At 67.1% G+C, this 56676-nt stretch carries 53 protein-coding genes, 1 tRNA gene, 1 other RNA gene and 3 pseudogenes (1 of these 58 only partly in view); 27 read left to right on the top strand and 31 right to left on the bottom strand.

From position 1 onward, the window contains the following. The 6 genes from ilvC to LL236_RS07150 all read right to left on the bottom strand — a co-directional run. Nucleotides 1-679 carry the 5' portion of a ketol-acid reductoisomerase gene (gene ilvC / locus LL236_RS07175; protein WP_228178083.1) on the bottom strand. Its footprint begins 347 nt before the window's first position, so only the first 679 of its 1026 coding nucleotides appear in the window; it begins with the start codon at nt 677-679; its stop codon lies off the left edge, out of view. 87 nt (nt 680-766) lie between these two features. Beyond that, complete coding sequence (gene ilvN / locus LL236_RS07170) at nt 767-1276, bottom strand: acetolactate synthase small subunit (protein WP_228178082.1); 510 nt, start codon at nt 1274-1276, stop codon at nt 767-769. 3 nt (nt 1277-1279) lie between these two features. After that, the gene (locus LL236_RS07165; RefSeq protein ID WP_228178081.1) at nt 1280-3082 is read right to left on the bottom strand and encodes an acetolactate synthase large subunit; all 1803 of its coding nucleotides are present in this window, start codon (nt 3080-3082) and stop codon (nt 1280-1282) included. 45 nt (nt 3083-3127) lie between these two features. Continuing rightward, a complete protein-coding gene (gene ilvD / locus LL236_RS07160; protein WP_228178080.1) occupies nt 3128-4834 on the bottom strand; it encodes a dihydroxy-acid dehydratase in 1707 nt (568 codons plus the stop codon). Nucleotides 4835-4843: 9 nt separating this feature from the next. Beyond that, on the bottom strand, nt 4844-5662 hold the full coding sequence (otsB, locus tag LL236_RS07155; protein ID WP_228178079.1) for a trehalose-phosphatase: 819 nt from the start codon (nt 5660-5662) through the stop codon (nt 4844-4846). Between the two features lie 123 nt (nt 5663-5785). Further along, nucleotides 5786-7180, bottom strand: coding sequence for an alpha,alpha-trehalose-phosphate synthase (UDP-forming) (locus LL236_RS07150; protein ID WP_228178078.1), 1395 nt, complete (start codon nt 7178-7180; stop codon nt 5786-5788). Nucleotides 7181-7285: 105 nt separating this feature from the next. Here LL236_RS07150 and LL236_RS07145 point away from each other — a divergent pair, with 105 nt between their 5' ends. Continuing rightward, a complete protein-coding gene (locus LL236_RS07145; RefSeq protein WP_228178077.1) occupies nt 7286-7513 on the top strand; it encodes a hypothetical protein in 228 nt (75 codons plus the stop codon). An 80-nt stretch (nt 7514-7593) separates the two neighbouring features. Here LL236_RS07145 and LL236_RS07140 read toward each other — a convergent pair whose 3' ends face one another. From LL236_RS07140 to LL236_RS07130, 3 genes are read right to left on the bottom strand one after another with little or no spacing between them, the layout of a single operon-like run. After that, nucleotides 7594-8778 carry an acetyl-CoA C-acetyltransferase gene (locus LL236_RS07140; RefSeq protein ID WP_228178076.1) on the bottom strand — a complete coding sequence of 395 codons (1185 nt, stop codon included), beginning with the start codon at nt 8776-8778 and terminating at the stop codon, nt 7594-7596. Continuing rightward, complete coding sequence (locus LL236_RS07135; protein WP_228178075.1) at nt 8775-9428, bottom strand: CoA transferase subunit B; 654 nt, start codon at nt 9426-9428, stop codon at nt 8775-8777. The genes LL236_RS07140 and LL236_RS07135 overlap by 4 nt, the downstream gene beginning before the upstream one ends. A gap of 1 nt (nt 9429) precedes the next feature. After that, a complete protein-coding gene (locus LL236_RS07130; protein WP_228178074.1) occupies nt 9430-10209 on the bottom strand; it encodes a CoA transferase subunit A in 780 nt (259 codons plus the stop codon). Between the two features lie 140 nt (nt 10210-10349). Here LL236_RS07130 and LL236_RS07125 point away from each other — a divergent pair, with 140 nt between their 5' ends. Further along, nucleotides 10350-11135 carry an IclR family transcriptional regulator gene (locus tag LL236_RS07125; protein ID WP_228178073.1) on the top strand — a complete coding sequence of 262 codons (786 nt, stop codon included), beginning with the start codon at nt 10350-10352 and terminating at the stop codon, nt 11133-11135. A gap of 82 nt (nt 11136-11217) precedes the next feature. On the opposite strand, the gene LL236_RS07120 is transcribed toward LL236_RS07125, so the two are convergent. After that, nucleotides 11218-12060 carry a universal stress protein gene (locus LL236_RS07120; protein WP_228178072.1) on the bottom strand — a complete coding sequence of 281 codons (843 nt, stop codon included), beginning with the start codon at nt 12058-12060 and terminating at the stop codon, nt 11218-11220. A gap of 199 nt (nt 12061-12259) precedes the next feature. On the opposite strand from LL236_RS07120, the gene LL236_RS07115 reads away from it, so the two are divergent. Further along, entirely contained in the window at nt 12260-15067 is a 2808-nt protein-coding gene (locus tag LL236_RS07115) for a cation-translocating P-type ATPase (protein WP_228178071.1), read from the top strand. A 67-nt stretch (nt 15068-15134) separates the two neighbouring features. Here the strand turns inward: LL236_RS07115 and LL236_RS07110 are convergent, their stop codons facing one another. From LL236_RS07110 to LL236_RS07070, 9 genes are read right to left on the bottom strand one after another with little or no spacing between them, the layout of a single operon-like run. Beyond that, nucleotides 15135-16043, bottom strand: coding sequence for an alpha/beta fold hydrolase (locus LL236_RS07110; protein ID WP_228178070.1), 909 nt, complete (start codon nt 16041-16043; stop codon nt 15135-15137). After that, on the bottom strand, nt 16040-16792 hold the full coding sequence (locus tag LL236_RS07105; protein ID WP_228178069.1) for a 3-hydroxybutyrate dehydrogenase: 753 nt from the start codon (nt 16790-16792) through the stop codon (nt 16040-16042). The genes LL236_RS07110 and LL236_RS07105 overlap by 4 nt, the downstream gene beginning before the upstream one ends. Next, nucleotides 16789-17472, bottom strand: a complete 684-nt coding sequence (locus LL236_RS07100; RefSeq protein WP_228178068.1) for a TetR/AcrR family transcriptional regulator — start codon at nt 17470-17472, stop codon at nt 16789-16791. The genes LL236_RS07105 and LL236_RS07100 overlap by 4 nt, the downstream gene beginning before the upstream one ends. Beyond that, nucleotides 17456-19024, bottom strand: a complete 1569-nt coding sequence (locus tag LL236_RS07095; protein ID WP_228178067.1) for a class I adenylate-forming enzyme family protein — start codon at nt 19022-19024, stop codon at nt 17456-17458. The genes LL236_RS07100 and LL236_RS07095 overlap by 17 nt, the downstream gene beginning before the upstream one ends. Next, nucleotides 19021-20136 carry a branched-chain amino acid ABC transporter permease gene (locus tag LL236_RS07090; RefSeq protein WP_228178066.1) on the bottom strand — a complete coding sequence of 372 codons (1116 nt, stop codon included), beginning with the start codon at nt 20134-20136 and terminating at the stop codon, nt 19021-19023. Before LL236_RS07090 ends, LL236_RS07095 begins: the two co-directional genes overlap by 4 nt. After that, nucleotides 20133-21008 (bottom strand): branched-chain amino acid ABC transporter permease, encoded by an 876-nt coding sequence (locus tag LL236_RS07085; protein WP_228178065.1) that lies wholly within the window; start codon nt 21006-21008, stop codon nt 20133-20135. The genes LL236_RS07090 and LL236_RS07085 overlap by 4 nt, the downstream gene beginning before the upstream one ends. Further along, nucleotides 21005-21748: an ABC transporter ATP-binding protein gene (locus tag LL236_RS07080; RefSeq protein WP_228178064.1), complete on the bottom strand. Its 744-nt coding sequence runs from the start codon at nt 21746-21748 to the stop codon at nt 21005-21007. The genes LL236_RS07085 and LL236_RS07080 overlap by 4 nt, the downstream gene beginning before the upstream one ends. Then, nucleotides 21745-22551, bottom strand: coding sequence for an ABC transporter ATP-binding protein (locus LL236_RS07075; protein WP_228178063.1), 807 nt, complete (start codon nt 22549-22551; stop codon nt 21745-21747). The genes LL236_RS07080 and LL236_RS07075 overlap by 4 nt, the downstream gene beginning before the upstream one ends. A gap of 12 nt (nt 22552-22563) precedes the next feature. Then, the gene (locus tag LL236_RS07070; protein ID WP_228178062.1) at nt 22564-23766 is read right to left on the bottom strand and encodes a substrate-binding domain-containing protein; all 1203 of its coding nucleotides are present in this window, start codon (nt 23764-23766) and stop codon (nt 22564-22566) included. A gap of 181 nt (nt 23767-23947) precedes the next feature. Here LL236_RS07070 and LL236_RS07065 point away from each other — a divergent pair, with 181 nt between their 5' ends. Further along, entirely contained in the window at nt 23948-24394 is a 447-nt protein-coding gene (locus LL236_RS07065; protein WP_228178061.1) for a MarR family winged helix-turn-helix transcriptional regulator, read from the top strand. Further along, complete coding sequence (locus LL236_RS07060) at nt 24391-25632, top strand: MFS transporter (protein WP_228178060.1); 1242 nt, start codon at nt 24391-24393, stop codon at nt 25630-25632. Before LL236_RS07065 ends, LL236_RS07060 begins: the two co-directional genes overlap by 4 nt. Before the next feature lie 228 nt (nt 25633-25860). Here the strand turns inward: LL236_RS07060 and LL236_RS07055 are convergent. After that, nucleotides 25861-25936: transfer RNA gene (locus LL236_RS07055), tRNA-Lys, on the bottom strand. 123 nt (nt 25937-26059) lie between these two features. Between LL236_RS07055 and LL236_RS07050 the strand changes: the two genes are divergently transcribed. From LL236_RS07050 to LL236_RS07030, 5 genes are all read left to right on the top strand, one after another. Next, a complete protein-coding gene (locus LL236_RS07050) occupies nt 26060-26881 on the top strand; it encodes an inositol monophosphatase family protein (protein WP_228178229.1) in 822 nt (273 codons plus the stop codon). Further along, nucleotides 26878-27459 carry a hypothetical protein gene (locus tag LL236_RS07045; RefSeq protein WP_228178059.1) on the top strand — a complete coding sequence of 194 codons (582 nt, stop codon included), beginning with the start codon at nt 26878-26880 and terminating at the stop codon, nt 27457-27459. The genes LL236_RS07050 and LL236_RS07045 overlap by 4 nt, the downstream gene beginning before the upstream one ends. Nucleotides 27460-27533: 74 nt before the next feature. Beyond that, the gene (locus LL236_RS07040) at nt 27534-29327 is read left to right on the top strand and encodes a TIGR03767 family metallophosphoesterase (RefSeq protein WP_228178058.1); all 1794 of its coding nucleotides are present in this window, start codon (nt 27534-27536) and stop codon (nt 29325-29327) included. Further along, entirely contained in the window at nt 29324-29674 is a 351-nt protein-coding gene (locus LL236_RS07035) for a hypothetical protein (RefSeq protein ID WP_228178057.1), read from the top strand. Before LL236_RS07040 ends, LL236_RS07035 begins: the two co-directional genes overlap by 4 nt. Further along, the gene (locus LL236_RS07030; protein WP_228178056.1) at nt 29671-30252 is read left to right on the top strand and encodes a hypothetical protein; all 582 of its coding nucleotides are present in this window, start codon (nt 29671-29673) and stop codon (nt 30250-30252) included. The genes LL236_RS07035 and LL236_RS07030 overlap by 4 nt, the downstream gene beginning before the upstream one ends. Before the next feature lies 1 nt (nt 30253). Here the strand turns inward: LL236_RS07030 and LL236_RS07025 are convergent, their stop codons facing one another. Beyond that, a complete protein-coding gene (locus LL236_RS07025; protein WP_228178055.1) occupies nt 30254-30784 on the bottom strand; it encodes a hypothetical protein in 531 nt (176 codons plus the stop codon). 56 nt (nt 30785-30840) lie between these two features. On the opposite strand from LL236_RS07025, the gene LL236_RS07020 reads away from it, so the two are divergent. Together LL236_RS07020 and LL236_RS07015 are read left to right on the top strand one after the other, a co-directional pair. Continuing rightward, nucleotides 30841-32535 carry an ABC1 kinase family protein gene (locus LL236_RS07020; protein ID WP_228178054.1) on the top strand — a complete coding sequence of 565 codons (1695 nt, stop codon included), beginning with the start codon at nt 30841-30843 and terminating at the stop codon, nt 32533-32535. Between the two features lie 43 nt (nt 32536-32578). Further along, on the top strand, nt 32579-33901 hold the full coding sequence (locus LL236_RS07015) for a flavin monoamine oxidase family protein (RefSeq protein WP_228178053.1): 1323 nt from the start codon (nt 32579-32581) through the stop codon (nt 33899-33901). Between the two features lie 15 nt (nt 33902-33916). Here the strand turns inward: LL236_RS07015 and LL236_RS07010 are convergent, their stop codons facing one another. The 3 genes from LL236_RS07010 to LL236_RS07000 form a co-directional block, all read right to left on the bottom strand. Next, nucleotides 33917-34258 (bottom strand): YciI family protein, encoded by a 342-nt coding sequence (locus LL236_RS07010; RefSeq protein ID WP_228178052.1) that lies wholly within the window; start codon nt 34256-34258, stop codon nt 33917-33919. Between the two features lie 60 nt (nt 34259-34318). Beyond that, a complete protein-coding gene (locus tag LL236_RS07005) occupies nt 34319-35161 on the bottom strand; it encodes a sulfurtransferase (protein WP_228178051.1) in 843 nt (280 codons plus the stop codon). Nucleotides 35162-35585: 424 nt separating this feature from the next. Then, entirely contained in the window at nt 35586-36212 is a 627-nt protein-coding gene (locus LL236_RS07000; protein ID WP_228178050.1) for a hypothetical protein, read from the bottom strand. Between the two features lie 134 nt (nt 36213-36346). On the opposite strand from LL236_RS07000, the gene LL236_RS06995 reads away from it, so the two are divergent. Next, the gene (locus LL236_RS06995; protein WP_228178049.1) at nt 36347-36526 is read left to right on the top strand and encodes an excisionase family DNA-binding protein; all 180 of its coding nucleotides are present in this window, start codon (nt 36347-36349) and stop codon (nt 36524-36526) included. A gap of 9 nt (nt 36527-36535) precedes the next feature. On the opposite strand, the gene rhuM is transcribed toward LL236_RS06995, so the two are convergent. From rhuM to cmtR, 4 genes are all read right to left on the bottom strand, one after another. Continuing rightward, on the bottom strand, nt 36536-37465 hold the full coding sequence (gene rhuM / locus LL236_RS06990; protein ID WP_228178048.1) for a virulence protein RhuM/Fic/DOC family protein: 930 nt from the start codon (nt 37463-37465) through the stop codon (nt 36536-36538). A gap of 112 nt (nt 37466-37577) precedes the next feature. Beyond that, a complete protein-coding gene (locus tag LL236_RS06985) occupies nt 37578-40322 on the bottom strand; it encodes an AAA family ATPase (RefSeq protein ID WP_228178047.1) in 2745 nt (914 codons plus the stop codon). A gap of 251 nt (nt 40323-40573) precedes the next feature. Then, on the bottom strand, nt 40574-41329 hold the full coding sequence (locus tag LL236_RS06980; protein ID WP_228178046.1) for a cation transporter: 756 nt from the start codon (nt 41327-41329) through the stop codon (nt 40574-40576). Further along, nucleotides 41326-41682, bottom strand: a complete 357-nt coding sequence (gene cmtR, locus LL236_RS06975) for a Cd(II)/Pb(II)-sensing metalloregulatory transcriptional regulator CmtR (protein ID WP_195691741.1) — start codon at nt 41680-41682, stop codon at nt 41326-41328. The genes LL236_RS06980 and cmtR overlap by 4 nt, the downstream gene beginning before the upstream one ends. Before the next feature lie 109 nt (nt 41683-41791). Here cmtR and LL236_RS06970 point away from each other — a divergent pair, with 109 nt between their 5' ends. From LL236_RS06970 to LL236_RS06930, 10 genes and pseudogenes are all read left to right on the top strand, one after another. After that, nucleotides 41792-42097: a transposase gene (locus LL236_RS06970; RefSeq protein ID WP_228178045.1), complete on the top strand. Its 306-nt coding sequence runs from the start codon at nt 41792-41794 to the stop codon at nt 42095-42097. A gap of 802 nt (nt 42098-42899) precedes the next feature. Beyond that, entirely contained in the window at nt 42900-43256 is a 357-nt protein-coding gene (locus tag LL236_RS06965; protein WP_228178044.1) for an SHOCT domain-containing protein, read from the top strand. Next, entirely contained in the window at nt 43253-44713 is a 1461-nt protein-coding gene (locus LL236_RS06960; RefSeq protein ID WP_228178043.1) for a multicopper oxidase family protein, read from the top strand. Before LL236_RS06965 ends, LL236_RS06960 begins: the two co-directional genes overlap by 4 nt. Nucleotides 44714-44786: 73 nt before the next feature. After that, on the top strand, nt 44787-45254 hold the full coding sequence (locus tag LL236_RS06955) for a DUF6153 family protein (protein WP_228178042.1): 468 nt from the start codon (nt 44787-44789) through the stop codon (nt 45252-45254). 79 nt (nt 45255-45333) lie between these two features. Then, nucleotides 45334-46170 (top strand): F510_1955 family glycosylhydrolase, encoded by an 837-nt coding sequence (locus tag LL236_RS06950; RefSeq protein ID WP_228178041.1) that lies wholly within the window; start codon nt 45334-45336, stop codon nt 46168-46170. 28 nt (nt 46171-46198) lie between these two features. Then, entirely contained in the window at nt 46199-47497 is a 1299-nt protein-coding gene (locus tag LL236_RS06945; protein WP_228178040.1) for an APC family permease, read from the top strand. Further along, nucleotides 47494-47619 (top strand): annotated as a pseudogene (locus LL236_RS15130) (TlpA family protein disulfide reductase); the annotation flags it as partial. The gene LL236_RS06945 and the pseudogene LL236_RS15130, both read left to right, overlap by 4 nt. 9 nt (nt 47620-47628) lie before the next feature. Continuing rightward, nucleotides 47629-48108: a TlpA family protein disulfide reductase gene (locus LL236_RS06940; RefSeq protein WP_374198020.1), complete on the top strand. Its 480-nt coding sequence runs from the start codon at nt 47629-47631 to the stop codon at nt 48106-48108. A 29-nt stretch (nt 48109-48137) separates the two neighbouring features. After that, entirely contained in the window at nt 48138-48962 is an 825-nt protein-coding gene (locus LL236_RS06935; RefSeq protein ID WP_228178228.1) for a cytochrome c biogenesis CcdA family protein, read from the top strand. A gap of 137 nt (nt 48963-49099) precedes the next feature. Continuing rightward, a pseudogene (locus tag LL236_RS06930) lies at nt 49100-51344 on the top strand (heavy metal translocating P-type ATPase). Between the two features lie 156 nt (nt 51345-51500). Here the strand turns inward: LL236_RS06930 and LL236_RS06925 are convergent. Beyond that, nucleotides 51501-51857, bottom strand: a complete 357-nt coding sequence (locus tag LL236_RS06925) for a heavy-metal-associated domain-containing protein (RefSeq protein WP_195691743.1) — start codon at nt 51855-51857, stop codon at nt 51501-51503. 46 nt (nt 51858-51903) lie between these two features. Then, entirely contained in the window at nt 51904-52188 is a 285-nt protein-coding gene (locus LL236_RS06920) for a metal-sensitive transcriptional regulator (RefSeq protein ID WP_228178038.1), read from the bottom strand. Nucleotides 52189-52371: 183 nt separating this feature from the next. On the opposite strand from LL236_RS06920, the gene LL236_RS06915 reads away from it, so the two are divergent. The 4 genes and pseudogenes from LL236_RS06915 (at nt 52372) to LL236_RS06900 (ending at nt 55904) form a co-directional block, all read left to right on the top strand. After that, entirely contained in the window at nt 52372-52698 is a 327-nt protein-coding gene (locus tag LL236_RS06915; RefSeq protein ID WP_194385022.1) for an ArsR/SmtB family transcription factor, read from the top strand. A 53-nt stretch (nt 52699-52751) separates the two neighbouring features. Beyond that, nucleotides 52752-53021: a hypothetical protein gene (locus LL236_RS06910; protein ID WP_194385021.1), complete on the top strand. Its 270-nt coding sequence runs from the start codon at nt 52752-52754 to the stop codon at nt 53019-53021. A gap of 202 nt (nt 53022-53223) precedes the next feature. Further along, a pseudogene (locus LL236_RS06905) lies at nt 53224-54505 on the top strand (MFS transporter). A gap of 232 nt (nt 54506-54737) precedes the next feature. Beyond that, on the top strand, nt 54738-55904 hold the full coding sequence (locus LL236_RS06900) for a tyrosine-type recombinase/integrase (protein ID WP_194385019.1): 1167 nt from the start codon (nt 54738-54740) through the stop codon (nt 55902-55904). Nucleotides 55905-56117: 213 nt separating this feature from the next. Here LL236_RS06900 and ssrA read toward each other — a convergent pair. Next, nucleotides 56118-56489, bottom strand: a transfer-messenger RNA (tmRNA) gene (ssrA, locus tag LL236_RS06895). Between the last annotated feature and the right edge of the window lie 187 nt (nt 56490-56676).

The following is a 56676-nucleotide window of genomic DNA, read 5'->3' as shown; positions in this document are numbered from 1 at the left end:
CGAAGTAGGCGATCTCAGGCTGGTAGCCGGCCTCGGTCAAGGTCTCGAAGCCGTACTGGATCAGCTGCGACACACCACCGCACAGCACTGCCTGCTCGCCGAAGAGGTCAGTCTCGGTCTCTTCCGTGAAGGTCGTCTTGATGACGCCGGCGCGCGTACCGCCGATGGCCTTCGCGTACGACTTCGCGAGCTCCCAGGCGCTGCCCGAGGCATCCTTTTCGACAGCGATGATGTCGGGGATGCCGCGACCTGCGACGTACTCACGACGAACCGTGTGGCCGGGAGCCTTCGGGGCGATGAGGATGACGTCCACACCCTCGGGAGCCTCGATGTAGCCGAAGCGGATGTTGAAACCGTGCGCGAAAGCGAGGGTCTTGCCCGGTGCGAGGTTGGGCTTGATCTCGTTGTTGTAGATGCCGCGCTGGTGCTGGTCGGGCGCGAGGATCATGATGACGTCGGCCCATGCGGTGGCGTCGGCAACGGACTTGACCTCGAAGCCGTCCTCCTGCGCCTTGGGCGCGGACTTCGAGCCATCCTTCAGCGCGATGGCGACCTCGACGCCCGAGTCACGCAGGTTCTGCGCGTGGGCGTGGCCCTGCGAGCCGTAGCCGACGATGGCGACCTTCTTGCTCTGGATGAGGGCGAGGTCGGCATCCTGGTCGTAGATCATTTCGGCCATGGGGGTGTCTCTCCTTGACTGTGCGATTGTGGTCGTTTGTTCTCGCCGAGCCCGCTCAACGACCGGGAGCGGATCGGCGTGGTCTTCTCAGCCCCGCAGGACCCGTTCGGTGATGCTCTTGCCGCCGCGGCCGATCGCGAGCATGCCCGACTGGGCGAGCTCCTTGATACCGAAGGGCTCGATCGCGCGCAGGAACGCCTCAACCTTGCCCTTATCGCCGGTGATCTCGACGACCATCGCCTCGGGAGCGTAATCGACCACCGATGCGCGGAAGAGGTTGATGACCTCGAGCACGCTGGAACGGCTCGCATTGTCGGCACGCACCTTCACGAGCATGTGCTCGCGCTGCACGGATGCCGCGGGGTCGAGCTCGACGATCTTGATGACGTTCACGAGCTTGTTCAGCTGCTTGGTCACCTGTTCGAGCGGGAGCCCTTCGACGTCGACGACCACCGTGATGCGGGACAGCCCCGGCACCTCGGTGACACCCACGGCGAGGGATTCGATGTTGAAGCCGCGGCGAGCGAACAGACCCGCGACGCGGGTCAGCAGCCCTGGCTTGTCTTCGACCAGAAGGCTCAGCACGTGACTTGTCATGGCTCAGTCCTCCTGATCGAAGGTCGGGGCGTGCTCACGCGCGTACTGGATCTCACTGTTGCCGACACCCTGGGGCACCATCGGCCACACCATCGCGTCTGCCGACACGACGAAGTCGATGACGACAGGGCGATCGTTGGTCTCCAGCGCAGTGCGGATTGCGTCGTCGATCTCGTCTTCCTTCTCCACGCGCAGGGCGAGGCATCCGTAAGCCTCAGCCAGCTTCACGAAGTCGGGCACGCGTGCGGTGCCGTGGCCCGTGTTCAGGTCGGTGTTGGAGTGGCGGCCGTTGAAGAACAGCGTCTGCCACTGGCGCACCATCCCCAGCGACGAGTTGTTGATGATCGCAACCTTGATCGGAATGTTGTTGAGAACGCAGGTGGCAAGCTCCTGATTGGTCATCTGGAAGCATCCGTCACCGTCGATCGCCCACACCACGCGGTCTGGCTCGGCGACCTTCGCGCCCATCGCCGCCGGAACCGCGTAGCCCATCGTGCCCGCCCCACCCGAGTTGAGCCAGGCGTTGGGGCGCTCGTACTTGATGAACTGGGCAGCCCACATCTGGTGCTGTCCGACGCCCGCTGCGTAGACGGCCTCCGGGCCGGTGAGCTCACCGATCCGCTGGATCACCTTCTGCGGCGCCAGGAGTCCATCGGTCGTCGGGGCGTATCCAAGCGGGAACTCGCTGCGCAGACCCTTGAGGTAGGCCCACCACTGGCTGGTGTCGGCACGGCCCGCGTCGGCGTTCGCGCGGAACGCCGCATCCAGATCGACGAGAACCTCGCGCAGATCACCCACGATCGGAACGTCAGCGGCACGGATCTTGGAGATCTCGGCGGGGTCGATGTCAACGTGGATGACCTTCGCGTGGGGTGCGAAGTGCGATGCCTTGCCGGTCACGCGGTCGTCGAACCGGGCACCGAGCGCCACGATGAGGTCGGACTCCTGCAGCGCCAGCACAGCGGGGACCGTGCCGTGCATGCCGGGCATGCCGAGGTTCTGCTCATGCGAGTCGGGGAACGCACCCCGGGCCATGAGCGTGGTGACAACCGGCGCGCCGGTAGCCTCTGCCAGGGCGAGCAACTGCTCCGAAGCGCGGGAGCGGATGATGCCACCGCCGACGTAGAGCACCGGCTTCTCGGCCTCCGCGATCAGCTGAGCCGCAGCCTGGATCTGCTTCCCGTGGGCTTTGGTCACCGGCCGGTACCCCGGCAGATCGATCTGCGGCGGCCAGATGAACGGCGCCTCGGCCTGCTGGGCATCCTTCGTGATGTCCACCAGCACGGGACCGGGGCGACCCGTCGAGGCGATCTCGTAGGCAGCCGCGATCGCGCCGGGGATGTCTTCGGCACGCTTGACCAGGAAGGAGTGCTTCGTGATCGGCATCGTGATCCCCACGATGTCGGCTTCCTGGAACGCATCAGTGCCCATGAGGCTCGAGAAGACCTGGCCCGTGATGCACAGCAGCGGCACGGAGTCCATGTAGGCATCCGCGATCGCCGTGACGAGGTTCGTGGCCCCCGGCCCCGAGGTCGCGATGGCAACACCGACCTTGCCGGATGCCGAGGCATACCCTTCGGCTGCGTGCCCGGCGCCCTGCTCGTGGCGGACGAGGATGTGGCGGACAGCCTCGTCGTCCATGAGCGGGTCGTAGACGGGCATGATCGCGCCGCCGGGAAGGCCGAAGACATCGGACACTCCCAGGAGGTCGAGCGAACGGACGACCGCCTCAGCGCCCGTCATCACAGGCGCCGAGGCGCTGCGAGCGGGGGGCCGGGGCACGGCCGTGGCGATGTCGGAAGACATGATGATTCCTTGCGATGGATGTCGAGAGTTGCGAGAGAGGAACGCCTAGTTCGTCGTCGCGCCTTCGGATGCCGAACGCACGAGTCGCGTGTACTTGGCGAGGACGCCACGGGTATAGCGCGGAGGAAGCGGCTCCCAGCCCTGCCGGCGGGAACTCAGCTCAGCCTCGTCGACGAGTAGGTCGAGGGAGCGAGCTGCGATATCGACCCGTATCAGATCACCATCGCGCACGAAGGCGATCGGACCTGCGTCGACCGCTTCGGGTGCTATGTGGCCGATGCACAGGCCGGTTGTGCCGCCCGAGAATCTGCCGTCTGTCAAGAGTAGTACATCTTTTCCGAGCCCAGCGCCCTTGATGGCAGCCGTGATCGCGAGCATCTCCCGCATGCCGGGGCCGCCCTTCGGGCCCTCGTACCGGATGACGACGACGTCGCCGGCCGAGATCTCCCCGGCCTCGAGCGCATCCATGGCGGCCCGCTCACGCTCGAACACGCGTGCGGGGCCTTCGAAGACGTCGCTGTCGAAGCCCGCGGACTTCACGACCGCACCCTCGGGGGCCATCGAGCCGTGCAGGATCGTGATGCCACCGGTCTCGTGAATCGGGTTGTTGAACCCGTGGATGACGGTGCCATCCACCGGGTCGGGGTTCAAGTCGGCGAGGTTTTCGGCGAGGGTCTTGCCGGTCACGGTGAGCGCGTCGCCGTGCAGCAGTCCTTCGTCGAGCATCGCCTTCATGACCACCGGGATGCCGCCGTGGCGGTCGACGTCGTTCATGACGTACTTCCCGAACGGCTTCATGTCTGCGACGTGCGGAACCTTGTCGCCGATGCGGTTGAAGTCGTGCAGGGTGATGTCGACATCAGCCTCGCGCGCGATCGCCAGCAGGTGCAGCACGACGTTGGTCGAACCCCCGAGAGCCATCGCGAGAGCGATCGCGTTCTCGAAAGCCTCCTTGGTGAGGATGTCGCGCGTCGTGATTCCGAGCTTCAGCAGGTTCACGACTGCCTCGCCCGAGCGGTGGGCGAACGCGTCGCGCCGGCGGTCGGCTGACGGCGGGGCGGCAGAGCCGGGAAGGCTGAGCCCCAGCGCCTCAGCGACGGATGCCATCGTGTTGGCGGTGTACATGCCACCGCACGCACCCTCGCCGGGCGCGAAGGCGCACTCGATGCGCTTGAGGTCGGCCTCACTCATCCGGCCCGACAGGCACGCGCCGACACCCTCGAACGAGTCGATGATCGTGATGTCCTTCTCGGTGCCGTCCGAGAGCTTGACCCACCCGGGCGCGATCGAGCCGGCGTAGAGGAAGACGCTCGACAGGTCGAGGCGGGCGCTTGCCATCAGCATCCCGGGGATGGACTTGTCGCAGCCCGCCAGCAGCACTGTGCCATCGAGGCGCTCGGCCATGACGACGGTCTCGACGGAGTCGGCGATGACCTCACGGCTCACGAGAGAGAAGTGCATTCCCTCGTGCCCCATCGAAATGCCATCCGAGACGGAGATGGTGCCGAATTGGAGCGGGTACCCGCCACCGGAGTGCACACCCTCTTTCGCGCCCTGAGCGAGGCGGTCCAGGCTCAGGTTGCAGGGGGTGATCTCGTTCCAGCTCGAGGCGATACCGATCTGGGGCTTGTCCCAGTCCTCGTCACCCATACCGACCGCGCGGAGCATTCCGCGGGAGGTGGTGGCTTCGATGCCGTCGGTGACGACCCGGCTCCGAGGTTTGATGTCAATGGTGCTGTCGTGCGGGGCCATGCACGAAGTCTATTCCTGCGCGTGGCGCCGCTGATCCGCGAGCTCGGCCAGGGTGGCGGCCATCGCGGGGATGTCGGGCACGCTCACGCGAGCCGCCGTCTCGCCGTCGCCCACGTGGATGCCGAGATCCTGCGACTGCAGGCTGCGCAAGGCATCCTCGTCGGTCGTGTCGTCACCGGCGAACAGCACGGCGTCGGCGTGAACCCGCTCGCGGAGGTTCGCGATGGCGCTGTCTTTCCCCTCGTGCCGGAAGGCGTACTCGACGATCTTCTTGCCGGTCCGGCGACGCCAGTCGGGGGCTGCGGAAGCGACCATCTCATCCACGGCGGCTGCTGCCTTCTCCCCCGCCTCCTCAGTTGCGTTGCGGGTGTGAACACCGAACCCGAAGGTCTTCGGCTCGATCCACACGCCCTCGTAGTCCGAGGCGATCTCTTCGGCGCGGGCGCGCAGCAGATCGCGGAGACCGCGCTCGGCGTCATCCTCGGCGGGCTCAACCGGCCCCTCGCCGGGGAACCAGTATTCAGCACCGTGGGAGGCAGCGAGAGTGATCGGTGAGTCATCCGTGTGCTCGGCAATGATCCGCAGGTCGACGAGGCTGCGCCCCGACACGAGGGCTACCACCGTGTTCGGCAGCGCGGCCAGCGCATGGACCGCGTCACGGGCCGCGGGCAGCATCCGCGCTGTCATCGGGTCCTCCACGTGCGGCGAGAGTGTGCCGTCGAAATCGAGGGCGACCAGCAGGGTCGGGACACCCGCGACGGATGAGAGGGCTTCGAGCACCGGGGCGGGGAGGGCGTCGGAGACGGGATTGGCGTCGGGATTCGTCATCTCGGTTCTTTCCGTTCGGGTGATCGGGCGGGACAACTCGCGGTCAGGAAGGACAACTCGCGTGAGGGAGGGACAACTCGCGGTCAGGAAGGACAACTCGCATGGGGGAAGGACAACTCGCGGTTAGCGCTTCGCCGCCGCGAGAGCCTCGAGGAAGGACTTGGACCAGTCGCTCACGTCGTGATCGAGCACGCGGCGGCGAAGCGTGCGCATCCGGCGGCCCTGTTCGGTCCCCGGCATCTCGACGGCGCGCATGATGGCATCCTTCATACCGTCGATGTCGTGGGGGTTGATGCGGATCGCCGACCCCAACTCGTCGGCAGCCCCGGCGAACTCGCTCAGCAGCAGCACCCCGCGGTTGTCGATGCGGCTGGCGACATATTCCTTCGCGACGAGGTTCATACCGTCGCGCAGCGCCGTCACGAGCATGACGTCGGCGGCCAGGTACAGCGCGACCATCTCTTCGCGCGGGAAGGCCTGGTGCAGGTACCGGATGGCGGTGTGGTCCATCGTGTCGAAGTCGCCATTGATGCGCCCGACCGTCAGTTCGATCTCGTCGCGCAGTTGGATGTAGGCCTCCACCCGTTCGCGGCTGGGGCTTGCGACCTGCACGAGGGTCGCGTCTTCGACGCTGAGTCTGCCGTCTTCGAGGAGCTCACCGAACGCCTTGAGGCGGTGTCGGATGCCCTTGGTGTAGTCGAGCCGGTCGACCCCGAGCATCACGGTCTTGGGGTTGCCGAGGCTCTCGCGGATCTCCTTGGCACGGGCTTGGATGTCGGGGCGCTGCGCGAGCTCGATGTACGACTCCGCGTCGATCGAGATCGGGTACGCCTTCGCGAGGACGTTTCGCGTACTGCCGTCCTCGAGGGGAACCGTGATGCCCGAGGCCTTGGTCGTGTAGTGGAACTGGCGCCTGACGGCCCGGGCGAAGTTGCCGGCATCCGCCACCCGCTGGAACCCGACGACATCCGCGCCGAGGAGTCCTTCGATGACCTGTCGACGCCACGGCAGCTGCGAAAACAGGCCGTATGCCGGGAACGGGATGTGGTGGAAGTAGCCGATCGTGAGGTCGGGACGCATCCGGCGCAGCATCGCCGGCACGAGTTGCAGCTGGTAGTCCTGAACCCAGACCGTCGCGCCCTCGGCGGCTGCGGTGGCCGAAGCTTCAGCGAACCGTCGGTTGACGTCGACGTAGGCATCCCACCACACGCGGCGATACCGCGGCGCGGCGATCACGTCGTGATACAGCGGCCAGATCGTGTCGTTCGAGAACCCCTCGTAGTAGTTCTGCACCTCGTCGGCGCTGAGAGTAATGGGGACGAGATGTGTGCCTTCGAAGTCGAAGGGTTCCAGTTCGAGCCCCGGCTTGCCGGCCCACCCGACCCAGGCACCCTCGGTCTTGCGCATCACGGGCTCGAGCGCTGTGACCAGACCACCGGGAGAACGCCGCCATCCGCCGTCGTCATCACGGTCCACAGGGAGGCGGTTGGCTACGACGACGAAATCAGCTTGCGACACGCGAGCTCCTTCACAATGGCGGACGCGGGCACTTCCAGGCTAGTCGCTTCGCCGGGTTGACCCCCGGGGGTGGACAGCGGCGAGCTGATGTGTAGCGTGGTTCGCATGGGCAAGTACCTCTTTGGCACCGGCATCATCGGAGCAGTCATCTCAGGCTTCTCGCTCCTTCGCGCGCTCCGGGAGGACACCTTCACCTGGCGTACCGCGCTGGCGTGGATCAACTGGGGCATCACCGTTGCTCTGGCGATCGGCGCGATCGTCGACATGCGTCGCATCGACCAGGGAAAGCCCGTTCCGGCCGACTCCCCCGCCGCGCGACGCCTCGAAGACTAGCCGCGGGAACGACCGAGCGGATGCCGAAACTGCGGCATCCGCTCATCGCATGTCGGCGTTGGTTGCGTGACAGGGTTCGCTCAGCGCTTGAGGATCAGCGCGTCACCCTGGCCACCGCCACCGCACAGCGCGACAGCTGCCGTGCCGCTCCCGCGATGCAGCAGCTCGTGGACGGCATGAACCACAAGTCGATTGCCCGAGGCCCCGATCGGGTGACCGATAGCGATGCCGCCGCCGTGGATGTTGACGACGTCGTCGGGAAGTCCGAGTTCTGCCTGCGAGCGCGCAACCACGGCACCGAACGCTTCGTTGATCTCGACGAAGTCCAGATCGGCGGCGGCGATCCCCTCCCGCTCGCAGGCGGCGAGGATCGCCCGCGCGGGCTGGGCGTGAAGGGTGTTGTCGGGGCCCGCGACCTGACCCGCCGACCCGAGGACGGCAAGGACCGGCCAGCCGTTCTCGTCCGCGTGCGCTCGGCTCGTGACGATCACTGCCGACGCGCCATCGGAGATCTGTGACGAGTTGCCCGCCGTGATCGTGCCGTCCTTCGAGAACGCCGGGCGAAGCCCCGCGAGGGTGTCGACAGTCGTCTCGGGACGGATGCCCTCGTCGCGGGTCACCAGTTTCGGGTCGCCCTTGCGCTGCGGAATCTCGACGGGCACGATTTCGTCGGCGAACACGTCGGCTTCCCACGCGGCTGCCGCGCGCTGATGGGAGCGAGCGGCAACGGCATCCTGGTCTTCGCGCGTGACCTCGTAACGGGCGTTGTGGCGCTCGGTGGAGCCGCCCATGCTCTCGCGGTCGAAGGCGTCGGTGAGGCCATCGTGAGCCATGTGGTCGAGCACCTCGATCGATCCGTACGACCAGCCCTCGCGCGAGCCCATGAGCAGATGCGGTGCCTGCGACATCGACTCCATGCCCGCCGCTACGACGACCCGGGCATCGCCGAGGCGCACCATGCGGGCGGCATCGATGACAGCGGTGAGGCCCGACAGGCACACCTTGTTGATCGAGGATGCGTGCACATCCCAACCGATGCCCGCGCCGATCGCCGCCTGGCGCGCGGGGTTCTGACCCGCGCCCGCGGGCAGCACCTGCCCGACCAGAACCGCATCGACGGCCTCGGGGCTGATCCCGGCTTTCTCAAGCGCGCCGCGGATCGCGATGCTGCCGAGCACCGTGGACGGCAGCGATGACAGCTGCCCCTTCAACCGGCCCTGCGGGGTGCGCGCGGCACCGACGATGACGACATCCTCGTGGTTCATGCCTCCACCTTAAGGTCGCTCGAAACGGTGATCTCGGGCTCTGTCGCAGCCGCGACATCCGCAACGCTGACGCCCGGCGCGAGCTCGACGAGGACGAGGCCCTCGGGTGTCACGTCGAGAACCGCGAGGTCGGTGATGATGCGGTCGACGACGCCTTTGCCCGTCAGCGGCAGCGAACAGTCGTTGACGATCTTCGGCGTGCCATCTTTGGCGACGTGCTCCATGAGGACGATCACCTTCGCTGCACCGTGCACGAGATCCATCGCGCCGCCGGGGCCCTTGACCATCTTTCCGGGGATCATCCAGTTGGCAAGATCTCCGGAGGCCGACACCTGCATCGCACCGAGGATGGCGGCATCGATCTTGCCGCCACGGATCATGCCGAAGCTCGTCGCGGAATCGAAGAACGCGGCGCCCGGCAGGGTCGTCACCGTCTCTTTCCCGGCGTTGATGAGGTCGGGGTCGACGTCATCTTCCTGCGGGTAGGGACCGACGCCCAGGATGCCGTTCTCGGATTGCAGCACGACGGTGACGCCGTCGGGAACGTAGTTGGGCACGAGGGTCGGCAGTCCGATCCCCAGATTGACGTAGGCGCCGTCGGCGAGCTCCTGGGCGGCGCGGGCAGCCATCTCATTGCGGGTGAGTGCCATCTCAGGCTCCTTCCGGGGTCACCGAGACGGTGCGTCGCTCGATGCGCTTTTCGATGTCGGAACCGACCTCGACGATGCGGTGAACGTAGACGCCGGGCAGGTGCACGGCATCCGGGTCGATCTGGCCCGGCTCGACCAGCTCCTCGACCTGCACGATGCAGATGCGGCCGGCCATCGCCGCGAGGGGGTTGAAGTTTCGAGCTGCCTTGTTGAAGACGAGGTTGCCGTGACGGTCACCACGCAGCGCGTGGACGAGGGCGTAGTCGGTGACGATCGCTTCCTCGAGCACATACTCGCGCTCGCGCCCCGACACCTCGAAGGTGCGGACATCCTTCACCGGCGAAGCGACGGCCACGCCGCCTGACCCGTCATAGCGCCGAGGCAATCCACCCTCGGCTACCTGGGTCCCCACGCCGGTCTGCGTGTAGAAGGCGGCGATCCCGGCGCCGCCCGCGCGGAGCTTCTCGGCGAGCGTGCCCTGCGGCGTCAACTCGAGCTCGAGTTCGCCAGAGAGGAACTGCCGCTCGAACTCCTTGTTCTCGCCCACGTACGACGAGGTCATCTTGCGGATGCGCTTGTCGGCGAGCAGGATGCCCAGGCCCCAGTCATCCACCCCGCAGTTGTTGGACACGATCGACAGGTCGCCGACGCCGCGCGCGTGCAGCGCCTCGATCAATGCCATCGGGTTGCCCGACAGTCCGAACCCGCCGACGGCGAGGGTAGCGCCGTCGGGGATGTCGGCCACGGCTGCGGCCGGCGACTCCCACGTCTTGTCGATCACGGATGAACTCCTTCGGTCTGCCGGTTCGGGTGCGGGGCGCATCATGAATGGCTCGCCGCACCACCATCGTCTCCGCCTGGCGCCCGCCGACGCCAGCATCCGCTTGCGATGTGGACATCACCACGACTACCGTCCACATCATGGACAGCCCTCCCTCCGTACCGGGCGCGCAGGCAATCGCGCGCGCGGCATCTCTGCTGCGCTTGGTGTCGGCAGGAGGCGCTGCGGGCCTCACCGTTTCGGAGCTGGCCCGTCGGGCGGATCTCACCCGCCCGACGACCCACCGACTCCTCACGGCGCTGCGCCACGAAGGGCTTGTCGACCAGGACGAAGCACTCGGCACCTGGATGCCGGGGCCCGAGCTCTACCTGATGGGTACGGCCGCAGCATCCCGGTACGACATCACGAGCCTCGCTCGCGACATCGTGCGCTCGCTCGCCGTCCGCACCGAAGAAAGCGCCTTCCTCTCGGTGCGACGCGGCGACGAGACAGTGTGTCTGTTGCGCGAGGAGGGGAGCTTTCCCATCCGATCCTTCGTACTGTCCGAGGGTGTGCGCTTTCCCCTGGGCGTCGCGTCGGCGGGGCTCGCGATCCTCTCCTTCCTTCCAGACCACGATGTGGACGCATACTTCGAGCGGCATCCTGAGCTCCCGGAGCGGTGGGGTGCCGCTCACGCCCCGACGCGGCTTCGGGGCCGTCTGCGCGAGACTCACGAGCGCGGGTACGCCGTCAACCCGGGCCTGATCGTCGAAGGAAGCTTCGGCGTCGGGGCCGCTGTTTTCACACGCGAAGGGCACCCGCAGTGGGCGTTGAGTCTCACGGGAGTCGAGTTCCGTTTTGGGCCCGACCGATTACCCGAACTCGGCCGCGTCCTGCTTGCCCACGCGCATCAGCTCACAACGCGGGTTGCGGCAGCCCGCGGCTGAGACCGCCCGGGCTGCCGCAACAGGCGCTGTCAGCCGCGCTCAGGCGACCTCCGGATTGACCTGCGCCTCCAGCGCGGTCTGTTCACCGTACGACGACTGTCACCGTGGCGAGGCGGGCGAGTACCTGCTGGCTGGTGGACCCGAGCAGGAAACGCGCAACTCGGCCGTAGCCATGTGACCCGATGACGGTAAGGCGAGCTTGCGAGGCGAGTCGATTGATCAGCGTGTCCGGACTATCACTCCTCTCGACCACGCGGCGCACGTCCAGGTCGGGATACAGCTGCGGAATACCGGCGATCGAAATCGCGAGCGCTTCCTCGGTGAGCTTCTGCATGATCTGGAGGTAGTCGTCAGGGTATGACCGAACGTAGAGGGGAAGCGCCACCGGAGACCAGCTGCTCACCGCGGTGAGCGGTTCTCCGGATCGGTCTGCTTCGACGGCGGCGAAGGCGATAGCGAGCTCGGAAACGTCTGACCCATCGACGCCAACGATCACCCCGGACCGGCCAGTGAGGTCGAGGTCGGGCACGACGACCACGGGGCACTGTGCGGCGGCGGTGATGCGGATCCCGTGCGAACCTCGAGCCGGCCCTGATAGCGGGCCGCGGTAGTCGCTACCGATGACCAGCAGCGCGGCATCCTTCGAGGCTTCGATGAGCTGTTCGACCGGCTTGCCGCGTGCGACACGTGTCCGGGCGGGCACGCCGCGTGCACGCACACGCTCGGCCTCTTCATCCAGCATGTTCTGTGTCAGCTCGAGCGCATGATCGATGATGTTGCCTTCACCGATGACACCGGCGGCACCGCCGACGATCGACACCAGTTCGAGCCGGTCGCCCCTGATCGTCGCCCGCTCGGTGGCCCAGTCGACGGCGCGGCGCGATACGGCAGCATCCGTCACCCCGACGATGATCTTCTCCTGCATCTCGTACTCCTTTGTTCGGGCCCGGAGTCCGGTTGGCGCTGTCGCGCCCCGGATCTGCTGATCGCAGCATCCCCTGCCGGGCGCCACTCGGGTAGGGGCGGAGGTCCCATCGGCGGGGACCATGGGCCCTACCTCACGTCCGCCTGGTTTGGCACGGTGGAAGGAACGCCCGGACGAGGAGTGACGGGAGCAGAATCAAATGTCCGCTGTGAGCCGCGAAGGGTCTCGGGAGCCTCATGCGCCGCGGGGACGGACACCGGCTGAACTCACCCATCACCCGGCCGCGGCATCGGGTTCGCCGAACGATCCCCATGGTCACCCTGCCGGTGTCGTGCTCGAGGGACTCGAAACGACTCGTGCGGGGCTCGCCTCGGGGGAGGTAGACCGGCGCCATGCGCACTTCGGGCCGAACAGTCTGCCAGAACCGTCGCCGACGCATCCGGTCTTGCGGTTCCTGGCGCAGTTCAACAACGCAATCATCTACGTTCTGCTTGCGGCTGCGGTGATCAAGCTCGCGTCGCGTGACTATATCGACGCGTCGGTGATCCTCGCGGTCGCACTTATCAACGCGATCATCGGGTTCGTCCAGGAGGGGCAAGCCGAGAAGGCCCTGCGCGGAATCCGCAAGATGCTCTCGCCGCACGCCACCGTGCGGCGAGATGGCAGCTGGCATGACATCGACGCTGCCACGCTGGTCCTCGGCGATATCATTCGAGTCCACGCCGGCGATCGAGCGCCCGCGGACGCAAGGCTGGTCGAAGCGCGTGATGTGCGGGCAGATGAGGCTGCGCTGACGGGCGAAGCGGTTCCTGCGGCCAAACACACCGACACTGTGCCGCACGATGCCGCCCTCGGCGACCGGCACAATATGATACACGCCGGATCGATCGTGGTCGCCGGACGAGCTGTGGCCGTGGTCACCGCGACCGGAATCCGTACTGAACTCGGCCGTATCCAGCAGCTGGTTCGCGATGTCGAGCGCACGGACACCCCGCTCATCCGCTCGATCAACCGGCTCGGACGTCAGCTGACGGTCACCGTGCTCGTGCTGGTCGTCGTGATGGTCGCGCTCGGATCGATCCTGCACGGGAACTCCCCGGAGTTGCTACTATCATCCGCCATCGCATTTGCGGTGGCCGCGGTGCCGGAGGGGCTGCCGGCGGTAGTGACGATCACCCTTGCACTGGGCGTGCGGCAGATGGCTGCACAGCGGGCGATCACCCGCCGACTGGCTGCGGTAGAGACCCTCGGGTCGGTCACCGTGATCTGCTCCGACAAGACCGGCACGCTGACCAAGAACGAGATGACCGTGAGGGCCGCCACCACCGCGGCCGCCCGGTACACGGTCACCGGCGAAGGCTACGATCCCACGGGAGCGATCCTGCGAGACGGCGACCTGGATTCCGCGGGTATGCCGGATCTGCGCGAATTGGCGCTCGCGCTCACCCTGTGCAACGACGCGCGGCTCGACCACACAGAGACCGCCGGGTGGCGGGTCGTGGGGGATCCCACCGAAGGCGCACTGATCACCCTGGGTCGCAAGGCTGGCATCGACGCCTCCGACTTCGCGCGCCAGGACGAGATCCCGTTCGAAGCCAGCGTGAAGTACATGGCCACCCTCAACCGATCGATCGCGGGAAGGCAAGTCATCTTCGTCAAGGGTGCGCCCGACCGTCTGCTCACCCTTTGCGAGCACCAGCGAGCCACCGACGGAGGGAAGGACCCGGTGGAGCACGACCGGTGGCAGGCGCTCGTCGACGAGTACACCGCGCAGGGAATGCGGGTCCTCGCCGCAGCTCGTCGTGACGTGTCACCGGATGTCCTGACCGTCGAGTCTGAGGATCTTCGCGGACTGGTGCTGCTGGGCATCGTCGCCATCGCCGACCCGCCACGACCCGAAGCGACGGCCGCGATCGCCGAATGCCAGGAGGCCGGCGTGAGCGTGAAGATGATCACCGGTGACCACGCCCGCACCGCGCATGCCATCGCCGCCGAGATGGGGGTCGTCGACGACGGCGCGACAGTGCTGACCGGGGCCGAGATCGACGGGATGGACGACGTACAGCTGCGGGATGTCGTCGCGGACGTCGACGTGTACGCGCGTACCAGCCCAGAACACAAACTGCGCATCGTCGCTGCACTCCAGTCCCGCGGTGGCGTGGTCGCGATGACCGGTGACGGAGTCAACGACGCTCCCGCGCTGAGCCGAGCCGACGTCGGCGTCGCCATGGGAATGAAGGGAACAGAAGCCGCCAAAGACGCCTCCGACATCGTCCTCGCCGATGACAACTTCGCCACCATCGAGCGAGCCGTACGCGAAGGCAGACGCGTCTACGACAACCTGCGCAAGTCCGTGGTCTTCATCCTCGCCACGACACTCGGGCAAGCCCTGGTCGTCTTCACCGCCGTCGTGGTTGGCTTCCCCGACCCTCTGCAGCCCACTCAGATTCTCTGGGTGAACCTCGTTACCGCCGTTACCCTTTCTCTCGCCTTCGCCTACGAACCAGTCGAGCCCGGAACGATGAAACGACGACCCCGGTCCGCCGGCGAGTCGATCCTCTCAGGAAAGCTGCTCATGCTCGCGGGAATGGGCATTGTGGTATCAGCCGCGACGATCATTGCCTTCTTCGCCGAACTCGCTCGCGGTGCTGACCTCGAGACGGCGCGCGCCGAAGCAGTGACAGTACTCGTGGTCGCTCAGGTGGCCGTGTTGTTCAACGTTCGCCTCCTACGCCGATCGAGCTTCACCCTGCGTGCACTCACCGGGAATCACGCGATTTGGATCTCCATCGCCATACTTGCCGCACTCCAGACGGGATACACCTACCTGCCACCGTTCCATGCGTGGTTCGGCTCCGTCCCGCTAAGCCTCGCGCAATGGGCGACCGCGATTGGATATGCCCTTGCGTGCTTCCTCGCCATCGAGGTGATAAAGGCAATCGGACGAGTCCTTGCTGCTGCACGCAACCGCCGATTCGCCTTCGAGTCAGCACGCGGCCGCCAGTGATCGATCCACGACGTCACGCAACGCTGCGCGCCGGTGCTGGTCACGCAACGCTGCGCGGCGGTGCTGGTCACGCAACGCTGCGCGGCTGGGCGAGCACCGAACGCACCGCCTCACCGACGACGCGCGCACCCTGCGCGCTCATCGCGATCGTGTAGTGGTTGAGGTCATCGAGCCGCGTGTGCTCGATGCTCGGATACGTCGCGAGGACCCCCTCGAGGTACTCCGGTGCGTACAGCCCCGGCTCCTCACCCTGCAATCCCCGCGGCACCGTGATAAGGGTTGTCGGATGCTGCAGATCGGCGAGTGCGTCCGGCAACGAAGACCCCGTGTTCATGTCGATGGTGTCGTCGACCATCGTCTCGTAGCTTGTGGCCGGTCGCAGCATCCCGGACCCGTCATCGACGAGGTCGTAGGCGAAGTAGCTCTCGAGTTCGGGCGACCACGCCTGCGCGAAGGCGGGGTGGGGCCGCCAGAACTCGAGATAGTCATCGATGGATCCGAACCGCATCGACAGGCGCGCCGCGGTGGGGCCGAGGACATGCGCGACGACGGCATCCGCATCCAACCCCGGTGGAACGTCGAGGGGCAACCCACCATCGACAAGAAGCAGGCTTTCGACGCGCGACGGATGCCGGTGCGCGAACACGACAGACACGAAAGCGCCCATCGAGTGCCCGACGACCGGGATTTTCTCGATACCGAGGTGATCGAGCACCGCTGCCAGGTCGTCGGCGTGCGCAGCAAGCCCAGCTGGCCCGGCTACCTCGTTGCTGCGTCCGCGCCCACGAAGGTCTGGCGCGATGGCGCGAATCCCGGGAAGCTCCTCGACGACGAACGGCCAGGCCAAGTGCGACGAGGTGACGCCGTGGACCAGCAGCACCTGGCCGGTCTGCGGGGCCACCGGATCCCAGACACCAACGTGCAGGTCACCCCCGGGGACGACGACGTCTACAGTGCGATAGGTGTGCGCGCTCATCGTGCGGTCCACCCGCCGTCCATCGTGTAGGAGGCGCCAGTGACCATCCCGGCCTTGTCTGAGACGAGCCAGCCGGCAAGCGATGCAACTTCGTCAGACTCCACGAGGCGCTTCACAGCGGTCTCGGTGAGCATGATCTTCTCGACGACCTCGTCTTCGGGGATTCCATGGACCTTGGCCTGATCGGCGATCTGCTTCTCGACGAGCGGTGTCCGCACGTAGGCAGGGTTGATGCAGTTGCTGGTGACCCCGTGCGGGCCACCCTCGAGCGCCGTCACCTTCGAGAGTCCCTCCAGTCCGTGCTTTGCCGACACGTATGCGACCTTGAACGGACTCGCGCGCAGCCCGTGCGCGCTGGAAATGTTGATGATCCGGCCCCACCCCTTGGCGTACATGTGCGGCAGGGCGGCGCGGACCAGCAGGAACGGCGACTCGAGCATGAGGCGCATCATCATGCGGTAGGTCGCCGGGTCGAACTCGGCAATGGGGCTCACGCGCTGGATGCCGGCGTTGTTGACCAGGATGTCGACCTCGAGGCTCAGGTCGTCGAGCGCTTCAGTGTCAGAGAGGTCGACGACCCAGGCTTCGCCGCCGATCTGCTCGGCTGCCGCGTGGGCTGCGTCGGCGTTGAGGTCGGCGACGATGACTGCCGCACCACGGGAGGCGAACTCTGTCGCGCAGGCAAGGCCGATGCCGCTCGCACCGCCGGTGACCAGGGCGCGTCGCCCCGCCAAGTCGTTCTCGGTCATCGAGGCTCCTCCTTCTTCGGGTCCGCTCGCGGGGCGAGAGCGTTGTCGATGAGCGTCGACATGGACGCCATGACGGCGGGGTCGAGCTCAGCCGGCGGGCGGCCCTCGGCATCCCGCTCCCACAGCAGGAACCGCATTCCGATGAGCTCCCCCATGCCCATGAGCGCCCAGGCCGTGACCTCCGGATCGAGCGCACGATCGACGTCTCCACTCCCCTGGGCTGCACGCAGCCCCGCCTCGTACCCCTCGACGATGCGGGTGTAGTGCAGGCGCAGGGTCTCGGGTGAGACGAACTCGGCTTCACGCACGACCCGGTAGAGGGCGGGATGCGCCGCAGTGAAGCGGAAGAACCCGGCAAACCCCGCGCGTTCAGCTTCAAGCCGGCTCGACGCTCTTGCCATAGCCTCCGACATCGAGTGCCGTACCCGCCGGTTCAGATCGATCACGAGCGCTTCGAAGATCGTCTGCTTGCTGTCGAAGTACAGATAGAACGTTCCGAGCCCGATACCGGCGCGCTCGGTGATCTTGACGATGGATGCCTCGTGGTACCCCTGATCGGCGAACACCGTCTCGGCTGCCTCGAGCAGCCGGCGCCGCGTGGCCTCGCCGCGCTTGGTCAACGGCCGGCCCGTCGCCGACGAGACGGGCGTGACGTCCTCGTCCTCAACGGGAACGCTCATGCGACACCTCCTGAGTCGATGCCACGATCGCTCTGGCACGCTCACGCAGCCGCGACCTCGCCAACTTGTCGATCGAGGATCGGGGCAGTCGTTCGACGACCTCGACGGCAATGGGGACTTTGAAGGCCGCAAGGGTGCGCCGGGCGTGCGCGAGGATCTCGTCGCGAGAAACGACCGCTCCCGCGCGAATCGTGACGAAGGCGACGCCCCGTTCGCCCCACACCGGATCGGGGACGCCGACCACGGCTGCCCCGCTCACCAGAGGGTGCAGACACAGCGCGTGCTCGACCTCGGCGGGGGCGACGTTCTCGCCGCCGGAGATGAAGATGTCTTTGAGCCGGTCGACGACGGTGAAGACGCCGTCCCGGTCGCGGTGGACGAGATCGCCGGTGCGCAACCAGTCGCCGTGCATGGCCCGCGCGGTGGCATCCGGGTCACCGAGGTAGCCCGCGAACACGCTCGGTCCTCGGACCCAGAGCTCCCCCGTCGCGTCCCCGCGGAGCGGAAGCAGCGTGTCGGGGTCGACGACCTGGACGCTGACGTGAGGATACGGTCGCCCCACCGCGCCCTCGTGGCCGCCGGCGCTGCCGGTCGGGCAGTGCAGCACATTGGGGCCTGCTTCGGTGAGTCCGTAACCCTGGACCAGCTCAACGCCGCGGGCGTGCCACGCGTCTCGAACCGCGCTGGGTAGGGTGGCTCCACCCACGAGCGCGAGGCGGATCGACGACAGATCGCTGGCGTCCCACCCTCGGGATTCGGCGAGCATCGCATACTGCGTCGGAACGCCCATCATCGCGGTGACCCGGCGCTCTCGGATGAGCTGCAGCACGCGCTCGGTGTCGAACGAACGCTCCAGCACGACAGTCGCGCCGCCCCACCACGCGAGCAGCGGCTGGCAGTTCCACGCCGCAACGTGGAACTGCGGCAAGACGGTGAGGACGACATCCCCCTCACCCAGTGGCAGCGCGCGCCCGAGGGCCAGGTTGTTCCAGAAGCAGTTGGCGTGGGTGAGGATGACGCCCTTGGGCGCAGCTTCGCTCCCCGACGTGAACACGATCAGCAAAGGGTCATCGTCGCGGACCGCGCGGGCTGGCCGCGGGTCGCGCGCCGGGGGGACGGCGCGCTCAATGCCGGCAGTCCCCAGGGCGGCAACCAGCGGAGGCTCCGCCAGTTCACGGATGGCGTCGGCCGCGGACGCGGCGAACTCGTCATCGACCACCAGCAGCTGGGGGTCGCTGCGGCCGAGCGTGTCGACGAGCTCACGCGTGCTCTGACGCCACGAGAGCGGAACGAACGCGACACCGACAAGCGCGCATCCGAAGAAGAGCACGACGTGGTCGATGGAGTTTCCCGCGAGCGTTGCGATGCGCGTTCCCGGGCCGAAGCCCGCTCCTGCGAGGCTCTCGGCGAGTTCTCGCGCCCGGTCGGCCAGCTCGCCGTAGGTGATCGTCACCCCGCGATCGTCGATCGCAACACGATGCGGTGTGTGCGCGGCGCGCTCGACCAGCCACCGGCCGATCGTGTGCGACTCGTCTTGTACGTCGTTGCTCACGCTCGAACCTCCGAGGCACCGACCGCATCGGCATCTGCCTCCGCGTCGTCGATGCTCCGCAGACTATCGCGCACGTGACGTTCGCCGTGACGACGACGCCACCAGCCATCGATCGTGCCGGCGATGCCCCCGGGGAGGAACATCACCACGATGATGAACAGCGCACCGAGCAGGAACAGCGGCTCCGACAGCGGAATGCGCAGGAAATCCGGGAGCGACTCGATGGCCTCGGACCCGGCGAGGACCGTGAGCCGCTGATCGAGCAGGGTGTACAGCACTCCCCCGACGATCGCACCCCACCGGAATCCGACCCCGCCGAGGACGACCATGACCAGCACGGTGATGGTCAGATCGGCGGAGACGGACCGCGGCACCGTTCCCGACTGCAGCAGCATGTACGCCACCCCGGCGAGGCTTGCGAGCACCGCGGCGATCACGAAGACGATGAGTCGCACCCGGTAGGGCCGAAGGCCCAGAACCCGCACCCGCTGCTCGTTCTCGCGGGTGGCCCGGGCGAGGTGCCCGAGGCGAGAGGTGTCGACCCAGAGCGTCACGAGGTAGACGATCACCAGCACGGCGAGCGCGAACCAGTACAGGTTTCGCGTGTTGATCACGCCGACGAGGAAGTCGGGAACCTGGTCGGTGTTCAGGCTCAGGCCCTCCTCACCGCCGGTGATCGCGGAGTTGCGACGCACGAGCACGGAGCCTGCCTGAGCGAAAGCGAGCGTAACCATCGCGAAGGGAATCCCGGAGACGCGCATCGCGACAGCACCCGTGACGAAGGCGATGATCATCCCGCCGATGAGGGCCACGAACACGCCGGGAAAGAGCGGCACCCCGAAGTGCTCGAGCGCGATGCCGAGGCCATACGCGCCGGCGCCGAAGTAGAGGGCGTGCCCGAACGACAGCATCCCGGACGTGCCCAGCAGCAGGTTGTACGACAGTGCGAGGGATGCGAACACCATGCACAGCGAGAGCAGCGCCAGGGTTCCCGGCTGGTAGGTGGGGGTGGGCAGGATGCCGGGGATCGAGATGTTCAAGAGCGGCAGCACCGCCATGAAGATCACGAGCCCGACGCCGACGAGGGCCGGCCAGTATCGACGGATGCTCATGCCTTCCTCCCGAGGAGTCCAGAGGGTCGCACGAGCAGCACGACCGCCAGCAGGATGACGACGATGAAGTCTCCGGTGCCGCCGAGGTAGAAGTTCGCAAACTGCTGCAGCACCGCAACCAGCACAGATGCCACTGCTGCCCCGGTCAGCGAACCGAGACCGCCGACGACAGTGACGATGAAGGCGAAGATCAGCAGCGTCGATCCGAGGTGCGCTGACACGAACGTCGAGTAGTGCATCGCCAGCACGCCGCCGATGCCGGCAGCTGCCCCGCCGATCGCAAAGACGAGGGTGAACGAGCGCCGGACGTCGATTCCGAGAGCCGTCACCATCGAACGGTTCTCGACGCCAGCGCGGATGATCATGCCGTACCGCGTCTTCTGGAGGAACAGCACCAGTGCTGCCAGCACGAGCCCCGCGGCGAGCATCAGGATCCAGTAAACGTTGGGGATCCGGGCTCCGAGGATCTCGGTGGTCTCCTTGAGCCAGGGTGGACCCGAGATCGGAATCGCGTCGGTGCCCCACACCCCTTCGAACAGGGCGACCGCGGCGAATGAGAGTCCGACCGTGACGAGCACTTGCTCGATGTGTCGCTCATAGAGCGGGCGGATCAGCACGAGTTCGGTCAGGGTTGCAAACAGAGCGCCGACCGCAGCGCCTACCAGGATCGAGACGAGAAACGACCACCACGACTCGGTCCCGAGCGCCTGCGCGACCATCCATCCGAGGAAAGCACTCAGAGTCAGGAACGCCCCGTGCGCGAAGTTGAGCACGTGCATGAGGCCGTAGATCAGACTCAGGCCCGAGGCGACGAGAAAGTAGAGGGCCCCGAGACCGACACCGGTCACCAGGGTCAGGATGATGGTGCTCACGAGTGGGCCTCCGAGGACGGTGCAGGCTTGGGATCCGCGGGCCGCTCGGCATGAACACCGAGCAGTCGCTGGGTGAGCTCCTCGTCGTCGAGGATCTCGCGGGCGGGCCCGACGTGGACGACGCGGCCGCTGTCGATGACTATCGCGTCGTGCGCGAGTCGTTTGACGACCTCGAGGTTCTGTTCCACCAGCAGGATCGGCACCGTCTTTGCTGCCTCCTCGAGGGCGTCTGCAACCTCGGTGACGATCTTGGGGGCGAGCCCCTTGGTCGGTTCGTCGACCAGCAGCAGCTGGTTGTCGTTCATCAGCGCGCGGGCGACCGAGACCATCTGCTGCTGTCCGCCCGAGAGGGTGCCGGCCATCTGGTCGCGACGGTTCACGAGGTCGGGGAAGAGCTCGGCGACGAACTCACGCCGCGGATTGCGCTGCCGTTCGGCCAGGGCGAGATTTTCGGCGACCGTGAGCTTGGCGAACACCTCACGGTCTTCCGGAACGTAGCCGACGCCGCGCTTGACGATGCGGTGGGTGGCAAGCCCGTCGATACGTTCGCCGGCAAGACGCACCTCACCACGGCGATGGATGAGTCCCAGGATGCCGCGCAGCGTCGAGGTCTTACCGACACCGTTGCGCCCGAGGACTGCCGTGATTCCGGTGGCGGGGACCGAGAAGCTCACGCTCTCGACGACCGGCTGGCCGGCGATCGAGCAGCGCAGATCGCTGACTTCGAGGATCGCGCTCATGCGGCGTTCCCGAGGTAGGCGCTCTGCACGAGCGGGTTGGCCATGATCTCGGCGGGTGAGTCGAACGCGATGATCGAGCCGAAGTACATCACCGCGACTTTCTCCACGAGTCCCATCAGCACGTCGATGTGGTGTTCGACCATGAGAACCGTGCATCCGGTTCTCGCCTGCAGCTCGCGGATGTTGTCGACCAGGCCCGCCACATCGCCGGATGCGACGCCAGCCATCGGCTCGTCGAGCAGCACGATCTTCGAATCCATGGCCAGGAGCACCGCGATCTCGAGCTTGCGCTTGTCGCCGTGGGAGATGTCTCCCGCCGGAGTGAGGAGCTTGTGGGTCAGGCCCACTTCTTCGAGATTCTGCAGGGCGCGATGGGTTGCGGCATCCTTCTTCGTGCCACCGCTCTTCGATGGAAAGTGGAAGAGGGAGTAGTCACGCCCCACCGCGACCTGCGCGGCGAGCCTGACGTTCTCGAGCACGCTCAGCTTGGGGAACAAGCTCGAGGTTTGAAAAGTGCGCCCCAGTCCCGCCCGCGCCCGGGCGGGCACCGACATCCTCGTGATGTCTTCGCCGTTCATCAGGACCCGACCTGCTGTGGGGGTCATGATGCCGGAGACGACGTTGAACAGCGTGGTCTTGCCTGCGCCGTTCGGCCCGATGACGCCGACCAGGGAACCTGGGGCAACGTCGAGGTCGACATCCTTCAGAATCGTCGCGCCGCCGATCTGCAGACCCAGCTTCTCCACCCGCAGGGCGGAGGGAGCCGGATGCTGCGCGGGCGCGGACGGAACCGGAGTGCTCATTGGTTCTGGGCCTTACTGCGCTTCGGCGGGGGCTACCGCGTCGGCAGGCACCGTGTCGATCAGCTCGGGAACGAAGCTGCCGCCGTCGGCGACGAGCTTGACCTGATACATCTCCTGCAGCAGCGCGTGGTCGCCAGCGCGCACCGTCAGCGTGCCCTTCGGACCGTCGAAGGAGTAGCCCTCGAGGGCTGCGATCATCGCGTCGACATCGCCCTGACCCTCATCGATCGCGTGCACGATCATGAGTGCCGCGTTGAAGCCGTCGGGGCTGAAGAGGTCGGGCGTGCAGCCGTCCTCTTCGAGCAGGCTGATCATCTCGGTGTTGACGGCGTTGTCGGGGGCGCCCGGGAAGTAGTAGTTCAGGAAGTTGATCTTTTCGGATGCCTCACCGTAGGCGCCGAACGTGGCGGAGTCACCGAGCCCGGTGACCACGGGAATCGCGTCGAGCACGCCCTGCTGGCTCATCGCCTGCCACATCGCACCCGAGGTCGCCCCAGCCCACGCGACGAACACGAGGTCGGGGTTGCCGGCGAGCACCTGCTGTGCGAACGGCGTGAACTCCGTGACGTCCTCGGCAACGAGCACCGAGTTGACCGTCGCGCCCTGGCCACCGAGGATCGTCTCGACCGCCGCGACGTTGCCCTGCCCGAACGCGGTGTCCTGTGCGAAGACGGTCACCGTCTTGCCCGAAATGTCGTCGAGGAAGGTTCCGGCGGTCGCGACATCCTGCGAGCTCTGGCGACCCGAGCGGAACGTGTAGTCGTTGATGCCGGTGATCGCGTCGGCAGCCGCGGGGCCGGAGATGTAGAGCACCTTGTTCTGGGCCGCCTGCTCGGCGACAGCGAGCGCAACACCCGATGATGCCGTGCCCGCGATGATGTTGACGCCGTCACCGATGAGTTCCTTCACGGCGGTCACGGCCTTGTCGGGGTCGCCGGCGTCGTCGCGGTATTCGACGTTGATGGTCGTGCCGTTGATTTCGTTCGTGCCGTCGGTTGCGTACGACATACCTGCGCGGAAGCCGCACAGGTACTGCTCGCCGTAGCCGGCAAGCGGACCGCTTTCGCTCGAAACGATGCCGACAGTGACCTCGGAGGGTCCCATCGTCTCGTCTCCACCGGCGTTGCCGCCGTCGGCCTGCGGCGCACAGGCCGCCATAACAAGGGCGCTGGTGGCGACCACCGTGCCCAGGAGCAACTTCTTCGTAACCCGCATGTGCGTGCCTTTCACCGTTGGAAGGGGGCATACCTGAAAGCTGATTCAGGTGGCACCTACAGTAGGCGACGAGGAGGCACGAGGCAAGTCGTGTCGTCGGGATGCCGACATCCGTTACCGATTCGCGACCGGATCGGGATTACATGCCTGTGTTATATATCTGAGGTATATAGTCGAGATCGTGACAGACGCCGGCCCCATCGAAACGATCATCAGCGCGGCCTACTCACTGGGTCGCATCGCGGCGCATCGCACCGGCAACGACACCCCCGCGGCGCAGTGGCGAGCCCTTGCCACCCTGGAGCGGGAGGGCGCACTCCGGATCGGCGAACTCGCTTCGGCCGCGCGAACGACGCAGCCCGGGATGACGAGGTTGATCGGCCAGATGGCGGATGAGGCGCTCGTGACCCGTTCCCCCGACCCCGATGATTCGCGTGCGACGGTCGTGCGCATCACCGCTGACGGACGAGGAGCGCTCGCGCGGTGGCGGACCCAACTGAGCGAGACGCTCGCCCCCCTGTTCGCTGACCTCACCGACGACGACCGTGCTGCACTCGAGCGCACGGCTCAGCTGCTGCGCGAGCGCACGATCGACGCTCCCCTCGACGCCTCAGGACGGAACCAATGACCTCATCCACTCACGCTTCGGCATCCGTCGCGTCGGTCTGGCGCCAGCCGGCACAGGTGTGGGCTGTCGCGTTCGCCTGTGTCGTCGCATTCATGGGAATCGGCCTGGTCGACCCGATCCTGCCCGCAATCGCCGCCTCGCTCGACGCAACGCCCGTGGAAACCGAGCTGCTGTTCACCAGCTATCTGCTGGTCACGGGGCTTGCGATGCTCGTCACGAGCTGGGTCTCGAGCCGGATCGGCACGAAGGCCACCCTCATGACGGGGCTGGGGCTCATCGTGCTCTTCTCGCTCCTGTCCGCACTCTCCGGCAGCGTCGACGCCATCATCGGCTTCCGTGCCGGCTGGGGACTCGGCAACGCCCTGTTCATCTCGACAGCCCTGGCGACCATCGTCGGCGCGGCAGCTGGCGGAAGCGGCGCGGCGATCGTCCTCTACGAAGCCGCCCTCGGACTGGGGATCGCGATCGGGCCGCTCCTCGGCGGTCTTCTCGGCGAGGTCAGCTGGCGCGGGCCATTCTTCGGGGTAGTGGCGCTCATGGCGATCGCCTTCATCGCGGTCGCCGTGCTCGTTCGAAGGACCGGCGAGCGGCGAACCCCCATCCCGCTGTCGGCACCGATTCGCGCGCTGCGCACCCCCGCCCTTGCCGTGCTGGCAACGGCTGCCCTGTTCTACAACATCGGGTTCTTCATCCTGCTTGCCTTCTCGCCCTTCCCCCTCGGGTTCGGTGCGATGGGGATCGGCCTGACCTTCTTCGGCTGGGGCGTTGCGCTGGCGATCACGAGCGTCTGGGTCGCGCCAGCCCTGGCACGACGGATGCCTCGCACCACGATCATGCAGGGCACGCTCGTGCTGCTTGCCGTGGACCTTCTGGTTGCGGGACTGCTCGTCGAGTCGGCGGCGGCGCTGGTCACCTGCATCGTCATCGGAGGCCTTCTTCTGGGCGTCATGAACACGGTTCTCACCGAATCGGTCATGGAAGCCACAGACCAACCCCGGGCCGTCGCTTCGTCGGCGTACTCTGCGGTGCGCTTCCTCGGCGGTGCGGCCGCTCCCCCGCTTGCCGCACTCCTGTGGCATGCGTTCTCGGCGAGCGTGCCGTACTACGTCGCCGCCGTCGCGGTTCTGGTGTCGGGACTGATCATCCTGCTCGGGCGCGGAGCCCTTACCCGCATCGACGGTCACGTCGCCGATGTGCAGGAGGAAGGCGCAGCAGTGCTCATCGGAGACGCCGGCTAGGCATCCTGCGGAGAGGTTCGCGCGAAGACAGAAACGCGGCCCGGGGAGAAATTCTCACCCGGGCCGCCTTCTTCGCGATTACCCGAATATCGCGAAGGTGTTGCTCTGACAACGAATCTACCTTTAGCGCCGGCTATGCGAACGCTATGTGAGAGCACTCTCACGCGAGGCGGACGGACGCGGCAGCGGTGCGCGTCGAAGAACGAACACGCGACAGCACTGACGAGCTGGTGCACCCCCAGGGACTTGAACCCTGAACCCACTGATTAAGAGTCAGTTGCTCTGCCGATTGAGCTAGAGGTGCAGAGGTTTGCGACGCTCAGATTGCGCGGCGAACCGAGGGTCAACTCTAGCATCACGATTACGTCACCGAGAAATCGCGGGAGGCGCCGCCGCCTATCCTTGGTCTGTGAGCTTCTCTCCCGCGATGAACAGCTTTGACGCACCCTTCGACGGCGATCTCTCGGCAGAGCTGAGCCTCGCGCTGCGGCTCGCGGATGCCGCTGACGCCGTGTCGATGGCACGCTTTGACGCCGCGGATCTCGACATCCGTGTCAAGCCGGATGCCACGTACGTGACGGAGGCCGATCTGGCGACCGAGCGGGCCATTCGCGACGTCCTCGAGGCCGAGCGTCCCGATGACGGGATCTTCGGCGAGGAGTTCGGATCATCCGGCAACGCCGCACGGGAGTGGATTATCGATCCGATCGACGGAACAGCCAACTACCTCAAGGGCATCCCGATGTGGGCGACGCTCGTCGCCCTCGCGATCGACGGCGTTCCCCGCGTCGGTGTGGTCAGTCAGCCCGCGATCGGGCGACGCTGGTGGGGCGCCACCGGGCTCGGCGCGTGGACCTCGACCCCCTCGGGCGAGGCGACTCGACTACAGGTTTCAGACATCGACTCCCTCGATCGTGCGAGCGTCAGCTTTCAAAGCATCGGCCAGTGGGACGAGGCGGGCCGCGTCGATGACCTCATCCGCCTGACCCGCGCCGTCTGGCGCGATCGCGGATACGGTGACGCCTGGCCCTACATGCTGCTTGCCGAAGGCCGCCTCGAGATGGTCGCCGAGTTCGGCGTGAAGGAATACGACATCGCTCCCTACGTGCCGATCCTGCACGAAGCCGGTGGCCGGTTCACTGCGGTCGACGGAACCCACACCCTAAGCGATCGGTCGGGCATCGCCACCAACGGCATCCTGCACGATGCCTTCATCGACCTTCTCCGTGGCGATGAGGCAGCGTCATGACCTCACGAGCGCTGCACACGACCCTCCTGGCTCCAATCCTGCTGGGCGCACTGGCGCTTGCCGCCTGCTCGACAGGTCCCGCACCCTCTCCCACACCAACGACCACAGAATCGGCCCCGCCAGCAGCTCCGGTCGAGACCCCGGATGCCTCCCCCAGCGCCACCGCGGAGGCGTCAGCACCATCGTGCGACACACTCATCTCCGCCTCGCTCGTCGACGAGCTCACCAGCTACGGCTGGACCTCGCGCGCCGACGACTTCCTCGTCGGCGCGACAGTCGTCGAGGGTGGCCTGCAGTGCACCTGGGCTGACTTCGACGGCCCCGCGACTGACAACCTGCTGGTCTTCGGCTGGGCCCCGATCGCCGCCAGCGAGGCAACGCGCCTGCAGGCCGACCTCATCGGTCAGGGCTGGCTGCGCGAGGACGGCGCCCAGGGCACCTACATCACGACAGACCCGCAATACGCCGTCGCGGTCGATGAGGACGGGTACGGGATGACCTACCTGTTCGGCGACGGCTGGGTGACTCTCGCTCTGACCAAGCAGGGTCTCGTGCTGATCGAACGACCCGACGCCTGAGTTCGCTCCGGTATGGACGCGCGCCGTTCCGATAAAGTCAGAGCATTGTCGCCTGACCCGAACGGACGGCATCGATGCCCGGACTGTCCCGCCGCCACTTCCTCACCGGCGTTGCAGCGCTCGCTGCCGCCACCGGACTGAACATCGACGTCCTCGGGCGCGGTCTTGTCGCCCGCGCACAGACGACAGCGCAGACCGCGGCACGCATCCCGACGACCCTGCAGCAGACGATTCTGCAGGGCAGTGTCATTCAGGGTTCGTACCGGGGACTGGTGACCGGACCCGGCGAGCCGTTTATCCCTCGTCTCGACATCCTGCGAGCGACGCCCTCGAGCGCACGCACGACGGCCCGACGTTCGCTGCTGTACCTCGGGCACCTCTCTGACCTCCACGTCATCGACGCGCAGTCCCCCGGCCGCATCGAACCCATGATCGTGCAAGACCACTCGGCGTGGGGCTCCGCGTTCCACCCGCAAGACCCCCTGAGCCCGCATGCGACAGCGGCGATGGTGCAGGCGTTTTCGGATGCCCGGTACAGCCCGCTCACGGGAGCCCCGATGAGCGCCGCGATCGTCACCGGCGACTCTGCCGACATGCACTCGCACATGGAGCTGCGGTGGTATATCGATCTCATGGACGGCCTGAGCGTCGACCCGGCGTACGCGAGTTCGACCTACCAGGGAGTGCAGGCTTGGGCCGAAGCCACCTGGGCGTACCGGCCCGGTGACCCAAGCGGCGGAGCCTTCGGCGACTACGGCTTCCCGACGCTTCCGGATCTGCTCTCGCAGGCGATCGCGAAGCCCGTGGACTCGGTCGGCCTGCCGGCCCCCTGGTACGCCGTCTACGGAAACCACGACACGCTGCTGCTCGGCACGTTCAATCTCAGCCCGCAGCTGCACGCCCTGGCGATCGGCGCCCAGAAGTCCTACGCCCTCGAGGGTACGGCGGGAATGGCCCTCGGCGGGTGGGCCGCTGCCACCGGCATCCTGCAGCAGGCAGTCGATGCGCTGGGGCTCGCGTGGGGTCGGCCCGGTTTCAAGGAGGTCGCCGCCAGCCCCGAGCGCTACCTGTTCGAACAGCGCGAGTTCATGGCCGAACACTTCAACACCCAGCCGACGCCCGGCCCCGTGGGCCACGGCTTCACCCAACACAACGTCGACTCGGGCGAGACCTGGTGGTCGGCCGACCTGTCACCGAACGTCCGTGGTTTCGGCCTCGACACGTGCAATCAGGTCGCGGGGCCCGACGGCGCGGTTCCCGAGGTGCAGTTCCGCTGGCTCGAAACGCAGCTGCAGCAGGCGCAGGCCGAGAACAAGCTCGTCCTGATCTTCAGCCACCACAACAGCCTCACGCTCGAGAACAAGGCGCAGCGCTTCGATGACCCGCAGAAGCTCTACGGCGCCGAGGAGTTCGTCGCGATGCTGCTGAAGTACCCCGTCGTGATCGGGTGGCTGAACGGCCATACCCATCTGAATCAGATCCTCGCCCACGCAGACGGCGAGCGCGGCTTCTGGGAGATCACGACGGCATCGTGCATCGACTTCCCGCAACAGCAACAGGTGGTCGAGATCGTCGACAACCGCGACGGCACCCTGTCGCTGTTCACGACGGTGCTCGATCACGCCTCCCCCGCGGTTCCCGGTTCCAGCGGCAGCGTCGCCGACCTCGCCTCACGCTCGCGCGAGTTCGCCTCCAACGACTGGGCAGAGAGCCCGATGATGCGTCGCGGCTCACCGCTGGATCGCAACACCGAACTGCTGCTGAAGGCCCCGTTCGATCTGTCGCGAATCACGGATGCCGCGCTCGAGAAACAGCATCTGACCGAGAACGCACGGATCCTGGCGTACGAGACGGAGCGTGGACTGTGAAGCGGCGACTGATCACGGCATCCGTGCTCGCGGCGAGCATGCTGGCGGTGGCCGGATGCTCGCAGGTCGAGGCCCTGGCGCCGGTCGGTGGAAATCACATGACCGAGATCCGGTACGCCGCTATCGACATCCTGCTCGCGAAGAACATCGACGTGCTGGTTGCGCCGGTGTGTGAGCAGGACGGCGAGGCGGTGTCGTGCACCGGTAAGACGGCAGACGGTCAGACGATCACGGTCGAATCCCCCGCCGATGCGACCGACACGGTTGTCGTGACGGTCGCAGACGAGACCGTCTACAGCGGGAAGTACTGGGACATCCTGGATGACGCCGTGCGAGGTGACCTGTGAGCACGTGGGTGCTGCTCGGGCGCACCTGGCGGGTGTGGGTGCCAGTCGTCGTGCTGAACACCGCGGTGCAAGCGCTGCTCGTGGTGCCGTTTGTCACGCCCGCGGCATCCGTCGTCTTCGTGCTGCTTGCGCTCGCTTCGCTCGCCGGAGTCGTGGCCAGCGTCGCGCTGGTTGCGGCCGCGTTCCGGTCTGCGCTCGGCGCCGGCAAGCGATGGCCGAGCTGGGGCGAATGGCTCGCGGTGCTGCTGCTCACGGTCGCCGTCTCAGCAAGCGCGCTGGTCGCCTCGTGGCTTGTGATCCCGGCGCTTACGGTCGCGGCCATCATGCTGCCTGCCGTTTTCGGGATTCCGCAACGCACCGCGTGGGGCTTCGGCCTCTTCGCACGCGCACCGCTGCGCGGCATCCTGTTGACCCTCATGACGGTCGCGCTGGTGGCGCTGCTGTGGTTCGCAGCGCTCATGTTCGGCTTCTTCGTCACGGGCTGGGTCGGCGCTGCGCTGACCTGGCTGGTCTTCGGCGTCGTCGGCGCGTTCATCCTCGCGACGTGGTTCGCCACCCCGCGCCGCGACCGAGCCTGAGCTAGCCGCCGAGGGATGCCTGCATCGGGCTGATGGAGAGATCGACCGCCCCGAACGGGAAGGGGAAGACGAATCCCCACGGGCCGTGGGGGTTCCAGTCGCGAATGGGGAGGAGCCCGAACCAGACGAGCGAGACGACCAGCGACACCGCCGTGATAGCCAGGATCACAATGGTTGCGCGGTCGAGGATGCGCAGCGCCGCCGGAACGGTCTGCGCTCGTCGGATGACGAGAGTGAGCGCGATGATGAAGGTGAGCACAACGGCGATGATGACTACCGGGCTCGGCCCCAGCGTCAACGTGATGCACTGCGGCACCACGTCAGTCGGATCGCCATTCGCGTCGATGTAGCCGCCGTCCGCGCCGACTCCGCCGACGCATGCGCCAGCGCTGCCTCGCGTGAAGGTCATGTAAGCGAGGAGAGCGAGAGCCGTCACCGTCGCGACACGGCGGATGGCCGCGACGATCTCAACACCGGGAAGCACTGATCCCGACGTGAGGGAGGTCGAGGTCTCAGCATCCGTATCGGTCATGGCCCCACCGTAGCCCGGGTGACCCCGGATGCCGTAAGACACGGAAGAATCGGACCGTGAGTTCGTCGCTGTTCGCGCCACCCCGATTCTCGGACCTCGCTGCCGCCGCGGCGGGCGAGAAGCCCCTGACCTGGCGACAGCGTCGCGCCCGGTTCCGGCAGATCTGGGGTCTGGCCAGGCGCCACGGCCTCCTCCCCTTCCGCAAGCTCGACTTCAGCTACGACCCGGCGACAGCGGATCTCCGTGCGCGCCAGGCACGAGGGCTTCGCGAAGCGCTCGAAGAAGCAGGTGGCGGCTTCATCAAGGCCGGACAGCTCCTCTCGACACGCGACGACATCCTGCCGGCCGAATGGGTTCGCGAGCTCTCGCGCCTGCAGAAGGAAGTCAACCCCGCGCCGGCCGCACAGATCGAAGAACTCCTCGAGCGCGAACTCGGCGAGCGTCGCGGCCGCTTCGCAACCTTCGACGTGGAGCCGCTGGCTGCCGCATCCATCGCCCAGGTCCACCGGGCGACGCTGGATGACGGCACCGTCGTGGCCGTGAAGGTGCAGCGCCCCGGCATCCGTGCCCTGCTGGACTGCGATATCGACATCATGCTGCGGCTTGCCGGCTGGGCGACCCGTCGCATCAAGCAGGCCCGCCAGTTCGGCGCGCTCGACATCGCCAAGCAATACGCCCAGGATCTGCGCAATCAGGCCGATTTTGCGCGTGAGGCAAGCAACCTCGAGAGCCTCGCCCAGTCGGCGCGGTCGGCTCGTGACGAGGTGCGCATCCCGCGGTTCTTCCCCGATCTGTCCACCGACCGCGTCCTCACGATGGAGTTCATCGACGGCGAGACGATCACGGCGCTGCGGCGCGAGGGGCAGAGCGACGAGATCGAGGATGCCCTGCGCACCGTTCTGCGCAGCTTCTTGCGCCAGCTCGTGATCGACGGGGTCTTTCACGCCGACCTGCATCCGGGCAACGTCATCATCGACCCAGAGGGCACGCCGGCGCTCATCGACTTCGGGTCGGTCGGGCGCCTGGACCGGGATCTGCGGCAAACGGTGCAGGACCTCGCGATCGCGTTCCTGCAGGGCGATACCCGCCGGGTGGCGGATGCCGCGCTGGCGATCATGCCGCTGGCAAACCCCGCCGATGAGCCCGGGTTCCGGCGTGCGCTCGCGGAGTTCGTCACCCACGATCTTGGCAGCGGCTCCCGCATCACCCTCCGAACCATCGACAACGCCAGCGACCTGTTCACCCGCTATGGCAGCGCCCTCCCCGCAGACCTCGTCGCCGCCGGCCGCGCTTTCGCGATCCTCGAGGGGACCCTGCGCACTGCGGCACCGACGATGGATGTCATCGGCGAGTCCCGCGACGCAGCGCAGGCGCTCATCCTCTCCCAATTGCGGCCGCGCGCCCTCGCGGGGGCGATCGGCCGGTCCGCGCTCGGCGCATTCCCGCGCCTCCGGCGACTCCCCGATCGGATCGAGACCATCGTCGGCGATCTTGCCGACGGCAAACTCACCGTCAAGATCCGCCTCTTCGCCGACGATCGGGATCGCCGGGTCGTCACGGGCGTCATCCGTCGCGTCTCGACCGTGATCCTCGGCGGGATGCTGACTGTCGCATCGTTCGTCATGTTCGTGCTCCCGCCGTTCGAGGGAGGATCGCTCTCCCCCGTCGCCGCCGGGGTCGCACTGGCTGTCGGAGCTGCCGCGTCTTTTGTGACGGCGGCGGTCGATGCGCTGCTGGGGCGCCGCCCCTGACATCCTGCTGCCCGCGAGCATCCGGACAGTGCAGAATCAGGGCATGGAACGCTTCGACACTGTTGTCATCGGCGCCGGGATTGCGGGGCTCACCGCCGCACGGCTGCTCGCTGCGGCGGGCCGCACCGTCGTCATCCTCGAGGCCCGGGACCGCGTCGGCGGACGCGTGCAGACCGATCGCACGGATGGTGAGGTGACCGATCTCGGCGCCTCCTGGATCCACGGCATCACCGACAGCCCCGTCGCCGCGGCGGCCGAGGCGTTTGGGATGCGCACGGTGGAGTTCACCGTCGGTGGCTACCAGCCCGACAGCCGGCCGATCGCCTACTACGGCCCGGACGGCGTGCGACTCTCGGATGCTGAGGCCCGCGCGTTTGCGGACGACGTGCACACGGTCGATGCGGCATTGCTCGCGGTGATCGCGGCATCCGCCCCTGAGGCTTCGTACCGGGATGTCACCGAGCAGGCACTGGCCGATCAGGGCTGGGACGCCGAGCGCACCCAGCGGGTGCGCGAGTATCTCGAGCACCGCGCCGAGGAGCAGTACGGCGCCTGGATCGAGGACCTCGCCGCCCACGGCCTCGACGACGACGCGATCGAGGGAGATGAGGTCGTGTTTCCGGACGGGTACGACGTGCTCGCGACGCGGCTGGCCGACGGGTTCGACATCCATCTCCAGCACGTTGTCACGAGCGTCGACTGGTCGGATGACGGCGTCGTCGTCTCAACCGATCGAGGCGTGTTCGAAGGCGAGACCGCGGTAGTCACGGTGCCGGTCGGTGTGCTGCGGTCGGACGAGTTCGTCATCCGCCCCCCGCTGCCCGAGCCGGTCGCGGGCGCACTCTCGCGCCTGACGATGAACGCGTTCGACAAGGTGTTCCTGCGCTTCCCCACGAAGTTCTGGGACGAGGGCGTGTACGCCATCCGTCAGCAGGGCCCCGAGAGCCGGGCCTGGCACTCCTGGTACGACCTGACAGCGTTGCACGGCACGCCGACGCTGCTGACGTTCGCCGCCGGCCCCACGGCCCGCGAGGTCGCCGGGTGGGATGCCGAGCGCATCGTCGCCAACATCCTCACGCAGCTTCGCCGGCTCTACGGCGATCGCGTCGTCGAACCGACGAGCGTTGCGATCACGTCTTGGCACGACGACCCGTTCGCCCGCGGCTCCTACGCGTACATGACGCTCGGGTCGACGACCGCCGACCACGACGACCTTGCAACGCCGATCGGCGGCGTGCTGCACCTGGCTGGTGAGGCGACCTGGACCGACGATCCCGCAACGGTGCCCGCAGCGATGTTCTCTGGCCATCGCGCCGCCGAGCGGATCGCAGGTCACGACATCCCGATCGACACGCTCTGGCGCTGACGCGGAAGCCGGCCCTCAGGACTCGGGGTCGTACTGGAACTCGCGCACTTCCTGCGGGCAGCGGCACGCGACCGCGATCTTCGCCGCCCACTCGTACGCCTCGGCCGCCGTCGGCACCTCGATAATCGTGTAGCCACCGAACAGGTCACCGGTGCTTGGATAGGTACCCTCAGTCACGACGCCCTCGCCGTCGACGGTCACCGGCGCGATGCTCTCGTTGACACCGCCACCGAAGACGTACACTCCAGCAGCCTTGGCCTCACGGATCACGGCGTGCGCGGCTTCCCCCACGGCTTCCCACTCGTCATCGGGAACCACCATGGCCGAACTCGGGAACGAGATCATGAACTTCGTCATGCGAGCAGTGTGGCACCGGGCGTGATCGCGATCCAGCCCCTTCGCTGCCGCGTCTGCTCCTCAGGCGCCCGGCTCGGCGCCCGTCGCGACCGGGCGGCCCGCCGTATTGGACCACTGGCTCCAAGATCCGGGATAGACAGCCACATCCAGGCCTGCCGCCGCACCGGCAAGCGCCGTGTGCGCCGCCGTGAGGCCCGACCCGCAATACGCAGCGACCGATGTGAGGTCGCTAACTCCGACACTCTCGAAAGCTGCGCGAATCGTCGCGGGTGGCGCGAAGCTCGCACCATCGAGCACCGCGTCTGCGGGCAGATTCACCGCGCCGGGGATGTGCCCGGCAACGGGATCGAACGGCTCAGATTCTCCGCGGTAGCGCTCCGGCGCACGCGCGTCGAGCAGTACTCCGCGCTGCGGCCAGGCTGCAGCCTCATCGATCGAGATGCCCTCTTCCACACCGTCGAACAAGATCGATCCTGGTTCGGGTGAAACGTCGCCAGTCTCGAGCGGGAGTCCAGTCGCCCGCCACGCCGACAGGCCGCCGTCGAGAACACGGATGTCGCTGACGCCGGCGCCGCGGAGCAGCCACCAGGCGCGCGCCGCGGACACCGAACGGAAGTCGTCATAGACGACCACCGCGTCTCCCGCGTGCAGACCCCAGCGGCGGGCGGCATCCTGCAGCGTCGCGCGAGATGGGAGCGGGTGCCGCCCCTCCGAGGGCGCACCGTGCGTGGCAAGTTCGGTGTCCATGTCGACGTATACGGCACCCGGGAGGTGCCCCGCGCGGTAGTCGTCCCGACCGTCTGGCTTGTCGAGACGGTAGCGCACGTCAAGAAGCCGGATGCCGGGCCCCGCCTCGAGAAGATCGTGAAGTTCGTGGGCCGAGATGAGCGGGGAGCTAGGCATAGCAGGATCCTCGCATGCGCGCGAAAACGAAGAGCCTCCCGGACCAGCGCAATCGCACGGCCCAGGAGGCTCACTCCGACAGTGTGACAGCGGCTTCGGCATCCATCTTCTGTGTGCCGTGGTGGAGATGGGGGGAATCGAAAGAGGCTTTGGGCATGTGAACGACCCGCATTCGACGCCGAAAACCGCGGAATCCTGCCGCTGTCGAGGGCATGCGCCGACAGGAACATGCAAGAAGAATCGCCCACATTCACGGCAAATGCGGGCGATATGTGGGCGATCCGACGGAGGAGATTCTCAACATCGAATCTGTGGAGATCGGGGAGTCAACCGGGCCGCAAACGCCGCCGCGTGGCTGTTCCTCGCTCAGTCAAGGCTACGCCGCTCACGCTCGTGGATCCAGCAGGTCGCCGCGACGCAGAGGTCACATGCCCATCGAGGGGCCAGAGGAACGCGAGGGACTCGAGCCCGGCACGCGGTGGGGTCCCGTCATCCGTCGCTGCTCGTCCTGCTGCATGCGGTTGTAGGTCTCACGGGTGATCAGATCTGCAGCCAGCCCCTGCTGGCGCGCCCGAGCCATCATCCGGGTCGCAGTGCTGACGCTCACGTTGAGGTAGTCCGAGACGAACTTGAGCGGAGCGAGATTGATGGTGGATGCAATCCGGTAGAGGACGATCGCCTGGTCGCGAGCTTCGGTCGGCGTGCGATCGCTGTGTGCTCTCACGTCTGCGAGATAGGACGACAGCGGTTGGAACTCGCCGCCCTCTCGTGCGACCGTGACAATCCGGAACGCGGATGCCGCGACGAGCCACTGGACCCGCGCTTCGCGCAGCACCTGCGCCGTGACCTCATCGCCCTCGCCGACGCGGTCGACACGAACTGTCGCGGCTACCGCGCGACGCAGGGCGTCGTCATATTCGCCGTGGAGTCGGATGGCGCCAGGCACGCCGGGCTCACCCGTCACGATGACGTCCCAGGCAGTCGGGATGCTGATGCCATCGCCCACCTCGACTCTCTCGGGCGCGATCGACTCGACGACAAGTTCGGTCATGCGGCGAGTCTGCCATGCACAATTCTGGAGGGCAATGCGTGACGTGAAGAATTCATGTCGCGCATTGCTCAGTTTGGGTGTACGGTGTGCGCAAGTGCTGTCACACACTGCGCACAACCATGGGAGATGGAACGATGAACCAGACATCGACGTCGCTCGCGTTGACGATGAAGGCTGCTGCAGAACTCGTCGGCGTGGACTACCCCACGATCAAGCTCGGCATCGACAGCGGGACGATCCCGACTGTCCAGCTGGGTCCCCGACGGATGATCCCGAGAGCCGCGCTGCTGCGGATCTTCGGCGTCGAGCCCTGACTACTTGGGTCAGCCTTCGCCGGCGAGCATACTCACCAGAAGGGCGATCATCAGTTCCTTCTCTTTCGGGTCGCTCATCGCGACCATGAGCGTGATCGCTGCCAGCGCGTTGTTGGAGATCCGCGCCACGCCGCGCGCGTCGTCGAGCACCTGGTTGCGGGCAAGGAAGTGCACGAACAGCGCCGCCGCGCTGCGCTTGTTCCCGTCGGTGAGCGGGTGGTCCTTCACGACGAGGTAGAGCAGATTCGCCGCCTTCTCCTGCACCGTCGGGTATAGGTCCACTCCCCCGAATCCCTGATAGATCGTCGCCACCACACCGCGCAACGCGTCGCCCCGTTCGCCGCCGAACAGCGCGTCGGCCGGAAACTCCGCCCCGACTTCGTCGATCACCGCCCGCGCCTCGTCATAGGTCAGCGTCCAGGTCGGCACATCGCCGTCAACAACGGGTATCTCGCCCTCGTCGTAGTCGCGGAGCGCGCGCAGGCTCGGCAGGTAACGCGCGACGACTTCTGCGACGCCAGCAACAAGCTGGTCCGTCGAGCGTGACAGCACCTTCACAAGCGAGTCGAGCTCCAGGAGCCGGCGCTCGTTGGTCGCGATTCCCTTCAGCATGTACCGCTTGAGCACATCGGTCGACCAGCGACGAAACTCGACAGCTCGCGCCGAGTTCGCCCGGTACCCGACGGCCAGCACCACGTCGAGGCTGTACAGCGTCACGGGACGGTCGGAGGAAGCAATTTGCACTTTCTGCAAATTGCTTTCGGCATCGACCTCGGCATCGCGGATGATGTTGCTGATGTGACGTGAGACGCTCGATCGCGCGATCCCGAACAGCTGCTCGATATCGGCCTGCGAAGCCCACACGGTCTCGCCCTCCGTGCGCAGCTCGAGGGACACCACACCATCCGTGGACTCGAAGATCTCGATCGCCGACCTCATTCGCCTAGTTCACCACGAGCGGCCGACAACGCAGAACGATCGCACCGGGTCTGTCGCTCCGACATCTGACGCCCCGTGGTCGGCGTCAGCGCGACAATCAGGACCAGCACCGTCAGATCGACATCCCGCGCCCCGCGCTCGGCGCAACGTGAGGCCCGCGCGCGAAGGCATCGTGTCGATCTCGAACCTGCGCAGCCCGTTGCATCTCTGCCCGGGCTGCACGCACGGCATCCTGCATCGTCAACTCCGTGCTGCCGCGCAGCATGCAAGTCGCGACGTTCGCGCGCGCGGCGCGGCCGGTGTGTGCGACAGCGACCACCTCGTTGTGCTCGCGTCCACGGGTAAGGCCGACGTAGAGGCCGGCGGCGTCCACGTCAGGGCCGACGATCGAAGCATCCACCGTCTCGCCCTGTATGCCGTGCACGGTCGACGCGTACGCGAGTTGCACGTGCTCGAACGCGTAGTCGCGTGTGACCTTGCGCACATCCCCGCTGTCGTTGACGGATCGCAGCAGCAGCGAGTCTTCGGCGATCTTGCTGACGACCCAGGTGGCGCGATTCTCCACCCCCACACGACGATCGTTGCGGCGCGTCTGAACGGTGTCGCCGACGAGGATGCGCTGCTCCCCCATGCCCCACGCGAGAACGGTCGGGTCCAGTTCCCCGCGATCGACCCGCCGCTGCTGGATCTCGTCGTTGAGTGCGCCGGCGTCGCTATTGGCGCCGGTGACGAGCGCGACACGCTTGCCGCGCGCCTGCCATGCGAAGTAGGCGTCGATCATGTGCCGATGGGCATCCTCCGCATGGTCGACTCGTGTCAGGTGCCCGCGTTCGTCCAGTCGGCTCGCGATACGCGCCGCGTGCTCGGCATCGTCGGGATGCCGCAGCTCGAGCGTGAGGGCCGCGTACTCGGCATCCGCGAATCGGTGCACCGCGTCCAGCTCGACCGCGGCGCAAGCGTGCCGGACGGCGGCAGCCATGGCACCCACGTGTCCGACGGGGAGGGCTTGATAAGGGTCGCCGACCATGGCGACGCCGACACCGCGCTCGTGGGCGAGTTCTGCGAGCGCGTTCGCGACCTGCAGGTCGACCATGCCGGCCTCGTCGACGACAATGCGGTCCCGCGCGCGCAGGACGAAGCTCGTCGGGCCGTCGTAGATCGCTCCGGTAGCAGCATCCACGTCGCCGATCGACAGTCGATGCCAGGTTGTGGCACCCGCGGCATCCGTGCCCCACCGGAATCCGTGATCCGCGAGGAGCGCGTGGATGCTGGTTGCGGCCGCGCCGACCTCGCGCGCTGCAACCGAAGCCGCCTTGCGCGTGGGCGCGACGATGAGCATGCGTCGGCGTTGCGCGCTCAGCGCGCGAAAGACGACCCGCAGCATGGTCGTCTTGCCTGCACCGGCCGGCCCGGTGACGGCGACCAGGCCGTCGCTTCCGGCGATCGCGGCTGCGGCGACGAATTGCGCCGAGTCCAGTTGGCCGCACTCCCCACCGGCCTGCTTTCGCAGTTCGGTGGGGAGGAGGGAGCGTCCGGGCGTTGCGATTCGGTCGAGCCGGTGCGAGAGGAAGATCTTCGACCTCATCGTTTCGGTCGCCATGAAGACCTTGACGTGCGCGGGGGCGTCGGCCCCGCCTCCGAGGTCGACCGACTCGCGCAGCGCTCGTGCGGTGACGTCGTCGATCACCTGATCGAGGTCGGCACGCGCGGCGACGATTCCACTGCGTGAGAGCGCGCGGATGGCGCCGGCGCGCACGTCGAAAGCACTGAATCGCCCACTGGAGCCCACAGAGCGCCCGTCCGCGTCGACGATCGCCATCGCCGCGAGCAGGTCACGATCGAGCACCGCAGGATCGACGTGATCGAGTTCGACCGTGGCGCGCTCCTGGCGCAGGGTCTGATCGATCTCGGCGATCTCGTCGCGCACGACTGCTTCCCACGAGCCTTCATCGAGGCCCTGGGGCTTGTTCGGCCTCGACACCGCCCACGCGCGCCGATCGATCTGCGTCAGCGCGTCCATGCTGGGCGCGGACCCGCCGTGAGCAGACGTCCATTCAGCGATCAGGCGTGCACGGTTGGCTTCGATCTGCGCGGACCGACGAGACAGCGGGCGCACGGTAGCGGCCAGCTCAGCGATCTCGCCGTCGATCCCGATCGTGTAGCCGTGGCGGGCCAGCGCTGCGATCCACTCAGGATCGGTGCGCGCAGCAAGCTCACCTTCGGCATTCACAACGGTGTGCAGCTTCATCGCGACTCGGGAGTCGACGTTCGACCACCTGCCGTCGGCGCCGAGCACCTTCACGTTGAGCCACAGATGACGATGGATGTGCGGGTCAAGCGCGCGCGAACGGCGGTGCTGCAACTCGACAACCTCGAGCCGGGTGCTGTCTTCGCGGATGAGCCCGTTGTGTCCACGTCGGGCATTGAGTTGCCGCTGCCAGGTGAGGAGCACTTGGTCTCTCAGCCGGTCCTGCAGCGCTTCGAACTCTCGTGCGAGCCCAGGATGCAGAAGCGCGGCGATGCTGTAGGACTTCGGGTGATTGATCGTCCCGTCGAGCACCAAGTCAGCGTCGGGACTCAACCGCTGACGGCCTCGTTCCTCCCCCGTGATCGGATCGTGGCCGGTCAGCCATACGCGGAGTCCACCGGCGGTCAACTCGTCGCTCGAGATGGCACCGTTCTCCACGATGAATCTCGATACGGTCGCACCTGAGACATCGCTGTAGTTCTCGAGCGCTTCGACACCGTAAAGGTGCGGGAGGTGAGCATCGCAGGTGCCCTCCATCGCGTACGCGATCGCGTGGCGGACCCCGCGCGAATTAGCACCCCGTTTCCAACGCTCCAGGCCACCTCTCATGGCGCCAGGGTACGACCGGTTTTCTCGATTATCCAGGGATTTTTCCGAAGTGTAGCCAAGTGGCGGCGGATGCAGATTTGTGCATGCGGACCGGCCGCGGTCATCCCGTGATGCCTGCGTGCATCGTCATTCGCCAGGTGATCAGTTCGATGCTCGTCTTCGCCGTTCGGTCACCTCGTCGCGGCACTGCGTCGCGATGTGTCGGAGCCCCCTGTCTCGCAGCGGCGAGTCCGTTCGGAAGCCTAGAGCGATCATCTCGCGGTCGCGTTTCGGTAGCTCGGCAGCGGGGAGGCCCACTCATTGCTCCAGCGAGGTGCCCGCAGTCGCCCGGAGCAGGGCGGGCACTCCATCGGCCGGGCAATAGCAACGCGGCACTGGGACGACGCGGATTCGAACGGTGATTCGATGTCGCCGCGCCAGGCCTCGATTCCCTCGCGCATCGCGAGCGCAGCGATGATCAGTGCGGCGATCGAGTCGGCCCACGTCCAGCCGAAGAGCGAGTTCAGCAGCAGGCCGATCAGCACGGTGCCGGACAGGTAGATGCACAGCAGCAGTTGCTTGGCGTCTGCCTGGACGCTCTTGGACCCGAGTTCGCGGCCGGTCCGGAATTGGAACCACGCGAGTGCGGGCATGACGACAAGGCTCGCGACCGCGATACCGATGCCAAGCGGGCTGTGCTCAACCGGTTCGACGCCGGCGAGGGCGATGATCGCGTCGACGGTGACGTACACGGCAAGCGCGAAGAACGCGATGCCGATCGCCCGGACGGTCGGCTTCTCCCACCGTTCGGGATTCTTCCGGGTGAACTGCCATGCCACCGCCACGGCCGAGAGGACCTCGATGAATGAGTCCAGACCGAACCCGATCAGCGCAGCCGACGACGCGGCCGCACCCGCAGCGACCGCGATAATGCCCTCGAGGATGTTGTAGGTGATCGTGAACGCGACGATCAGTCGCACCCGCCGGTGCAGCGTCACGCGGCGATCAGCCGTGATCGCCGCGCTCATTGGACATCCTGCACACAGCAGCCAGGAACGGTACAGGCCGGGTCGATACACGGTGCGCTCTCGTCCACCGCGAGCGTCACTTCGAGCAACGAGGTCAGCGCGTGGGAAAGATGCGGATCGGCGATCTCGTACCGGGTCTGCCGGCCCTCAGGCTCGGCGACCACGATGCCACAGTCACGCAAACACGCCAGGTGGTTGGACACATTTGACCGGGTCAGCTCAAGCTCCCGCGCAAGCACAGCCGTGTAGCTTGGCCCATTCAGCAGAGTCATCAGGATCCGTGAACGCGTCGGGTCCGCCATGGCCCTGCCGAGCCGGTTCATCACATCCACTCGCGTGGCAATAGTCAGCACGCGATGACTATACAGTTTGTGCTGACCTATCACGTAGTCGCACTTCAGCCGGCTGGCAGAGTGAATCGGCTGCACTTTCGTTCCGTTCTTCAAGCAAGGATGGAACTCGATGAACAGGAAGTACTCGCCGGAGATGCGTGAGCGTGCGTTGCGGGTGTTCGCCGAGGCGCGGCCGGAGCACCCGAACATGATGAGCGCGGTCCGTCATGTCGCCGGTCTGCTCGGGATGAGCCCGGAGACGCTGCGCCTCTGGCGGCGCCGCTACGAGGTCGACGCCTGCACCAAGCCAGGCGTCTCGACCGACGCCGCTCAACGGATCAAGCAGCTGGAGAAGGAAGTCTCGGAGTTGCGGAAGGCGAACGAGATCCTCAAGGCTGCGAGCGTGTTTTTCGCGAAGGAGCTCGACCGCCCCTGACCGAGATGATCCGGTTCATCGACGAGTACCGGGATCGCTTCGGGTCGAGCTCATCTGCCGTGTCCTGCGACCGGCAGTGCAGGGCTTCCTCACCTCCCGCGGCTACCGCGCGGCGCGAAAGACCGCGCCCCGTCGGCCCGACAGCTGAAGGACGAACTGCTGGTGCCGGAGGTCGCGAGGCTGCATGCGGAGAACTACGGCGTCTATGGGCGCCGTTCACCACGCGGTCCGACAAGACGACGCCGCTGCCGAGTGATCTCGTGAACCGAGGGTCCAGACACCTCCGTCTCCAGCTCTTCCCAACTCTTCCCAAGCGGCCGCTGGAACAGCAAGAACTGCGGAATCTCGCGGGAGAGCTCCCGATTGAGAAGCGCGATCCCTTCGTCTTTGAAATCTCAAACGGCCAGATTAGCGCTAGTTTCCGTCGTCGAGCGTGACCGAGCAATGCTCTGAAATGTCGGAAAGGGCTTTCATGGCGGAGACGGAGGGATTTGAACTCTGAAGGTTCGACATTTCCAACATTTCGACGGCCACAGTCCCGCATGATTCCGCGGAATCACTGCATTCCACGCTGTGCTCAGTGACGGTCGTTTGCGGTCGATTCTTCCCAAACGTTTCCCACGTGCCGGAGCCGTTCGGGCGAGCGATCCCGGGGATGTGCGGCCAGGCTACCACCCGCGTCGATCACGTCTCCGGCCACTCAGTGTTAGCCCGTGCGCGGCCGCAGGTCGGGACGTTCGTCCCGACCTGCGCCGTCCGTATCGGACGTAGGGTGGACGTGTCCTCGATACCCACACAGGGTATGCGCGAGGTCATCGCAGGTCTTGGTGACCTGTCCAGAAGGAGTGGTGTTCTGATGATGTGGGATGACGGCGACGGCGGCTACGACATGGGCTTCGGGATGGGCATGGGCTGGGGCTGGGGTTGGCTGTGGGGCATCCTCATCCTGATCGGGATCGGGCTGCTGGTGTTCGTGGCGATCCGGCTGAGCACGCGCACGAACGCGGCCCCGCCCGCCGCCGCACCTCCCGCGGTCGGCACGCCGGCCCCAGGGGCTGAGGTGTCGTCGGCGCGGCGGATCCTCGAGGAGCGGTACGCGCGCGGTGAGATCGACACGGATGAGTTCAACGAACGTATGCGTACTCTCAACGGCGCATGAGCGGGGGGATCACACGCCGGCAGGCTCTGACGATCGGCGCTCTCGGTGTGGGCGCGCTCGGCATCGGCGCGACCGGGTTGGTGTGGACGACGGTCGGATCGCAGACCTCCGGGAGCGGAACGGCGACCGCGACGTCGGGGGCGGCCGGGTGGGTCGAGCCGTCGGTGCTGGAGTCGGTCGACGGTGTGCTCGATGTCACGTTGCAGGCGGCCGAGCGGGAGGTGGAGGTCGGTGGCGCGTCGGTGCGGATGCTGACCTACAACGGCACCGTTCCCGGACCCACGCTTCACCTCCGTCCCGGTGATCTCCTGCGGGTGCGGCTGCAGAACGACCTCACCGACCCGACGAATCTGCACACGCACGGTCTGCTGGTGTCGGCATCCGACAACAGCGACAACCCGTTCCTGCGCATCGGTGCCGGGGAGAGCTTCGACTACGAGATCCAGCTCCCGGACGATCACCCGGCCGGAGTGTTCTGGTACCACCCGCATCATCACGAGCTGGTCGCCGATCAGGTGTTCGCCGGCCTGTACGGTGCGATCATCGTGGACGAGGAGGACTGGTCCCAGGCGCCGCCGCGGGTCGTGGTCGTCTCGGACGTGACGATCACAGATGGTGCGGTCGCGTCGGTGTCGGGAGTCGAGCGGATGCTGGGACGCACCGGCGAGGTGCTGCTGGTCAACGGCCAGCCCTCCCCGACGCTTCCCGCGCCCGCGGAATCGGAGCAGCGACTCCTGATCGTCAACGCGTGCACGAGCCGCTACCTCGACCTGCGACTGGGCGACCTGGACGCCCGGGTGCGCGGGATCGACTCACACCGCCGCACCCCACAGTCCGCGGATCGGCTGGTCCTCGCCCCGGGGAACCGCGCCGATGTCGTGATCACCACTCCCACAGCGGCGACGGACCTGGTGGCTGCCGCCTACGACCGAGGACAGGCGGGGATGGGGATGATGGGCGGCGGTTCCACGACGTCGCCCGAGGCTGTCGTGCTCACCGTGGTCCCGGATGCCGGAGCGACGCCCCCCGTGGTCGCCGACCCGGTCGTGAGTACCCGCCGCGACCTTCGCGAGACTGCGGTCGACGGCACGCGGACGCTCACGATGAGCATGGGCATGGGCGGCGGCGCGGGCATGCGGTTCCTGATCGACGGGCGCGCGTTCGATGCGGGCCGGACCGATCAGAGTGTGACGATCGGGACCGTCGAGGACTGGACGATCGTGAACGTGTCGCCGATGGACCACCCGTTCCACCTGCACGTCTGGCCGATGCAGGTCCTCCGCGCGGGAAGCGCCGACGTTACCGGTGTGGACGTCCGAGACGTCGTCGACGTGCCCGCGGGGACGTCGGTCACGGTGCGGATCGCGTTCGACCGGTTCCCCGGCCAGACCGTCTACCACTGCCACATCCTCGACCACGAAGACCTCGGCATGATGGGTGTCGTCGACGCCGCGTAACCCCGCGCTCGCCCCGCGGGCTCGCCCGCCGGGCGAGCCCGGCTACGATGGCTGGGTGCCGAAGGGGCAGCGGATGAACGAGTGGTCGAACGCAGCGGGTGGCGGCAGCGCCTCCCGCCGGTGGTTCGCCGTGATCGTGGTGTCGCTGCTGATGGCCGGGCTGGTCGGCATGCACGCATTGTGGACCGGGTCCTCGACAGCACACACCGAAACGACGTCGACGCTGATCGCGGCCGACTCGACAGGGGGAGGCCATGACGCCGCTGCCGTGTCGGCATCCGTGGCCGCGTCGGCACCGTTGTCGGCGCCGGCCGATCTCAGCGCCGACTGCGCGGGGTGTGCGACGGTCGGCAGCCATGATGTCGCGGCGATGTGCGTGACCGCGCTGATCCTCATCGTTCTGCTCGCCGTTCGAGCTCTGCCCAGAGAGGTGCGCATCGGCGTCGCTGCGATGGCCCTCAGCCGACTTGTGGGCGCGATGCGCGCGAGTGCGCGCCCCTCCTCGCCGGATCTGACGGCGCTTTCGATCAGTCGCACGTGAGGGGTGCGCCCGACTTGTCGGGCTCGCCTGGTCTTCGCCGTTTCGGCGCCACCCCTTCACCTTGATCGAGAGAACCCTCATGCACTTCCGCGTTCGCGCGGCGGTGGCCATTGCCGCTGTCGCCACCCTCAGCCTCACCGCCTGCACCGCACAGACCACCACCGCGGGCGACGACCACTCGTCCGCCCTGTCCACCCACGTCCACGCGATCATCACCGACCCGGCAACCGGCACCACGATCCTCGGCACCCACGACGGTCTCCTCCCGGTCGATGCCGACGGCGGCATCGGGGACCCGATCGGCGGGTACGAATTCGACGCGATGGGGCTCGCCGTCACCGGCGACGCCTTCGTCGCGTCCGGCCACCCCGGCGCGAACACCCCCGCAGAGTGGGGATCCCCGCACCTCGGCATCATCCGCAGCGACGACGCCGGCCAGACCTGGTCCCCCATCGCGTACACGAGCGAGAAGGACTTCCACGCCCTGACCGCCGGACCCGACGGCACCCTGTACGGGCTCTCGACCGACGAGCCGGCCGTTCTGACCAGCACAGACGGCGGTTCGACCTGGACAGCAGCGGGCGCGAACATTTCCGCGTACGCGCTCACCGTCGACGACACCGGCACCGTCTACGCCACCACCCCCGGCGGGGTTCTGTTCAGCGTGGACGGCGCAGTCACCTTCGCGCCCGTCCCGGATGCGCCGACACTTTATCTACTGTCGGCATCCCCCGACCACTCGACGCTGGTCGGAGTCGACGTCGAAGGCACGATCTGGACGAGCGCGGACGCCGCCGTATCGTGGGTCGAAGCGGGCAGCGCGGACGGCCAGGCGCAGGCGATCGCTCTCACCTCGTCGGGAGAGATCGCCGTGGCCGACGACAGCGGGCTCCGGCTCCTCGGCGGCGACCAGTGATCCGGGGCCTGCGATTCGGGAGGCGCACGTGAGCGAGCAGGACACGAAGATCAGTCTCGTCGGCTCGGTGGCGCTGGGCACCGGGGTGATGATCGGCGCGGGCATCTTCGCGCTGGTCGGGCAGGTCGCCGGACTCGCCGGCGACTGGTTCCCGGTGGCGTTCATCGCCGGCGCCGCCGTAGCCGGTGTCAGCTCGTACGCCTACGCGCGGTACTCGAGCGTGAACCCGTCGGCGGGCGGCATCGCCATGCTGCTGAAAGACGCCTACGGCCCGGGCGTGGTCGCGGGGTCGTTCTCGCTGTTCATGTACGTGTCGATGGTGGTCGCCGAGAGCCTCCTCGCCCGCACCTTCGGCACCTACCTGCTGCGACCCTTCGGGCTCCAGGACTCCGTCGTGCTGGTGCCGCTGCTGGGGGTCATCGCGATCGCGGCCGCGGCGGTGGTCAACCTCGTCAGCAACCAGCTCGTCGAACGCTCCGCGCTGGTCACCGCTGTCCTGAAGATCGTCGGGATCGCAGTACTCGCGGCGGCCGGGCTCATCGGCGCAGCCGCCACCGGCGCGGGGTTCTTCTCGGACGGCTCGGACAGCGGAGACGGCTTGCTCGGGGTGGTGGCTGCCGTCGCGCTGTGTGTCCTCGCATACAAGGGCTTCACGACGATCACCAATCAGGGCGATGACCTGAAGGACGCCAAACGGAACATCGCCCGGTCCATCATGATCTCGATCGCGATCTGCGCGGTGCTGTACCTGCTGATCACCCTGTCGGTCGGGGCAAGCATCGGAGCATCCGGCGCGATCGATGCCCGCGACTACGCCCTCGCCGAAGCAGCCCACCCGCTGTTCGGCGCGTGGGGCGTCGGCATCACCGTGGCCGTCGCGGTGATCGCGACCCTCTCCGGACTGCTCGCCAGCCTGTTCTCCGTGTCGCGCCTGTACGGGATGCTGCAGGACATGAAGCAGGCACCCGCGCTTCCCGCGCGGGTGCCCCACCAGCCCCTGCTGATCACTGCCGGGGCCGCGATCGTCCTCACCGCGGTGTTCGACCTAGGCCGTATCGCAGCGCTGGGCGTGTTCCTCTACCTCACGATGGACATCGCCGTGCAATGGGGAGTGCTCCGTCGCCTGCGCGACAAGATCATTGCGCACCGCTGGCTGCCCATCGCCACCATCGTGCTGGACGTCGCGATCCTCGCCGCGTTCACGATCAGCAAGGTGCAGTCCGACCTGCTCACCGTCGGCGTCGCGGCGGGCCTCGCCGCGGTGATCTTCGCCGCACAGGCATGGGTCGTCACCCGTCGGCACCGAACCGAGACGAGCGGCCGATGACCCGACGCACAACGACGACACTGCGGCGCCTCACCGCGGCCGGCGCGGCGCTCGCCCTCACAGCTTCGTTGGCATCCTGCTCCGACAACCCCCTCTCCGACCAGTACCGGGCGGGCGACAACAAGGGGTTCATCGCCGCCGACGGCTTCCGGGTCGTCGAGATCCCCACAGCAGACCGCGGTCAACCCGTCACGTTCCAGGGAGTGCTCGACACCGGCGACGCCGTCACCAGCGACGAGTACGCCGGCGATGTCCTCGTCGTGAACTTCTGGTACGCCGCATGCGCGCCGTGCCGTGTCGAGGCGCCGGAGCTCGAAGCCGCGCACGAGGCGTTCGCAGACGAAGACGTGTCCTTCCTCGGCGTGAACATCTACGACGGCGCTGCCGCCGCGACCGCGTTCGCGGACACCTACGGAGTCACCTACCCCAGTGCCCTGGCGACCGTCGACGCGTCCGTGAAACTCGCGTTCGCGGAGAGGACTCCGTTGAACGCCGTGCCGACAACGATTGTGCTGGACCGGCAGGGCAGGGTCGCCGCCCGAGTCATCGGCCAGCTCAGCAGCGCCTCGGTCCTCAAGACGATCATCTCCGAGACTCTGGACGAATCGTGAGCCTCGTCGACGCCGTCGCCGGCGGGTCCCTGCTCGTCGCCATCCCGATCGCCGTGCTCGCCGGGCTGGTATCGTTCCTCTCCCCCTGCGTCCTTCCCCTGGTGCCCGGCTACCTCGGCTACATCGGCGCCGCCGCAGCACCCCGCACGACACACACACCCGCGCCTCGAGCACACCTCGACGAGCCGGACAGCACCAGCGACGCGGAGTGCCACGGCCCGACCGCGGCCGCCCCGGTATCCGCCGCTCCGACTCCGACCGCGGCTCTCACGACCGGTCGGCACCGTGTCGTGATCGGCGTGGTGCTGTTCATCGCCGGATTCACCGTCGTGTTCATCAGCGTGGCTATGCTCGGCGGCACCGCCGGAAGGCTCCTCCTGGAATACGCCGACCCGATCACCCGCGTCCTCGGCGCGTTCATCATCATCATGGGCGTGGTCTTCATCGGCGGCCTCCGGTTCGCGCAACGCACCATGCGGCCACGCGTGCGCGGAAGGATCGGATTGGCGGGAGCCCCCCTGCTGGGCATCGCTCTCGGCATAGGTTGGACACCCTGCATCGGCCCCACCCTCGCCGTCATCCTCGGGATGTCCTTCGATCAGGCATCCGCTGCACGCGGCGCGCTCCTCGGCCTCGCATACTCGCTCGGTCTCGGCATCCCGTTCATCCTCCTCACCTTCGGATTCGGCTGGGCGACCCGATCCGTCGGAGTGATGCGCCGCCACATCCGCCTGATCAACATCATCGGCGGAACACTCCTCATCGCGCTCGGCACGCTCATGGTCACGGGCCTGTGGACCGCGCTGATGTCGAACCTGCAAGGCGTGTTCTTGAGCGTCCCCCTCCCCATCTGACGACACAGCAGTCCCCGCACCCGACGTGGATCCCCTCCCGAGGGAATACCCCTAGGGGGTATCGTGGTTGGGGTGAGCAAGTCTTGTGAGGGACGAGTGGGCATCACCCATCCCACTCCACAGCGAGGGAGCACACCATGATCGACCCACACGCGCACCACCACCACGCGCGCACCACCACCGACCACCCAGACCCGGCGGCCAAGCCGACCGACGCGGCCGTCCACGACGAGCACGCCCGACACGGCGGCCATGAGGCGCACGCCGACCACGGTGCGCACGCCGACCACGACGCGCACGCCGACCACGGTGCACATGACAGCCACGGGGAGCATGCCGGTCATGACAGCCACGCCGACCACGGGGAGCATGCGGGCCATGGCGGGCACGCCGGACATGGCGCACATCATGTCGCCCAGTTCCGGCGGCTGTTCTGGATCAACCTGATCCTCGCCGTCCCGGTCGTGGCGTTCTCCGGCATGTTCGGGATGGTCCTGGGCTACTCGGTTCCCTCGTTCCCCGGAGCACAGCTGATCTCTCCCGTGCTGGGCACCGTGATGTACTTCTGGGGCGGCTGGCCGTTCCTCAGCGGCGCGGTCAGCGAACTCCGAGCCCGCAAACCCGCGATGATGCTCCTCATCGGTCTCGCGATCACCGTCGCATTCTTCGCATCCTGGGGCGCCACCCTCGGACTCCTCCACCGTGAGCTCGAGTTCTGGTGGGAGCTCGCGCTGCTGATCGTGATCATGCTGCTCGGCCACTGGATCGAGATGCGGTCCCTCGCGCAGACCACCTCCGCACTGGACTCCCTCGCCGCGCTCCTGCCCGACGAAGCGGAACGCGTCGAAGGCGACCAGGTCGTCACCGTCTCCCCCGCCGACCTCCGACTCGGCGATGTGGTCGTCGTCCGCCCCGGCGGCAGCGTCCCCGCGGACGGCAGGGTCGTGGAGGGCCGCGCCGACATGGACGAATCCATTGGTCACCGGCGAATCCCGCCCCGTCAGCCGGACCGCGGGCGACACGGTGACCGCCGGAACCGTCGCAACAGATTCAGGCTTGCGGGTCGAGGTCACCGCTACGGGCGATGACACCACCCTCGCCGGCATCCAGCGGTTGGTCGCCGACGCGCAGAACTCGACCTCGAGGGCGCAGCGGATCGCCGACCGCGCCGCCGGCTGGCTGTTCTGGTTCGCGCTGGGTGCCGCCGCACTCACCGCGCTCGTCTGGACGCTCGTCGGAGACCCGGACACCGCGGTGATCCGGACGATCACCGTGCTGGTGATCGCGTGCCCCCACGCGCGGGGTCTGGCCATCCCCCTGGTCGTGTCGATCGCCACCGAGCGCGCGGCCCGCGGCGGTGTTCTCGTCAAGGACCGCCTCGCCCTGGAGAGCATGCGGACCATCGACGCGGTCCTGTTCGACAAGACCGGCACCCTCACCAAGGGCGAGCCGACCGTCACCGGCATCTCCACCGCCGATTCCGACTCCGCCGAGACCGTTCTGGCACTCGCGGCCGCCACCGAAGCCGACAGCGAACACCCCCTCGCCAAGGCCATCGTGCGAGCTGCCCGCGAGAAGGATCTGACCATCCCGTCCGCTGCCGGCTTCACCTCGTCCCCCGCGGTCGGGGTGACCGCGACCGTCGAGAACCATGAAGTCCGCGTCGGCGGCCCCGCTCTCCTCGAAGAGCTCGGCCTCAACGAGATCGAGGATGCCGACGCGTGGCGAGCGGAAGGCGCGATCATCCTCCACGTCGTCCGAGACGGTCGGGCCATCGGCGGCCTCAAGCTCGCCGACGAGGTCCGTCCCGAGTCGCGCGATGCCGTCGACGCGCTCCATGCCCTCGGCATCGAGGTCGTGATGATCACCGGCGACGCCGAAGCCGTCGCCCACGCGGTCGGCGAGGACCTCTGCATCGACCGGGTGTTCGCGCGCGTGCGCCCCGAGGACAAGTCCGCCAAGATCGCCGAGCTGCAGGCCGAAGGCAAGCGCGTCGCGATGGTCGGAGACGGCGTCAACGACGCGCCCGCCCTCGCCCGAGCGGACGTCGGCATCGCGATCGGCGCCGGCACCGACGTCGCCATCGCCTCCGCGGGCGTGATCCTCGCCAGCGACGATCCCCGGTCCGTGCTGTCGGTGATCGAGCTGTCCCGAGCGAGCTACCGGAAGATGAAGCAGAACCTGTGGTGGGCGGCCGGCTACAACCTCATCTCCGTGCCCCTCGCCGCCGGCGTCCTCGCTCCCATCGGATTCGTCCTCCCCGTGTCCGTCGGGGCGATCCTGATGTCGCTGTCCACGGTGGTGGTCGCCCTCAACGCGCAGCTGCTGCGGAGCCTCGACCTCACCCCGGCGAACAGCGCCCGCACGATCCTCGGCCGCTGACGCCACCCGGCGAATCACCACGCAGACGGCAACGGCGCTCCCCTCAGGCAAAGATCCCGGGGGGAGCGCCGTTCGTCGAGTCAGCCCGTGGTCGCCATCACTGAACAGCCCGCGGAGTCACCCCGTTGCTGTGGAGACCGCATCACCGACCCGTGCTCATGACGTGGACGCAAGGCTGTACCCGGCCTCCTCGACCGCATGCCGCACCTGCACCGCATCCACCGGCGCCGTGCTGGTCACGGTCACCGTCGATACGCCGCCCGCCTTCAGATCGACGTCGACACCGGAGACACCATCGATCGCGGACACCTCCTCGGTGACGCTGCGCACGCAGTGCGAGCAGGTCATGCCCTCGACCAGGAACTGAGCCGACACCTCGTCGCCCTCGATCGGCTCCGCAACGAGGGCGGCCGCGTCCTTGGTCGCAGTGCTGTGGGAGGTGGGGCTGCAGCACGCGCAGCCGCCACCGTTGGTCGACCGCAGTCCGAGGTCCCGCAATCCCTGTCCGGCCATGATGTGCTCCCTTCGCGAGCGTTGAGTGAATGTGAAATGCGCGCTTCTATGAGCGCACCAGGCGCGCGATGGCCGCGTTCGCCTCACGCAGCTTCTCCTGCGCGACCGGCCCGCCTTCGCCGACGGCTTCCGCGACGCAATGTCCGAGGTGGTCTTCCAGCAGAGTCAGCGCAACCGACTCCAACGCCTTCGTGACCGCGGAGACCTGGGTGAGGACGTCGATACAGTAGGCCTCCTCGTCGACCATTCGCGCGATCCCGCGCACCTGGCCCTCGGCCCGACGCAACCTCATCAGCAGCGCCTGCTTGTCGCCCGAATATCCGTGTGCCATCCCGCACCTCCGTCGCACCATCCAATATACCCGCTAGGGGTATGGGGTATAAAGAGGCGCGACTGGGCGGATCCGAGTCAGTGCCTGTTGTCGACGGAAACAGCCATTGCCGCATCCCACCCACGATGTGGGTATATCTAGATAGGTAGATATACATATGCCCTTGAGGAGCACACTGTGACGATGAAGACGACGCCCGTTCGCGGGAACGAGCCGATGGCGGCGGGCCAGGCGTCCGCCCTGGCCGAGTTCCTGCGCACCCTGGGCGACGCGACCCGGTTGCGGATCCTGACCGCCTTGGACGGCGTGTGCGTGCCGGTCACCGCGATCGTCGAGGCCACCGGGGAACGCCAGCCGACCGTGTCTCACCACCTGCGCATCCTGCGCGACCGCGGTCTCGTGGTCGGGGAGCGGCGCGGCGGCTACGTCTACTACTGCCTCGCGACCGAGGGCATCCGCGACGCTCTTGACGTCCTCCAAGGTCTGGCCGGCGGCGAGCCAGCCGAGTGATCTCGATCTCCCCCACCGCCGACCCCGAACACCAGCCGAAAGGGAACCATCCGATGACCGCCCAGATCTCGCCGACTGCTCTCACCGTCGACGGAGGCGTCGACCTGCTCCTCCCCCGTGAGACACCGCTGGAGGTACTGGACGCGTTCGTGGCCTCGTGCAACGTCGGCGCGTGCGGGTGCGGCGACACCTTCGTCTCGCGCATCACCAATGTGGAACTGCACGACGAACCCGGACGCCGCAGGGTTCGGATCAGCGGCGACATCACCCCCGACGAGGTCCTCAGCGAGCTTGCCACCACCTCGCTGTCGCAACAGTCCTGACGACCCGACTGCGACTCGAGACCACCCCTCAGAAGCAACCCACGAGGCCCCCCTTGTTCGACTACGCCCAGCCTCCCCGCACAACAGGCGCCTCCCCCGCCGCATCCCGCTCCGCAGCTGACTGCTCGCCCATCATGGCGGACTCCGCGCGCCGAGCACCCAGCGGGAAGCCCGCGGGCAGACGAGTGCCGCGACGAATCGCATGACCGCCGCTACGCCGCCGCCGCGCCTCGGATTGCGGGAGAACGCTCCGCAGTTCGCGCTGCTCGTCGCCGTGAACGCACTCGTCGGGGGCATGGTCGGTCAAGAGCAGACCGTCCTGCCGTTGCTCGCGCGCGACGTGTTCGGGATCACCGGATACACCATGGTGCTCAGCTACGTCGCCGTGTTCGGAGTCACCAAGGCGATCTCGAACTGGTTCGCCGGCACCCTCTCGGACAGATTCGGACGCAAACCGGTGCTCCTGGCCGGGTGGCTCGTCGCAGTGCCCGTCCCGCTGATGCTGATCTGGGCACCCGACTGGGGATGGGTCGTCGCCGCGAACGCGCTCCTCGGGGTGAGCCAGGGCCTGACCTGGTCCACGCGACCGTGGTCATGAAGATCGACCTCGTCGGCCCCCGCCAGCGCGGTCTCGCGATGGGACTGAACGAAGCCGCCGGCTACGGCGCCGTCGCCGTCTCATCCCTCCTGGCCGGGTACCTCGCCACCGAATACGGGCTGCGCCCCGCACCGTTCCTGCTCGGCATCGCCTACACCGCCCTCGCGCTCATCATCACCGGCATCTTCGTACGGGAAACCCACGGACACGCCCACGCCGAGGCCGCACAACTCACACCCGCCACCACCCGGCCCAGCCAGGACGCCGGCCTGACGCACCGGCGGACCTGGTTCCTCGCGAGCATCGGCGAACCCGCGCTCGCCTCGGCCAGCCTCGCCGGGCTCGTGAACAACCTGAACTTCGGCCCCTCATGGGGACTGTTCCCCCTGCTGTTCGCGACCCGCGACCTCCCCACCGCGCAGATCGCGATCCTGTTCGCGCTGTACCCGGGCGTGTGGGGCATCGGGCAGCTGTTCACCGGAGCCCTGTCGGACCGCATCGGCCGCAAGCACCTCGTCACCGGCGGCATGGCCCTCCAGGCCATCGCCCTGGTCATCATCGGCGCCGGCAGCAGCCTCACCGTCTGGGCGACCGGGACGATCCTTCTCGGCCTGGGCACCGCGATGTCTACCCCACCCTCCTCGCCGTCGTCGGAGACGTCGCCCACCCCACCTGGCGTGCACGTGCCGTCGGGGTCTACCGCGTCTGGCGGGACCTCGGCTACGCCGTCGGCGCAATCATCGGCGGAATCGTCGCCGACCTCCTCGGCCTGCAGGCCGCGCTGTGGGTCGCCGCAGCGATCTCCGCGGTCGTCGCCGCGATCGTCGCCGGGAGGATGTACGAGACTCTCTCCACACAACACCGCAACGGAGCATCGGCCACCTGAGCCCTCTGCGGTGCTCCCAACGCGCCCTCTCCGACGCCGATCCGAGCGCGCACGACGGAGCCTCAATCGTGCACCATCCTGGCCGTACCCCACCCACCTCTTCCGGGCACTACCCGAGGTCACCGGTCGCCCATCATGCAAATACCGACAGTTGTCCGCAAGACACGCTGGTGCAGCTCGAGCGCACCCGCCAGCGTCCGCGGTCGGCGCTACCCTGACCCCGAGGTCACCCATGGGAAGCATCACGGCGTACGAGATCGCGGCGGGCAAGCGCTACCGCGTGCGCTGGCGCGATGACCAGCAGAAGCAGGTCGAGAAGAAGGGCTTCCGCACCAAGAAGGACGCCGAGCTCTACCTCGCGCACACCGAGGTCTCGCGCTCGAACGGCTCCTATACCGACCCCGGTGAGGCGCGTATCACTGTCGGAGCGCTGGGCGTCGAGTGGCTGCGCAACAAGAAGCACGCACTCAAGGCTTCCTCGTTCAGCTCCTTGAACACGTCGTGGCGGGTGTATGTCCTCCCCCGCTGGGGCGACGTTCGGATCGGAGACATTCGCGCGTCGCACGTGGAGCAATGGATCCGAGAGCTGTCGGAGGGCACCGCGACGACGACGCGGACGAAGAGCGCGAAGGCCGGCGCAAGCCCCCGGTCTGCAAGCGTCGTCTATCGCGCGCTCGGCGTGCTCGCCGGCATCCTTGACACAGCTGTGCGCGACGGACGCATCCCTCGAAACGTCGCTCGCGGCGCTCAGAATCTGCCCCCGAAACAGTCCCAGAAGCCGCGTCGCTACCTGACCCACAGCGAGGTCGTTCGCCTCGCCGAGGCGACCAACAACGACACGCATAGGACGCTGATCCTTCTGCTCTCGTACTGCGGCCTCCGGTGGAGCGAAGCGATCGGCATGCACGTGAGCGACATCATCTTCCCGAGACACCGAATTCAGGTGCAGCGAGCGGCGGTCGAGGTCGAAGGCAAGATCGTGCTCGGCACACCGAAGAACTGGGAGCGCCGGCTGGTGCCATTCCCGGCCTTCCTGGAAGAGCCGCTGGAGCAGCTGTGTCGCGGCAAGCGCGCCGACGATCTGGTCTTCACCGATCTGCAGGGCAAGCATCTGCGCCGCGCGAAGACGCAGCACGGCGTGAACTCGTGGTTCACCACGGCGCTCGACCTCGCCGACATCGAGCGGCTGACTCCGCACGACCTGCGTCACACCGCCGCGAGCCTCGCGATCTCGTCGGGTGCGAACGTCAAGGCCGTGCAGCGGATGCTGGGACACAAGTCGGCGGCGATGACGCTCGACACCTACGCCGACCTCTTCGACGACGACCTCGCCGACGTGGCCGAACGGATGAATCAGGGTGGGCTCAACGCGAACGTCGCGCGGCTCTGGGAGACCTGACGGGGCGTTTCGTCTCGCTGCGCTCGCTCAACGACCGACGGCGCATGAACTGCAACTAGCGGCTTTCGGACACGCTTTTCGACCTATATGCGCCAGAAGCTTGTGGGCGATTTGTGGGCGACTCGGTATCGCGCCGCTCATCCACGGGCGAAGAAAAGCCCCGCGATCCCTACTCTCGTAAGGGATCGCGGGGCTTCAACTCCGTGACAGCGTCAGTGGAGATGGGGGGAATCGAACCCCCGTCCATCGCTGGGTCATCGCGCCTTCTCCGGGCGCATTCTGTGAAAGCGTTCTGCTCGGCTCCGACCTTTGTCACAGACACCTAAGTCGACAAGCCCAGCCTGGGAGAAGTCCCGCGTGACGTCCAGGCGCCGTCACGCAGCAAGATCCCTTAGATGACGCTAGGAACCGTAGCGGGATCGCCTACGGGCTAACGGACTCGGGCTCGCTGCTCAGGCAGCGAGGGCGAAGTCAGACTGCTTCTTATTGGCAGTTATTTGTTTGCAGGGGGCGTTTACGAGATAACCCCGCATCCTCGGCCCGCTTCTCGCGAATTCGCAGACGATGTCGAAACCGATCATCCCCGTGAGTCCTTCTTGCGAAGGGCCGCTGTCACACTGTGGAGTTTCGAAGGTTCAGGATGCAAAGCACCCGAGCGTTACAGGATACAACGGATGCCGCATCCCGCGCATTCCCGCGACTTGACTCATGTAAAAGGTCCGGGAACGGTGGCGTTTGCCTCAGATAGGAATGTCCGCGTAGTTCTCTGGCC

The sequence above is a fragment of the Microbacterium schleiferi genome (genome assembly GCF_020781975.1).
Lineage (GTDB): Bacteria > Actinomycetota > Actinomycetes > Actinomycetales > Microbacteriaceae > Microbacterium.
Note: the sequence above shows the minus strand (reverse complement) of the source record. Positions and strands in the feature narration are given on the sequence as shown.

Coding starts and splice junctions, on each gene's coding strand:
- LL236_RS07105 (WP_228178069.1), bottom strand. CDS start 16,792: ATGACCGAGAACGACTTGGCGGGGCGACGCGCCCTGGTCACCGGCGGT.
- LL236_RS07015 (WP_228178053.1), top strand. CDS start 32,579: ATGGAACGCTTCGACACTGTTGTCATCGGCGCCGGGATTGCGGGGCTC.
- LL236_RS06965 (WP_228178044.1), top strand. CDS start 42,900: ATGCGCGAGGTCATCGCAGGTCTTGGTGACCTGTCCAGAAGGAGTGGT.
- LL236_RS07090 (WP_228178066.1), bottom strand. CDS start 20,136: ATGAGCATCCGTCGATACTGGCCGGCCCTCGTCGGCGTCGGGCTCGTG.
- rhuM (WP_228178048.1), bottom strand. CDS start 37,465: ATGAGGTCGGCGATCGAGATCTTCGAGTCCACGGATGGTGTGGTGTCC.
- LL236_RS07080 (WP_228178064.1), bottom strand. CDS start 21,748: ATGAGCGCGATCCTCGAAGTCAGCGATCTGCGCTGCTCGATCGCCGGC.
- LL236_RS06970 (WP_228178045.1), top strand. CDS start 41,792: ATGAACAGGAAGTACTCGCCGGAGATGCGTGAGCGTGCGTTGCGGGTG.
- LL236_RS06995 (WP_228178049.1), top strand. CDS start 36,347: ATGAACCAGACATCGACGTCGCTCGCGTTGACGATGAAGGCTGCTGCA.
- LL236_RS06910 (WP_194385021.1), top strand. CDS start 52,752: ATGACCGCCCAGATCTCGCCGACTGCTCTCACCGTCGACGGAGGCGTC.
- LL236_RS07070 (WP_228178062.1), bottom strand. CDS start 23,766: ATGCGGGTTACGAAGAAGTTGCTCCTGGGCACGGTGGTCGCCACCAGC.
- LL236_RS07110 (WP_228178070.1), bottom strand. CDS start 16,043: ATGAGCGCGCACACCTATCGCACTGTAGACGTCGTCGTCCCCGGGGGT.
- LL236_RS07040 (WP_228178058.1), top strand. CDS start 27,534: ATGCCCGGACTGTCCCGCCGCCACTTCCTCACCGGCGTTGCAGCGCTC.
- ilvN (WP_228178082.1), bottom strand. CDS start 1,276: ATGACAAGTCACGTGCTGAGCCTTCTGGTCGAAGACAAGCCAGGGCTG.
- LL236_RS06960 (WP_228178043.1), top strand. CDS start 43,253: ATGAGCGGGGGGATCACACGCCGGCAGGCTCTGACGATCGGCGCTCTC.
- LL236_RS06980 (WP_228178046.1), bottom strand. CDS start 41,329: ATGAGCGCGGCGATCACGGCTGATCGCCGCGTGACGCTGCACCGGCGG.
- LL236_RS07125 (WP_228178073.1), top strand. CDS start 10,350: ATGGACAGCCCTCCCTCCGTACCGGGCGCGCAGGCAATCGCGCGCGCG.
- LL236_RS07010 (WP_228178052.1), bottom strand. CDS start 34,258: ATGACGAAGTTCATGATCTCGTTCCCGAGTTCGGCCATGGTGGTTCCC.
- LL236_RS06955 (WP_228178042.1), top strand. CDS start 44,787: ATGAACGAGTGGTCGAACGCAGCGGGTGGCGGCAGCGCCTCCCGCCGG.
- LL236_RS07120 (WP_228178072.1), bottom strand. CDS start 12,060: ATGCAGGAGAAGATCATCGTCGGGGTGACGGATGCTGCCGTATCGCGC.
- LL236_RS06925 (WP_195691743.1), bottom strand. CDS start 51,857: ATGGCCGGACAGGGATTGCGGGACCTCGGACTGCGGTCGACCAACGGT.
- LL236_RS06915 (WP_194385022.1), top strand. CDS start 52,372: ATGAAGACGACGCCCGTTCGCGGGAACGAGCCGATGGCGGCGGGCCAG.
- otsB (WP_228178079.1), bottom strand. CDS start 5,662: ATGACGAATCCCGACGCCAATCCCGTCTCCGACGCCCTCCCCGCCCCG.
- LL236_RS07165 (WP_228178081.1), bottom strand. CDS start 3,082: ATGTCTTCCGACATCGCCACGGCCGTGCCCCGGCCCCCCGCTCGCAGC.
- LL236_RS07000 (WP_228178050.1), bottom strand. CDS start 36,212: ATGACCGAACTTGTCGTCGAGTCGATCGCGCCCGAGAGAGTCGAGGTG.
- LL236_RS07060 (WP_228178060.1), top strand. CDS start 24,391: ATGACCTCATCCACTCACGCTTCGGCATCCGTCGCGTCGGTCTGGCGC.
- LL236_RS07075 (WP_228178063.1), bottom strand. CDS start 22,551: ATGAGCACTCCGGTTCCGTCCGCGCCCGCGCAGCATCCGGCTCCCTCC.
- LL236_RS07025 (WP_228178055.1), bottom strand. CDS start 30,784: ATGACCGATACGGATGCTGAGACCTCGACCTCCCTCACGTCGGGATCA.
- LL236_RS07140 (WP_228178076.1), bottom strand. CDS start 8,778: ATGAACCACGAGGATGTCGTCATCGTCGGTGCCGCGCGCACCCCGCAG.
- ilvD (WP_228178080.1), bottom strand. CDS start 4,834: ATGGCCCCGCACGACAGCACCATTGACATCAAACCTCGGAGCCGGGTC.
- LL236_RS07045 (WP_228178059.1), top strand. CDS start 26,878: ATGACCTCACGAGCGCTGCACACGACCCTCCTGGCTCCAATCCTGCTG.
- LL236_RS06950 (WP_228178041.1), top strand. CDS start 45,334: ATGCACTTCCGCGTTCGCGCGGCGGTGGCCATTGCCGCTGTCGCCACC.
- LL236_RS07050 (WP_228178229.1), top strand. CDS start 26,060: ATGAACAGCTTTGACGCACCCTTCGACGGCGATCTCTCGGCAGAGCTG.
- LL236_RS07005 (WP_228178051.1), bottom strand. CDS start 35,161: ATGCCTAGCTCCCCGCTCATCTCGGCCCACGAACTTCACGATCTTCTC.
- LL236_RS07115 (WP_228178071.1), top strand. CDS start 12,260: ATGTCCGCTGTGAGCCGCGAAGGGTCTCGGGAGCCTCATGCGCCGCGG.
- LL236_RS06900 (WP_194385019.1), top strand. CDS start 54,738: ATGGGAAGCATCACGGCGTACGAGATCGCGGCGGGCAAGCGCTACCGC.
- LL236_RS07145 (WP_228178077.1), top strand. CDS start 7,286: ATGGGCAAGTACCTCTTTGGCACCGGCATCATCGGAGCAGTCATCTCA.
- LL236_RS07100 (WP_228178068.1), bottom strand. CDS start 17,472: ATGAGCGTTCCCGTTGAGGACGAGGACGTCACGCCCGTCTCGTCGGCG.
- LL236_RS06920 (WP_228178038.1), bottom strand. CDS start 52,188: ATGGCACACGGATATTCGGGCGACAAGCAGGCGCTGCTGATGAGGTTG.
- LL236_RS07135 (WP_228178075.1), bottom strand. CDS start 9,428: ATGGCACTCACCCGCAATGAGATGGCTGCCCGCGCCGCCCAGGAGCTC.
- LL236_RS06985 (WP_228178047.1), bottom strand. CDS start 40,322: ATGAGAGGTGGCCTGGAGCGTTGGAAACGGGGTGCTAATTCGCGCGGG.